Origin of the sequence: Enterobacter cloacae complex sp. CARB60 (assembly GCF_036487345.1) — a bacterium.
Classification (GTDB): Bacteria; Pseudomonadota; Gammaproteobacteria; order Enterobacterales; family Enterobacteriaceae; genus Enterobacter; species Enterobacter asburiae_D.
Window position 1 is genome coordinate 4,182,315 of the sequence record NZ_JAZKLC010000002.1, and the last position, 56,362, is coordinate 4,238,676.

55 protein-coding genes and 1 pseudogene (2 of these 56 only partly in view) are annotated in these 56,362 nt (G+C 56.4%); 19 read left to right on the forward strand and 37 right to left on the reverse strand.

Going from position 1 to position 56,362, the window contains the following annotated elements; translation table 11 throughout:
• Both fbp and V4835_RS21130 read left to right on the forward strand, forming a co-directional pair.
• Positions 1–294, forward strand: partial view of a class 1 fructose-bisphosphatase gene (gene fbp, locus V4835_RS21125; protein ID WP_023310178.1) — the 3' end only. 705 nt of this gene lie to the left of the window's left edge; only the last 294 of its 999 coding nucleotides appear in the window; its start codon lies beyond the left edge, outside the window; it ends in the stop codon at positions 292–294.
• A gap of 150 nt (positions 295–444) precedes the next feature.
• Positions 445–801 (forward strand): helix-turn-helix domain-containing protein, encoded by a 357-nt coding sequence (locus V4835_RS21130; RefSeq protein ID WP_331413600.1) that lies wholly within the window; start codon positions 445–447, stop codon positions 799–801.
• On the opposite strand, the gene V4835_RS21135 is transcribed toward V4835_RS21130, so the two are convergent.
• From V4835_RS21135 to ytfQ, 5 genes are all read right to left on the reverse strand, one after another.
• The gene (locus V4835_RS21135) at positions 773–2,344 is read right to left on the reverse strand and encodes a methyl-accepting chemotaxis protein (RefSeq protein WP_331413601.1); all 1,572 of its coding nucleotides are present in this window, start codon (positions 2,342–2,344) and stop codon (positions 773–775) included. The genes V4835_RS21130 and V4835_RS21135 overlap by 29 nt on opposite strands.
• 93 nt (positions 2,345–2,437) lie before the next feature.
• On the reverse strand, positions 2,438–3,439 hold the full coding sequence (gene yjfF, locus V4835_RS21140) for a galactofuranose ABC transporter, permease protein YjfF (RefSeq protein ID WP_023334296.1): 1,002 nt from the start codon (positions 3,437–3,439) through the stop codon (positions 2,438–2,440).
• Complete coding sequence (gene ytfT / locus V4835_RS21145; protein ID WP_183078921.1) at positions 3,426–4,451, reverse strand: galactofuranose ABC transporter, ATP-binding protein YtfT; 1,026 nt, start codon at positions 4,449–4,451, stop codon at positions 3,426–3,428. Before ytfT ends, yjfF begins: the two co-directional genes overlap by 14 nt.
• A 10-nt stretch (positions 4,452–4,461) precedes the next feature.
• Complete coding sequence (gene ytfR, locus V4835_RS21150) at positions 4,462–5,964, reverse strand: galactofuranose ABC transporter, ATP-binding protein YtfR (protein ID WP_331413604.1); 1,503 nt, start codon at positions 5,962–5,964, stop codon at positions 4,462–4,464.
• A 65-nt stretch (positions 5,965–6,029) separates the two neighbouring features.
• Positions 6,030–6,986 (reverse strand): galactofuranose ABC transporter substrate-binding protein YtfQ, encoded by a 957-nt coding sequence (gene ytfQ, locus V4835_RS21155; protein ID WP_045402315.1) that lies wholly within the window; start codon positions 6,984–6,986, stop codon positions 6,030–6,032.
• Positions 6,987–7,295: 309 nt separating this feature from the next.
• Between ytfQ and ppa the strand changes: the two genes are divergently transcribed.
• Positions 7,296–7,826 carry an inorganic diphosphatase gene (gene ppa / locus V4835_RS21160; RefSeq protein WP_010427397.1) on the forward strand — a complete coding sequence of 177 codons (531 nt, stop codon included), beginning with the start codon at positions 7,296–7,298 and terminating at the stop codon, positions 7,824–7,826.
• A gap of 164 nt (positions 7,827–7,990) precedes the next feature.
• On the opposite strand, the gene V4835_RS21165 is transcribed toward ppa, so the two are convergent.
• Genes V4835_RS21165 through tamA form a run of 3 tightly spaced genes read right to left on the reverse strand, consistent with a single transcriptional unit; the run spans position 7,991 to position 13,844 of the window.
• Entirely contained in the window at positions 7,991–8,335 is a 345-nt protein-coding gene (locus V4835_RS21165; RefSeq protein WP_014830431.1) for a gamma-glutamylcyclotransferase family protein, read from the reverse strand.
• 2 nt (positions 8,336–8,337) lie between these two features.
• On the reverse strand, positions 8,338–12,114 hold the full coding sequence (gene tamB / locus V4835_RS21170; RefSeq protein WP_331413605.1) for an autotransporter assembly complex protein TamB: 3,777 nt from the start codon (positions 12,112–12,114) through the stop codon (positions 8,338–8,340).
• Positions 12,111–13,844 (reverse strand): autotransporter assembly complex protein TamA, encoded by a 1,734-nt coding sequence (gene tamA, locus V4835_RS21175; protein WP_331413606.1) that lies wholly within the window; start codon positions 13,842–13,844, stop codon positions 12,111–12,113. Before tamA ends, tamB begins: the two co-directional genes overlap by 4 nt.
• Positions 13,845–14,068: 224 nt before the next feature.
• Between tamA and msrA the strand changes: the two genes are divergently transcribed.
• Complete coding sequence (gene msrA / locus V4835_RS21180) at positions 14,069–14,710, forward strand: peptide-methionine (S)-S-oxide reductase MsrA (RefSeq protein ID WP_331413608.1); 642 nt, start codon at positions 14,069–14,071, stop codon at positions 14,708–14,710.
• 255 nt (positions 14,711–14,965) lie between these two features.
• Positions 14,966–16,303, forward strand: a complete 1,338-nt coding sequence (locus tag V4835_RS21185) for a hemolysin family protein (protein ID WP_063144067.1) — start codon at positions 14,966–14,968, stop codon at positions 16,301–16,303.
• A gap of 77 nt (positions 16,304–16,380) precedes the next feature.
• On the opposite strand, the gene V4835_RS21190 is transcribed toward V4835_RS21185, so the two are convergent.
• Positions 16,381–16,587, reverse strand: a complete 207-nt coding sequence (locus V4835_RS21190) for a DUF1107 domain-containing protein (RefSeq protein WP_008501430.1) — start codon at positions 16,585–16,587, stop codon at positions 16,381–16,383.
• 324 nt (positions 16,588–16,911) lie between these two features.
• Here V4835_RS21190 and V4835_RS21195 point away from each other — a divergent pair, with 324 nt between their 5' ends.
• Positions 16,912–17,469 (forward strand): YtfJ family protein, encoded by a 558-nt coding sequence (locus V4835_RS21195; protein WP_023334281.1) that lies wholly within the window; start codon positions 16,912–16,914, stop codon positions 17,467–17,469.
• Here the strand turns inward: V4835_RS21195 and cysQ are convergent.
• A complete protein-coding gene (gene cysQ / locus V4835_RS21200; protein WP_023310160.1) occupies positions 17,463–18,203 on the reverse strand; it encodes a 3'(2'),5'-bisphosphate nucleotidase CysQ in 741 nt (246 codons plus the stop codon). The two genes, V4835_RS21195 and cysQ, sit on opposite strands and share 7 nt — an antisense overlap.
• A 190-nt stretch (positions 18,204–18,393) precedes the next feature.
• Between cysQ and V4835_RS21205 the strand changes: the two genes are divergently transcribed.
• Complete coding sequence (locus V4835_RS21205; RefSeq protein WP_331413612.1) at positions 18,394–20,337, forward strand: bifunctional 2',3'-cyclic-nucleotide 2'-phosphodiesterase/3'-nucleotidase; 1,944 nt, start codon at positions 18,394–18,396, stop codon at positions 20,335–20,337.
• 92 nt (positions 20,338–20,429) lie between these two features.
• Here the strand turns inward: V4835_RS21205 and V4835_RS21210 are convergent, their stop codons facing one another.
• Complete coding sequence (locus V4835_RS21210; protein WP_032651400.1) at positions 20,430–20,816, reverse strand: winged helix-turn-helix transcriptional regulator; 387 nt, start codon at positions 20,814–20,816, stop codon at positions 20,430–20,432.
• Positions 20,817–20,900: 84 nt separating this feature from the next.
• Here V4835_RS21210 and V4835_RS21215 point away from each other — a divergent pair, with 84 nt between their 5' ends.
• The 3 genes from V4835_RS21215 to V4835_RS21225 all read left to right on the forward strand — a co-directional run bounded on the left by V4835_RS21215 (position 20,901) and on the right by V4835_RS21225 (position 23,695).
• The gene (locus V4835_RS21215) at positions 20,901–21,749 is read left to right on the forward strand and encodes an SDR family oxidoreductase (protein WP_331413615.1); all 849 of its coding nucleotides are present in this window, start codon (positions 20,901–20,903) and stop codon (positions 21,747–21,749) included.
• Positions 21,750–21,829: 80 nt separating this feature from the next.
• Positions 21,830–22,654: an AraC family transcriptional regulator gene (locus tag V4835_RS21220; RefSeq protein WP_063144072.1), complete on the forward strand. Its 825-nt coding sequence runs from the start codon at positions 21,830–21,832 to the stop codon at positions 22,652–22,654.
• A gap of 75 nt (positions 22,655–22,729) precedes the next feature.
• Positions 22,730–23,695: a DMT family transporter gene (locus V4835_RS21225; protein WP_331413616.1), complete on the forward strand. Its 966-nt coding sequence runs from the start codon at positions 22,730–22,732 to the stop codon at positions 23,693–23,695.
• An 87-nt stretch (positions 23,696–23,782) separates the two neighbouring features.
• On the opposite strand, the gene V4835_RS21230 is transcribed toward V4835_RS21225, so the two are convergent.
• A complete protein-coding gene (locus V4835_RS21230; protein ID WP_331413617.1) occupies positions 23,783–25,432 on the reverse strand; it encodes a methyl-accepting chemotaxis protein in 1,650 nt (549 codons plus the stop codon).
• Positions 25,433–25,676: 244 nt separating this feature from the next.
• Between V4835_RS21230 and ytfE the strand changes: the two genes are divergently transcribed.
• Positions 25,677–26,339, forward strand: a complete 663-nt coding sequence (gene ytfE / locus V4835_RS21235; RefSeq protein ID WP_331413619.1) for an iron-sulfur cluster repair protein YtfE — start codon at positions 25,677–25,679, stop codon at positions 26,337–26,339.
• An 86-nt stretch (positions 26,340–26,425) separates the two neighbouring features.
• On the opposite strand, the gene cycA is transcribed toward ytfE, so the two are convergent.
• Together cycA and fklB are read right to left on the reverse strand one after the other, a co-directional pair.
• Complete coding sequence (gene cycA / locus V4835_RS21240; RefSeq protein ID WP_032662435.1) at positions 26,426–27,835, reverse strand: D-serine/D-alanine/glycine transporter; 1,410 nt, start codon at positions 27,833–27,835, stop codon at positions 26,426–26,428.
• 311 nt (positions 27,836–28,146) lie between these two features.
• Entirely contained in the window at positions 28,147–28,767 is a 621-nt protein-coding gene (gene fklB, locus V4835_RS21245) for an FKBP-type peptidyl-prolyl cis-trans isomerase (RefSeq protein WP_008502892.1), read from the reverse strand.
• A gap of 233 nt (positions 28,768–29,000) precedes the next feature.
• Between fklB and V4835_RS21250 the strand changes: the two genes are divergently transcribed.
• Entirely contained in the window at positions 29,001–29,645 is a 645-nt protein-coding gene (locus V4835_RS21250; protein ID WP_331413621.1) for an OapA family protein, read from the forward strand.
• Between the two features lie 45 nt (positions 29,646–29,690).
• Here V4835_RS21250 and V4835_RS21255 read toward each other — a convergent pair whose 3' ends face one another.
• The 5 genes from V4835_RS21255 to rpsF form a co-directional block, all read right to left on the reverse strand.
• Positions 29,691–30,620, reverse strand: a complete 930-nt coding sequence (locus tag V4835_RS21255; RefSeq protein ID WP_331413622.1) for a DMT family transporter — start codon at positions 30,618–30,620, stop codon at positions 29,691–29,693.
• Positions 30,621–30,772: 152 nt separating this feature from the next.
• Positions 30,773–31,222, reverse strand: a complete 450-nt coding sequence (rplI, locus tag V4835_RS21260) for a 50S ribosomal protein L9 (protein WP_023310148.1) — start codon at positions 31,220–31,222, stop codon at positions 30,773–30,775.
• Positions 31,223–31,263: 41 nt separating this feature from the next.
• Positions 31,264–31,491 (reverse strand): 30S ribosomal protein S18, encoded by a 228-nt coding sequence (gene rpsR, locus V4835_RS21265; RefSeq protein WP_000135199.1) that lies wholly within the window; start codon positions 31,489–31,491, stop codon positions 31,264–31,266.
• Positions 31,492–31,495: 4 nt separating this feature from the next.
• Positions 31,496–31,810, reverse strand: coding sequence for a primosomal replication protein N (gene priB, locus V4835_RS21270; protein WP_008502895.1), 315 nt, complete (start codon positions 31,808–31,810; stop codon positions 31,496–31,498).
• A gap of 6 nt (positions 31,811–31,816) precedes the next feature.
• Complete coding sequence (rpsF, locus tag V4835_RS21275) at positions 31,817–32,212, reverse strand: 30S ribosomal protein S6 (RefSeq protein WP_014068637.1); 396 nt, start codon at positions 32,210–32,212, stop codon at positions 31,817–31,819.
• A 340-nt stretch (positions 32,213–32,552) separates the two neighbouring features.
• On the opposite strand from rpsF, the gene yjfY reads away from it, so the two are divergent.
• A complete protein-coding gene (gene yjfY, locus V4835_RS21280) occupies positions 32,553–32,828 on the forward strand; it encodes a DUF1471 family protein YjfY (RefSeq protein WP_010427445.1) in 276 nt (91 codons plus the stop codon).
• A gap of 140 nt (positions 32,829–32,968) precedes the next feature.
• On the opposite strand, the gene V4835_RS21285 is transcribed toward yjfY, so the two are convergent.
• The 6 genes from V4835_RS21285 to ulaA are packed head-to-tail and all read right to left on the reverse strand — an operon-like array spanning position 32,969 to position 37,376.
• Positions 32,969–33,655 (reverse strand): L-ribulose-5-phosphate 4-epimerase, encoded by a 687-nt coding sequence (locus tag V4835_RS21285; protein ID WP_159515379.1) that lies wholly within the window; start codon positions 33,653–33,655, stop codon positions 32,969–32,971.
• Positions 33,648–34,508 (reverse strand): L-ribulose-5-phosphate 3-epimerase, encoded by an 861-nt coding sequence (locus V4835_RS21290; RefSeq protein ID WP_331413625.1) that lies wholly within the window; start codon positions 34,506–34,508, stop codon positions 33,648–33,650. The genes V4835_RS21285 and V4835_RS21290 overlap by 8 nt, the downstream gene beginning before the upstream one ends.
• A gap of 9 nt (positions 34,509–34,517) precedes the next feature.
• A complete protein-coding gene (gene ulaD / locus V4835_RS21295) occupies positions 34,518–35,168 on the reverse strand; it encodes a 3-keto-L-gulonate-6-phosphate decarboxylase UlaD (RefSeq protein ID WP_063144079.1) in 651 nt (216 codons plus the stop codon).
• A gap of 12 nt (positions 35,169–35,180) precedes the next feature.
• A complete protein-coding gene (gene ulaC, locus V4835_RS21300) occupies positions 35,181–35,648 on the reverse strand; it encodes a PTS ascorbate transporter subunit IIA (protein ID WP_023334264.1) in 468 nt (155 codons plus the stop codon).
• A gap of 9 nt (positions 35,649–35,657) precedes the next feature.
• Positions 35,658–35,963 carry a PTS ascorbate transporter subunit IIB gene (gene ulaB, locus V4835_RS21305; RefSeq protein WP_003856022.1) on the reverse strand — a complete coding sequence of 102 codons (306 nt, stop codon included), beginning with the start codon at positions 35,961–35,963 and terminating at the stop codon, positions 35,658–35,660.
• 12 nt (positions 35,964–35,975) lie between these two features.
• Entirely contained in the window at positions 35,976–37,376 is a 1,401-nt protein-coding gene (gene ulaA / locus V4835_RS21310) for a PTS ascorbate transporter subunit IIC (protein WP_059354757.1), read from the reverse strand.
• A gap of 359 nt (positions 37,377–37,735) precedes the next feature.
• On the opposite strand from ulaA, the gene ulaG reads away from it, so the two are divergent.
• Positions 37,736–38,800 carry an L-ascorbate 6-phosphate lactonase gene (gene ulaG, locus V4835_RS21315; RefSeq protein ID WP_010427455.1) on the forward strand — a complete coding sequence of 355 codons (1,065 nt, stop codon included), beginning with the start codon at positions 37,736–37,738 and terminating at the stop codon, positions 38,798–38,800.
• A 110-nt stretch (positions 38,801–38,910) separates the two neighbouring features.
• Positions 38,911–39,666, forward strand: coding sequence for an HTH-type transcriptional regulator UlaR (gene ulaR, locus V4835_RS21320; protein ID WP_252043993.1), 756 nt, complete (start codon positions 38,911–38,913; stop codon positions 39,664–39,666).
• Here ulaR and yjfP read toward each other — a convergent pair.
• Positions 39,663–40,385, reverse strand: a complete 723-nt coding sequence (yjfP, locus tag V4835_RS21325; RefSeq protein WP_331413627.1) for an esterase — start codon at positions 40,383–40,385, stop codon at positions 39,663–39,665. The two genes, ulaR and yjfP, sit on opposite strands and share 4 nt — an antisense overlap.
• 137 nt (positions 40,386–40,522) lie before the next feature.
• Between yjfP and bsmA the strand changes: the two genes are divergently transcribed.
• From bsmA to V4835_RS21340, 3 genes are all read left to right on the forward strand, one after another.
• A complete protein-coding gene (gene bsmA / locus V4835_RS21330; RefSeq protein ID WP_331413629.1) occupies positions 40,523–40,852 on the forward strand; it encodes a biofilm peroxide resistance protein BsmA in 330 nt (109 codons plus the stop codon).
• A gap of 148 nt (positions 40,853–41,000) precedes the next feature.
• Positions 41,001–41,276 (forward strand): DUF1471 family protease activator YjfN, encoded by a 276-nt coding sequence (yjfN, locus tag V4835_RS21335; protein ID WP_154816129.1) that lies wholly within the window; start codon positions 41,001–41,003, stop codon positions 41,274–41,276.
• Positions 41,277–41,448: 172 nt separating this feature from the next.
• Positions 41,449–43,380, forward strand: a complete 1,932-nt coding sequence (locus V4835_RS21340; RefSeq protein WP_331413630.1) for a methyl-accepting chemotaxis protein — start codon at positions 41,449–41,451, stop codon at positions 43,378–43,380.
• On the opposite strand, the pseudogene V4835_RS21345 reads toward V4835_RS21340, so the two are convergent.
• Positions 43,377–44,998, reverse strand: a pseudogene (locus V4835_RS21345) (isovaleryl-CoA dehydrogenase). The gene V4835_RS21340 and the pseudogene V4835_RS21345 sit on opposite strands and share 4 nt — an antisense overlap.
• A gap of 193 nt (positions 44,999–45,191) precedes the next feature.
• Between V4835_RS21345 and V4835_RS21350 the strand changes: the two are divergent.
• Positions 45,192–46,466, forward strand: coding sequence for an MFS transporter (locus tag V4835_RS21350; protein WP_331413631.1), 1,275 nt, complete (start codon positions 45,192–45,194; stop codon positions 46,464–46,466).
• A gap of 82 nt (positions 46,467–46,548) precedes the next feature.
• Here V4835_RS21350 and rlmB read toward each other — a convergent pair whose 3' ends face one another.
• The 10 genes from rlmB to V4835_RS21400 all read right to left on the reverse strand — a co-directional run.
• Positions 46,549–47,280, reverse strand: a complete 732-nt coding sequence (rlmB, locus tag V4835_RS21355; protein ID WP_058840431.1) for a 23S rRNA (guanosine(2251)-2'-O)-methyltransferase RlmB — start codon at positions 47,278–47,280, stop codon at positions 46,549–46,551.
• A gap of 107 nt (positions 47,281–47,387) precedes the next feature.
• Positions 47,388–48,188 (reverse strand): ABC transporter ATP-binding protein, encoded by an 801-nt coding sequence (locus V4835_RS21360; RefSeq protein ID WP_063144087.1) that lies wholly within the window; start codon positions 48,186–48,188, stop codon positions 47,388–47,390.
• Entirely contained in the window at positions 48,185–49,174 is a 990-nt protein-coding gene (locus V4835_RS21365) for an ABC transporter ATP-binding protein (RefSeq protein WP_063144088.1), read from the reverse strand. Before V4835_RS21365 ends, V4835_RS21360 begins: the two co-directional genes overlap by 4 nt.
• Entirely contained in the window at positions 49,167–50,027 is an 861-nt protein-coding gene (locus V4835_RS21370) for an ABC transporter permease (protein ID WP_331413632.1), read from the reverse strand. Before V4835_RS21370 ends, V4835_RS21365 begins: the two co-directional genes overlap by 8 nt.
• Positions 50,024–50,980, reverse strand: coding sequence for an ABC transporter permease (locus V4835_RS21375; protein ID WP_331413634.1), 957 nt, complete (start codon positions 50,978–50,980; stop codon positions 50,024–50,026). The genes V4835_RS21370 and V4835_RS21375 overlap by 4 nt, the downstream gene beginning before the upstream one ends.
• Positions 50,981–50,992: 12 nt before the next feature.
• Positions 50,993–52,555, reverse strand: a complete 1,563-nt coding sequence (locus V4835_RS21380; protein ID WP_331413636.1) for an ABC transporter substrate-binding protein — start codon at positions 52,553–52,555, stop codon at positions 50,993–50,995.
• A gap of 22 nt (positions 52,556–52,577) precedes the next feature.
• On the reverse strand, positions 52,578–53,795 hold the full coding sequence (locus V4835_RS21385) for a M20 family metallopeptidase (protein ID WP_313772851.1): 1,218 nt from the start codon (positions 53,793–53,795) through the stop codon (positions 52,578–52,580).
• A 53-nt stretch (positions 53,796–53,848) separates the two neighbouring features.
• Complete coding sequence (locus tag V4835_RS21390) at positions 53,849–54,625, reverse strand: ABC transporter ATP-binding protein (protein WP_331413638.1); 777 nt, start codon at positions 54,623–54,625, stop codon at positions 53,849–53,851.
• Positions 54,625–55,395: an ABC transporter permease gene (locus V4835_RS21395; RefSeq protein WP_063144093.1), complete on the reverse strand. Its 771-nt coding sequence runs from the start codon at positions 55,393–55,395 to the stop codon at positions 54,625–54,627. Before V4835_RS21395 ends, V4835_RS21390 begins: the two co-directional genes overlap by 1 nt.
• Positions 55,392–56,362 carry the 3' portion of a taurine ABC transporter substrate-binding protein gene (locus V4835_RS21400; RefSeq protein ID WP_331413640.1) on the reverse strand. Its footprint extends 37 nt past the window's final position, so only the last 971 of its 1,008 coding nucleotides appear in the window; its start codon lies off the right edge, out of view — the gene reads right to left on this strand; the stop codon is at positions 55,392–55,394. The genes V4835_RS21395 and V4835_RS21400 overlap by 4 nt, the downstream gene beginning before the upstream one ends.

A 56,362-nucleotide genomic window follows, 5' to 3' on the forward strand; every position in this document is an offset into this window, starting at 1 on the left:
ACGTCCCGCTATATTGGCTCTCTGGTCGCGGATTTCCACCGTAACCTGCTGAAAGGCGGTATCTACCTCTACCCAAGCACCGCCAGCCACCCGGACGGGAAACTGCGTCTGCTGTACGAGTGCAACCCGATGGCGTTCCTCGCCGAACAGGCGGGCGGCAAGGCAAGCGACGGTAAAGAGCGTATTCTGGATATCGTGCCGGAAAGCCTTCACCAGCGCCGTTCATTCTTCGTCGGTAACAACCACATGGTTGAAGACGTTGAACGTTTTATCCGTGAGTATCCGGACGCGTAATACCTCTCTTCAGGGGAGCCGTTCTGGCTCCCCTGGTCATTTATATATTTTACCGTATAAGTGTTTATAAAAAACATGCTTTAATATTCACCACTGCTCCTGCATTATTTCCATAACAGTTTGACAGATATTTCGTGGAGCAGAATCGCAATGAAAAATTATTCCCGTGCTAATACCGGCATTGATTTAAATCTTATCCCTGTATTTATTGAAATCGTCCGCTGCGGCAGCATGGCAAAGGCCTCTTTGCGTCTGGAGATGTCCCGCCCCGCGGTGAGTCTGGCATTAAAGCGTTTTAATCAACTCTTTGATGAGCCGTTATTTTTCCGTAAAGGTTTATATCTTGAACCGACGGAAAAAGCGTTAGCTTTAACCAGTTCGCTGGAAATATTAATGGGTGAAATTCACGATAATATTGGGGCAGTTAATTCCGAGAGAAATAAAACCCCGACACAGAACGTACCGGGGCTGGGTAATATTATGCAGCGGTCTGAGTCGTCACTTTGAATGATGACATGGCTTCCATCAGCTGACGCGACTGCTCCTCAAGGGATCGGGTCGCGGCGGAGGATTGCTGCACCAGCGCCGCATTCTGCTGCGCGGTTTCGTCCATCTGGTTTACCGCAATATTCACCTGCTCAATGCCGCGGCTCTGCTCCTGGGACGCGGTCGCAATCTCGCGCATCAGTTTGGTCATGCGCAGCACTTCTGTTGCGATCTCGTCCATCGTTTCGCCAGCCTGCTGGGCCAGATCGCTGCCCTCGTTAACGTGGGTCTGCGAATCGCTGATAAGCGTTCGGATCTCTTTCGCCGCGTCGGCGCTGCGGCTGGCAAGGTTTCGCACTTCGCCCGCGACGACGGCAAACCCGCGCCCCTGCTCGCCCGCGCGCGCCGCTTCCACGGAGGCGTTAAGCGCCAGGATATTGGTCTGGAAAGCAATACCGTCGATCACGCTCAGGATGTCGGCGATGCGCGCCGAGCTGCCGGAGATATCGCGCATTTTTTCAATCACGTAGCAGACCATCTCGCTGCCGTGATCGGCCGTGTCGGACACCGACTTCGCCAGCTGGTGCGCCTGCTCGGCGTTATCGGCGTTGAGCTTCACCGTGGCGGTGATCTGTTCCATGCTGGCCGCCGTCTGCTCAAGCGACGTGGCGGTGGATTCCGTACGCTCGGCAAGATCGCGGTTTCCCAGCGTCAGCTCGCGGCTACCGGTGTCAATTTGCGCGCTGGCATCGCGTACCCGCATAACCGAGTTCATCAGCGACTGTCGCATCTCCTCTATCACCGCGTTGAGGCGGTTAAACTCCTGGCTCGCGGGGGCATTCAGCGTATGGGTTAAATCCCCCGCCGCCACGTTCTCCAGTTGTGCAATAGAGGCCGAGAGCGGCTTGAGCAGCATATGGCGCAGCACCAGCCAGGCGAGTACGATAATGCCCGCCGTCAGCAGCGCTGCGACGATAATCAGGATCAGTACGCGGGTTTTACTCGCCTGCACGGCACTCACTTCCGCCTGACCACGCGCTTCGCTCCATTTCTGAAATGCCTGCATATCGTTATCAAACTGCTTCGCCACCGGAATCAGCGTCTTCTCCAGCAGATCGTAATATCCGTCCGCGCTCTGGTCATTCAGGGTTTTCAGCATCGGGTTGATCCCCTGCTGGCTGTAAGTCGCCAGGCTGGCCGCCACTTTATCGAGCAGCTGTTGCCCCTGCTCGTCAGCCACGCCGCCGTCGATCACGCCTTTCAGCGTTTTCTGGGCCAGGGCAACTTCCTGATTGATGTTTTTTACCGCTTTGGCCGCATCGTCCAGCATGCCGATTTCCATCATGCGGACGGCCTGGCCCGCCTCATTGCGCGCGCGCAGGATCAGCGTATAGCCTGAATTAAGCTGCACCATCTGCTCACCCTGAAGGTGATTAATACGCTGCAGTGAAGAAGAACTCTGTGTGAGGGCATAAATGCCAATGCCGCTGACAATCAGCAGCAGAAGGGTCATAACGGCCAGTAAAGAGAGCAAGCCGGTACGAATCGATAGCGTTTTAAGCATGATATTATTTCCGGTAGCGAGATATTTCTGGGCATAAAAAAAGAGTATCGGCCGCTACCGGAAAATGTTTAGACTTTAAGCAAATTCAGCGTGTTATCGCTCTGTTACCGATGTGTTTACACGGGTAACAGGCGAGCTTTGACGGTTCTCCCAGAGCACCGTCAGACCGCGCTGCAGGGCAATAAAAATAAACAGCAGAATGCCGATGGCGATTTTCGTCCACCAGGAGCTGAGCGTGCCGTCGAAGTTAATGTAGGTCTGGATCAGCCCCTGGATCGCCACGCCGAACAGCGTCCCCAGCACCGTCCCAACGCCGCCGCTGAGCAGCGTGCCGCCAATCACCACTGAAGCAATGGCATCCAGCTCGACCCCTACCCCTGCCAGCGCGTAGCCCGCCTGGGTATACACCGAGAAGACGATACCCGCCAGCGTCGCCAGGCCGGTCGAGAGCATATAGATGCGGATGGTGGTGCTGCGGGTTGAGATCCCCATCAGGTTTGCCGACGTGGCGTTACCGCCGATGGCGTAAACCTGATTGCCAAACCGGGTACGATGGGCGAGGAAGATGCCAATCACGACCACGCCCAGCATCAGCAGCCCCATCGCGCTCAGGCGGCCGCCGCCGGGAATTTTCCACGCCAGGCTGGAGAGCGTGTCGTAAATGGGGTGGTTAATCGGAATCGACTCTTCCGACACCAGATAGCTCACCCCGCGCAGGAAGAACATTCCCGCGAGGGTAATGATAAACGCCGGGATTTTCAGCGCGTCGATCAGCAGCCCCATAAAGGCACCAAACGCGCAGCCCATCGCCAGCACCAGCGGAAACGCCACCAGCGGAGAGATCCCCCAGAAGCCGATCGCCTTCGCGAGGAACACGCCCGTAAACGCGATCACCGACCCGACGGAGAGATCGATCCCGCCGGAGAGGATCACAAAGGTCATCCCGACGGCGATGATGCCTAAAAAGGCGTTATCGGTCAGGATATTGCAAATCACGCGCGTCGAGGCAAAACCGGGGAACTGCGTCAGACAGTAGAGATAGCCCAGCACAAACACGCCCAGCGTGATCATTAGCGGTAAATTACGTTTTATCATGGCCACGGATCCCCTTAATGATGCTGACAAAGCGCGGCGACTGGACGATCAGCACGCAGAGCACGACCACCGCTTTCACCACCTGGTTGAGCTCTGGCTGGAATCCCGAAAGCAGGATCCCGGTGTTCATGCCCTGAATGATCAGCGCGCCAATCACCGAGAGCAGCAGGTTAAAGCGCCCGCCCATCAGCGATCCGCCGCCGATCACTACCGCGAGGATCGCGTCCAGCTCAAGCCAGAGTCCCGCGTTGTTGGCATCGGCCCCGCGAATATCCGCCGCGACGATGACCCCGGCGATGGCGGCGCACACGCCGCTCAGCACGTAGGTCAGCATCACCATCAAGCGGGTGTTGACCCCGGCGTTGCGCGCGGCGCGGATGTTGATCCCGACGGCCTCAATGAACATCCCCAGCGCCGTTTTGCGGGTGAAGAGCCAGAAGACAACGAGCGTGGCCAGGGCAATAATCACCGGCGTCGGGAAGAACAGAAGGTTGCCGCTACCGAGCCACGCCAGGCTCGGAGAGTTAAAGGTGACGATCTGTCCGGAGGTAATCAGCTGCGCCACGCCGCGCCCGGCCACCATTAAAATCAGGGTGGCGACAAAGGGCTGAATTTTCAGCACCGCCACCAGAATACCGTTCCATAATCCGGCCAGCACGCCGGTGCCTAAGGCCGCCAGCAGGACCACCGGCAGGCTGTGTCCGGCCACGGTCATGGAGGCGGCCGTAGCCCCGGCGATAGCCATCACCGCGCCGACGGAGAGGTCAATCCCGCCGGTGGCGATGACCAGCGTCATCCCGATGGCCAGCAACGCCACGGGTGCGGCACGGTTTAAAATATCAATAGGGCTGCCAAACAGGCGGCCATCCTGCACGATAATCTGGAAGAAATGCGGCGCGACGAGGCTATCCACCAGCAGTACCACCAGCAGCGCCGCGATTTGCGGCGTGCCGGTCGGCCAGCTGAAGCGGCGCTTTGACTCACCGGTTTGCGAAAGTGAACGGGGCATCACGATTCACTCCTTATGCCGCGATGGCATTCATGATTGCCGGAACGGACAGCTTATCCAGCGGGATCTCTGCCACCTGCTTGCGATCGCGCATGATGATGACGCGATCGGCATAGCCCACCAGCTCTTCCAGCTCGGACGAAATGACCAGCAGCGCCAGACCGTCCGCGCACAGCGTTTCGATAAGCCGAATAATTTCAGCGTGCGCCCCCACGTCAATGCCGCGGGTTGGTTCGTCGAGGATCAGGAACTGCGGTTTGGTCAGCAGCCAGCGCGAGAGGAGAACCTTCTGCTGGTTGCCGCCGGAAAGAAACTCGATAGGCTGTTCCGCGCTCGGGGTGCGGATGCCGAGCTGGCGGATGAAGCGTTCGGCTATGGCGTTCTGCTCTTTTCGTGGGATAGGCCTTAACCAGCCGCGCTGCGCCTGCAGCGCCAGAATGATATTTTCCCGCACCGAGGCGGCGGCAATAATACCGTCCGTTTTTCGGTCTTCCGGGCAGAAGCCGACGCCAAGACACGAGGCCTGATGCGGCGATCGCAGGGTTTGCGGTTTGCCCTTGATCAGCGCGCTGCCGCTGTCCGCAGGCTTGATCCCAAAGATCACCTCGGCGGTTTCGGTCCGGCCGGAGCCCAGCAGGCCCGCCAGCCCGACAATTTCGCCCGGGCGAACCTCAAGGTTAAACGGCGAGATCACCCCTTTCCTGCCGTAATCGCTGAAGGCGGCGACCGGTTTCTCGCTCAGCAGCGTGCGCCCTGCGCGCTGAAGGGCGTTAGTTTCCAGCTCACGGCCCAGCATCATTTTGACCAGCTCGATCTGCCGCAGCTCGCGGGTTTCGCGGCAGCCGACAAAGCTGCCGTTGCGCAGCACCGTAATGCGATCGCTCACCTCGTAGACCTGATCGAGGAAGTGCGTAACGAAGATAAGGCTCACGCCCTGATCGCGCAGCTGGCGCATCAGGGTAAAGAGCATTTCTACTTCCTGGGTATCGAGGCTGGCGGTGGGTTCGTCGAGGATGAGTACCTTCGCGGAGAGATCGATCGCGCGACAAATGGCGACGATCTGCTGCATCGCCACGGAAAAGCGGTTCAGCGGCTCGCGGACGTCGAGGGAGAAGCCGTACGATTCCATCAGCTTTGTCGCCCGCGCCTCCATCTCTTTGCGGCGCAGCAGGCCAAAGCGTCGTGGCTCGCGGCCAATAAAAAGGTTATCCGCCACCGACATATTCGGCAGCAGGTTCACTTCCTGGTACACCGTCCCGATCCCCAGCTGTTGGGCATGGGCGGTATTTTTTGGCGAAATGGCACTGCCTTCCAGCCAGATGGTACCGCGATCGGCGTGATAAACGCCGGTCAGGGCTTTAATCAGCGTCGATTTTCCCGCGCCGTTCTCGCCCAGCAGCGCCATAATCTCACCGCGCCGGAGGCTGAAATCAACGCTATCCAGCGCCTTTACGCCGGGGAAGAATTTACTCAAGCCCTCTGTGCGGAGGATTTCCTGGTGTTGTTCAGTTTTCATATTTACGTCCCCGGCACGTTCCCGTAGGCCGGGTAAGCGCAGCGCCACCCGGCAATTTCACTGGATCAGTAGCCCATATTTTTCTTCTTCTCTAACTCTTCTTTCGCCGTGTCAGGCAGGTAGAGCGTGGACTTGGTGACCGTCACCTTCTCAGGCATCGTGCCGTCTTTCTTGAATTTCTCCAGCGCGTCGAAAGCCGGGCCCGCCATGTTCGGCGTCAGCTCCACGCTGGCGTTGGCTTCGCCGTCGATCATCGCTTTGTAGATGTCCGGCACGCCGTCGATAGAGCCGGTGAGGATATCTTTGCCCGGCTTCAGGCCCGCTTCTTTAATCGCCTGAATCGCACCGATCGCCATGTCATCGTTGTGGGCGTAAACCATGCAGATGTTCTTGCCGTTGTTTTCAGCCTTAATGAAGCTCTCCATAACCTCTTTACCTTTACTACGCGTAAAGTCGCCGGACTGAGAGCGGATAATCTTGATGTTTGGCGCTTTCGCGATGGCTTCAGCGAAGCCTTTTTTACGGTCGATAGCCACGCTCGCACCGACGGTCCCCTGCAGCTCAACGACGTTACACGGCTTGCCGTCGACCTGCTTCACCAGCCAGTCGCCAATCAATTGCCCTTCAAGCACGTTGTTGGCGGTGACGGTGGTCATATAGAGGGATTTGTCTTTGACGTCGATGGAACGGTCGAGCAGGAAGACCGGGATCTCAGCGTCTTTCGCTTCCTTCAGGACGGGTTCCCAGCCGGTCGCCACGACGGGTGCAATAAAGATGGCATCCACGCCCTGGGCGATAAAGGAGCGCACGGCTTTGATCTGATTCTCTTGTTTTTGCTGACCATCGGCGATTTTCAGGGTAATGCCGCGTTTCTGAGCCTCGCTTTTCGCCACGTTGGTTTCTGCCGCTCGCCAGCCAGATTCAGAGCCGACTTGCGAAAAACCTACGGTTAAGGGAGCGGCCATCGCCATAGACGACATGGCTGCCGAAACTGCTGTGACCAGGAGTAAGCGCTTCCACATATGAACGTCCTCGTAGGGTGAGTTATTATTGGTTAAAAGATGTTCTGCGGAATGACTATAGCCCATGAAATATGTAACGAATTGCGTTACATCACACTTCAGAAAAGTGAATAAAACGTTAATCACAAGTTTGTAATCGCTTTCATTTCGCCATGAAAAATGCGGCTGCGTTTATGGATTTTCCTGTCATGGAATCGGTCTGAAAAGTGGTGAAAGCGGGGAGAGAAAGCGAAAACAGGCGGAGACATTCAGCGCGAGTTGGCTATAATACCTGCCACTTGTTTACCATCCATTTTAAAGGACACCGACATGAGCTTACTCAACGTCCCAGCGGGTAAAGAACTGCCAGAAGACATCTACGTAGTTATCGAAATCCCGGCTAACGCAGATCCGATCAAATACGAAGTGGACAAAGAGAGCGGCGCCCTGTTCGTAGACCGTTTCATGTCTACCGCGATGTTCTATCCGTGTAACTACGGCTACATCAACCACACCCTGTCTCTGGACGGTGACCCGGTTGACGTGCTGGTCCCAACGCCATACCCACTGGAGCCAGGCTCCGTCATTCGCTGCCGTCCAGTTGGCGTGCTGAAAATGACCGACGAATCCGGTGAAGATGCGAAGCTGGTTGCGGTTCCGCACACCAAGCTGAGCAAAGAATACGATCACATCAAAGATGTGAACGACCTGCCAGAGCTGCTGAAAGCGCAGATCACTCACTTCTTCGAGCACTACAAAGACCTCGAAAAAGGCAAGTGGGTTAAAGTTGACGGCTGGGACAACGCAGAAGCGGCGAAAGCAGAAATCATCGCCTCTTTCGAACGCGCTGCTAAGAAGTAATTCTTACTGCCGATCAAAAAAAGCCCCGCGAGTCGGGGCTTTTTTGTGGCTGGACGGCGCTACGCTTGCACGGCCTGCGATGAACATGTAGGCCGGGTAAGCGCAGCGCCACCCGGCAAGAGGCGCAAAAAAACAACGCCACCTTACGGTGGCGTTGTTTTTTATCAGTACTGGTCTCTGTCTAACCAGTTACCGCTTACAATCCGCGTTAACCCTTCGACCGGACGCTGGTAGACATACATCCACGCACTTCCGTACGGCGTCTGGATCAACTGGCGCGCGTATTCACCGCCCCTGGTGCGCAAGGCATCAAGTTCGGCAAGCGTCGCGTTATCAATACGATACACTTCACCCTGTACTGTTCCTTCGCCCGGAACCGCGCCTGGATAGTGGCCCAGGCTGTACAACTGGTAGTTCTCGATATTGTAATTCCCCAGCAGCAGGGCATTGGTCATCCAGTGACTGTTGCCTTGCTTGGTTCGTAAACTGCCGTAGACAAATATTCGCATTGCTAAAACTCAAACTGATAGAGCAGATCAAGTGCCTGGTCTACGCCGGACACTGCTTCCAGATATAGCTTAGGCATCAGGCGATAGCGTAACGTGAGTGTTGCCAGTGAGTCAAAGATCCCCACACCATATTTTACCTGCAGACCCGGCAGTACATATCCGCTGACCACCACCTGCGAAGAGTCACCCACGCCCTCGGTGTCCAGCGCCAGATTGCTTACGCCGAACGTCTCGCCGATTTTACCCACAACCTGCCCACTTTGTGCAACCCCCAGACCCACTAACATCGAGGTCATCGCCGCGCTGTCGCTTTGTCCGCTGTTCAGACCTTGTCCACGCAGCAGATAAGAGAGAGCTTCCTGCTGCGACATCGCCGGGTCAGAGAAGATCTCCGCCTTCGGTTCGTCAGCAGAACCGGTGACGCGAACGCCAGCAATGACGTCGTCTTCCGTCGCTTCCGGGTTACGAATCGCTTCGATGTTCAACAGGGGCTGATCCGGTGGACCGGAGAACAGCAGCTCGCCTTTGCGGACAATCAGATCCTGACCATAGGCGTGGAAACGCCCTTCAGGGATATTGATCTGCCCGTTCAGGCCAAGCCCTTGTTTATCCTGTGCCACCTTCAGGTCGCCCGTGAGCCTCGCCTTCAGCCCAAACGCATCCAACCGCACGTTATTCCCCACGTGCACGATAAGGTTACTATTAATCGGTATGCCAGCGCTCTTCTGTTCGACAGGTTTCAGATTTTCATTGAGCATAACTTCATCACTTGAGACGCCGACCGCACTTTCCGGCACGTCGTGAACCACGATGCGCGCCCACGGCACGTCAACGCGTCCGTCAAGCGTGAAGAGGCTTGGCGTGGCTTCAAAGACCACATCAGGCGAGACGTCCAGGCGCACCATTGGCGGTACGGTGATGCGTACCCGGCTCCCCTTCGCCGCGATGCGGGCGCGCCAGTTGTCGAGCTGGCTCCAGTCCGCGTCGCCGCTCAGGTTGATTTGCCCCTGCTGGGTGAGCACCGAGCCGCTCAGCGTTGAACTCATACCGTTGAAGTTCATCGCAATCTGGCTGGGCTGCATGTCGAACGGCATGAAGTTACCGTCGATATCCACACCGCTGAGGCGCAGCTGGCCGAACAGCTGCGGACTTTGCGCGTTGCCGGCCAGGCGCAGGTTAGCGTTCAGCATGCCCTCGGCTTTTTCCCCGCGTGCGAAAATCGGGTTCACCATCGCCAGGTTGAAGTTACGAATATTGACGTTGCCGCCCAGATTACGCCGTCCCTGCGGATCGGTAATCTGGAGCTGCCCGTCCAGCTGACCGTTGTTGGTCAGGCGGATTGTCCACCCCAGCTGTGCGCGATTGTCATGCAGATCGGCACTCAGGTTCAGGGTGTCGAATGCCACCGGAAGCGGGGCGTCGTTGACCTCCTGCGTCACCTTCACGTTACGCCCGGACAGCGTGACGCTGCCCTGCGGCAGCCCCTCTTTGGTGGTATCCCAGGCCACATCGGCCTTCCCGCTGAAGACGCCGCTGGCCTGGGTCGTGTCCGGCATAAACGGCTTCAGCATCGCCAGATCGAAGCGGTTGAGGTTAATCTGCGCGCGCCCTTCCGCGCCCGCATCAATGGTCTGCGGCACGCACAGCTCCGCATTCGGGTTGGTCCAGCAGTGTGGCCCAATGCTGATCTTCTGCTCGGCGTTGCGGTAGTCCAGCGCAATGGAGCGCGACAGCGCCAGCGGCCCGACCGGGGTATTGAAGCGGGTGTTGTCCAGCGTTCCTTTCCAGCGTTCTTCCTTGCGGTCGAAGCTGCCGGTCAGGTGAAGCTGGCCGGAGACCGGCTCGCCCTGCACGCGCAGCTGGAGATCGTGCTGCTTCTCGTTCCCTTTGGCGTCGAGGGTGACCAGGTTAATGTTCACGTCCGGCTGAGAAATACGCTCCACGCGCAGGTTCAGGTTACCGCCGATCTGATCGGTGGATTTCACATCCCCCTCCACGCGGACGCGGGCAACGCTCAGCTCCTGCCAGCGCAGGTTATTGGCGGTAATGTCCGCCAGCAGCTGCGGCGCGTCGACCGTGCCGCGCACTTTCACGAGACCTTTCGCCGTGCCGCCCAGGCCCGGCAGAGCGTTATCCAGATTCGGCGCGTCGATGGTGGCGTCCAGATTGAGATCTTTCACCCCCAGCTCGCCTTTGATATCCGCCGTGTTGCGGCCCAGCGCCACGTGCAGTCCCGGGATAATCCACTGCAGATAGCTGTTGCCTTTCACCGAGCCTTCAACGTTAACCTTGTTCTGCTTCACGTTCCCGGTGAGCTTAATTTCCGGCACGTCCATCTGCCATGTACCGCCGTACAGGCTGCCGCGGTTTTTGATCAGGCCATCCAGTTTTGACGGCCAGTCCGGCACCTCTTTGGCGGTGTTAATGCCCGTCAGCTTCAGCTCGCCGCGCCAGCTGATCGCCTGCTGCCAGTCGAGCAGCGCGGTCAGCTCGGTTTTGCCCTCCAGCGCCGCGACGGTCAGCTTGTCGAGGTTGACCTGCTGTTCGTTGCCCTTCGCATCCAGCGTAATGTTTGCAGGCGGCACGCCCTGCCCCTTCACCGCGGTGCGGAACGAGAGCGTGTAGTCGGTCATCTTGCCGCTCAGCTTCAGCTTCAGGTCATCGGCCTGGAACTGCTTTTCGCCGGTGAACGGCCAGGCAAGCTGCTTGCTGACAACCTCCAGATTGAGCGGCAGCCCGGCTTCCGCCAGCTGCGCTTGCGCGCGCAGGACCATGTCCACCGGGCCGGAGAGATTGACCCCGACGTCCAGCTTCTCGCGCAGCGCCCCGCCCACTTTGACCTTCACCTTTTCGCCTTTCAGCGGATCGATGTTGAGGGCACTGTTAAGCGTGATGTCCACCGGCCAGCTGTCGCGCAGCAGGGCATTCCCTGACGCGTTCACCGAGCCCTGGTTGGTGTCAATGTCCAGCGCGTCGAGCTTCATGTTGCCGTCAATGCTGCTGACCTTCAGCAGCATGGTGTAGACCGTCAGATCGGTATCGCCGGTCAGGCGCAGCTGCTCGCCTTTGAACTCCTCGATGTTGAGGTTCAGCGGCAAGTGAACGTCGGTCATCTCCGGCAGGACAGGCTTCGAGAAGAGATCTTTCAGCGTTTCGCCCAGCGGCTTCTCTTCCGGCTGCGGGTTCTGGATCTTCGGCTCGACGATCTCCTCCTGCGCCACGTCCGCCACTTTCGGCAGCGCGATCAGCAGGCCCTGCAGGGACGTCGGCGTCAGGGTCAGGTTTTTCTCCTGCCAGCGCAGGCCGGAGGTGAAATCCATCACCGAAACGGTGGTGTCGTCGATTTTGATACTGACGTTATCCAGCGCCACCCGATAGAGCGCGATCGGGTACGGCGTGGAGAGATTCAGCGGGCCGCTGTCCTCCTCCTCGACCGGCGCAGACTTCGGCATTTTTTTCGAATCTATCGCCACGTTAACGTCTTTAAGGGACAGATCGTTGACGCAGAGCTTGCTGTCACGCAGACAGCCCAGCTTCACCGCGAGATGGAACTCCCCGGCGTTCACCGCCACGCCCGGCTGCTCGTAGCGGATGTTCTTCAGACGCAGATCGCGCCAGCCGCCCGTTACCTGACCAATCTCCAGCCCCGGCACCCAGCGGTTCGCAGCGTTAAACAGCAGATGCAGCCCGGTCGTCGTTCCCACCAGAAACGCCACCGTACCGAGCAGCAGCACGATAAAAATCAGCACCCCGAGGCTTATCTTCTTCCATAAACTCATAATTCAGGCCCCAGACCGATGTAAAACTGTAATCCGTGTTCTTCTTTGTCGCCGACAGGCACGGCGAAATCGAGCTTGATGGGCCCGACGGGTGACTGCCAGCGGACGCCCACGCCCGCGCCGGTTTTAAAGTCGCTGCGGCGGATATCGTTCACCGCTTCACCGCCGTCAACAAACATGGCGCCCCACCACTTTCCGCTGACGTTGTACTGATACTCCAGCGACCCCGTCGCCAGTTTTGACGCACCGGTTAGCTGGCCCTTTTCGTTCTCAGGCGAGATCGATTTGTACTTATACCCACGAATGCTGCGGTCGCCCCCGGCGAAGAAGCGCAGATCCGGCGGAACGCGCTCGAAGTCTCCCGTTTCAATCCAGCCGAGATTGCCGCGCATCACAAAGCGGTGTTTGTCATACAGCGTGCGGATCCAGACGTTTTGCGCCTGCAGGACGGAGAAGTCCACGTCGGAGCCCCAGGCGGAGTTGGAATAGTCGATGGAGTAGCGCTGCGAGTCGCCCCAGGTCGGCATCAGGCCCCCACGCGAGCGGGTACGGCTGATCATCACGCCCGGATAAAGCAACATGGTGGTGTTGGTGACGTTGGCCTGGGTAAAGTGGTCCAGGCTCCAGCGCAGGTTAATGGCGCGCTGCCAGCCGCTGGAGAGATCCCAGAAGCGGGAGACCGCAAGCGTCGTGGAGTCCTGCTTGGTGTCGTTCAAGTCGGTGCGCTTAAAACCGCCCTGCAGAAGGTAATATTGCTCAAGCGGATTTTTCAGCAGCGGCATTTTGTAGCTGAAATCCAGCTGCTGCTCGGGCGCAGAGAGGCTCAGGCTGGTGGTCAGGCTGTGACCGTACGAGTTCATCCACGGCTTTTTCCACGAGGTTTTCACGCGTGGTCCGACATCCGTCGAGTAGCCAACACCGGTCTCAATGGTGTTCTCGGTGCGCGGCGAGACAACGCCATGCAGCGGCAACACCTTGGTTTTGCGAGACTTCTCAAATTCCGGTGCGACAACCACGGAGTTAAACCAGCCGGTAGCGGAAAGACGACGGTTCAGTTCAGCCAGGTCCCTCGACTGGTAGTAATCTCCTTTTTTGAACGGCACGAGGTTTTGCAGGTACTCTTCACGAATTTGCGAACCTTCGAACGTCACATCGCCAAAGCGGTAGCGTTCCCCGCTGTCGTAGTCGATATCCCAGAAGGCCTGACGTCGCTCCAGCGCAATGCCAAGCTGGCTTTTATTGAACTGGCTGTCGAAGTAGCCCTTACGCAGGGAAACGCTCGTCAGCTCTTTTTTGAAATGGTCGTAGTCGCCGTGGTTAAGCACGGTACCGACTTTTGGCCGCGTGCTGAGCAGGTCCAGATAATCCCGGTCGGTACGCGCCCCGCCGCGCAGGATGACGTTCGTACCGCCAATCAATACCGGCTCACCCGGCGAAACGCGGGCAATAAGGACCTGGCGCCCCTTCTTTGGCGGCGGACGGAGATCGAAATCAATGGTGGGTTCGTAATACCCCAGCGCTTTTAGCCCTTCACGGATGGCGTCATCGACGCGCGCGCGAAAACGCCGGTCCGGCGTCACCTCATCACTCTGGATGGTCGACAGCTGCGCACGCACGTTTTTTTCAAGCGCCCCGGATAACCCCTCAACCTGCAAACGGACATTCGCCGCGCTGGCAATCCCGCTTGTCAGCAACAAACTGACCAAACATAACTGGCGGATTTTTGTCACGTTTTCTCCTGAATATCCCTGTTTCCACCCTGGAAGCAAATGAAGTGCCGCTCCGCGGCAAAATACGGCCTGCTGGCCAAAAACCCGAATCGCGGGTTGAAAATGGGTATAACACCCAAATATTTCTTATGATTAAATCTAGACTCATTCAGCGCATTTATTGTGTTCAATTAAACGCTTCGTGACAACCTTAACTGAAACATCGCACCCCGGGAGGCCCCATCGTGAGTTTATTCGACAAAAAGCATCTGGTTTCACAAACTGATGCATTACCGGGACGCAACACCCCTATGCCTGTGGCGACCTTACACGCCGTGAATAACCATTCCATGACTAACGTGCCGGAGGGAATGGAAATCGCCCTGTTCGCCATGGGCTGTTTCTGGGGCGTTGAGCGCCTCTTCTGGCAGCTGCCCGGCGTTTACAGCACGGCGGCTGGCTACACGGGCGGTTACACGCCGAATCCTACCTATCGCGAAGTCTGCTCCGGCGAAACCGGGCATGCGGAAGCGGTACGCGTGGTCTATGACCCTGCGGTGATTAGCTACGAGCAGCTCCTGCAGGTCTTCTGGGAAAACCACGACCCGGCGCAGGGCATGCGTCAGGGCAACGACCACGGCACCCAGTACCGCTCGGCTATTTATCCGCTCACGCCTGAGCAGGATGCCGCCGCGCGCGCCAGCCTTGAGCGTTTCCAGCAGGCCATGCGTGAAGCGGGCGATACGCGCGAAGTGACCACGGAAATCACCACCGCGAAAGCGTTCTACTATGCCGAAGACGATCACCAGCAGTATCTGCATAAAAACCCGTACGGCTACTGCGGTATCGGGGGCATCGGCGTCTGCCTGCCGCCACAGCTGGCCTGATTGCCGCTCCAGCGCCACGCGAGCCGCGTGGCGCTCAAGGAGGCGACCGCGTTGTCTCATAACTTTACAACCACTCGCCGGCCGCCCTCTCCGGGCACTTTCGCCAAAAATGTGACCTCTGGCAGATTTACATCTCTTTACGCTATACTACCCGCTGAAATAATCGGCTCAACGCTACGAGCTGACGTTCAATGTGTTTTCACACAAATGGTATCAACTCCCCTTCTGAGGATCTGGCGAGAAGCCGGATAAACTATGTTAAACAGTATTTTAGTAATACTTTGCCTTATTGCCGTCAGTGCATTTTTCTCGATATCCGAGATCTCGCTGGCCGCGTCCCGTAAAATCAAACTGAAGCTGCTTGCTGATGAAGGCAACATCAATGCCACCCGCATCCTCAAAATGCAGGAAAACCCCGGCATGTTCTTCACCGTGGTGCAGATCGGCCTCAACGCGGTCGCCATTCTCGGCGGTATCGTGGGTGATGCGGCTTTTTCCCCGGCGTTTTATAGCCTCTTTGTTAAGTACATGTCCGTTGAGCTGGCCGAACAGCTGAGCTTTATTCTCTCGTTCTCGCTGGTGACTGGCCTGTTCATCCTCTTTGCAGACCTGACCCCGAAACGCATCGGTATGATTGCGCCAGAAGCTGTGGCTTTGCGTATCATCAACCCGATGCGCTTCTGTCTGTACGTGTTTCGTCCGCTGGTGTGGTTCTTCAACGGCCTGGCAAACGTGATTTTCCGCATCTTCAAGCTGCCAATGGTGCGTAAAGACGACATCACGTCTGACGACATTTATGCCGTCGTGGAAGCCGGCGCGCTGGCCGGGGTGCTGCGCAAGCAGGAGCACGAGCTGATTGAGAACGTATTCGAACTGGAATCCCGTACCGTGCCGTCTTCCATGACCGGCCGCGAGAACATTATCTGGTTCGATTTACATGAAGATGAGCAGAGTCTGAAGAACAAGGTGGCGCAGCATCCGCACTCCAAGTTCCTGGTCTGTAATGAAGATATCGACCACATCATCGGTTACGTCGATTCCAAAGACCTGCTGAACCGCGTGCTGGCGAACCAGAGCCTGGCGCTCAACAGCGGCGTGCAGATCCGCAATACCCTGATTGTGCCGGATACCCTGACGCTCTCAGAAGCGCTGGAAAGTTTCAAAACCGCCGGGGAAGACTTCGCGGTTATCATGAACGAATACGCGCTGGTAGTCGGTATTATCACTCTCAACGACGTGATGACCACGCTGATGGGCGACCTGGTTGGCCAGGGGCTGGAAGAGCAGATTGTTCAGCGTGACGAAAATTCATGGCTGATTGATGGCGGTACACCAATTGAAGACGTGATGCGCGTGCTGGATATCGACGAGTTCCCGCAGTCCGGCAACTACGAGACCATCGGCGGCTTTATGATGTTTATGCTGCGTAAAATCCCGAAACGTACCGACTCGGTGAAGTTCTCCGGCTACAAGTTTGAGGTGGTGGATATTGATAACTACCGCATCGACCAGCTGCTGGTGACGCGCATCGACAACAAACCGACCGTACTGGTGCCGAGGCTGCCGGACGCGGAAGAGAAGGTGTCGGCGTAAAGTACCCGCCCCACAAACATCAACGGCTCCCATCGGGAGCCGTCTTTTTATCTACTAACTACTGCATAGCACGTTGGTTAAGCCATCTCAGTTTGCAGACGCATAACCTGACGGTTGACTTCGGACATCACAGACAGGTGCTGTTTGTCCTTCACTTTTGGGACAAGGATTTTGCCCTTATCAAACTCAAAAGCGCCAACATCCTTGATATACAACCGTCCACGGAACAGGATCTTCACGTACTTCGCCACCTGAAGCGGGTTGTAGCGTTGGAAAATTTTCATTCTTGTATCTCCTGCGAATCATACGCCCTTGCGGTGCCACAATCGGCCCGACTGTCCTGAGCGCAAATTTTAATGCCCAATGACTATAGACCAGAACTACGGTGTAACCCAGTGTGCATAAGTTTATTTACCGTTTGATTACAATTATTCAGAATAATCTTTGCAAAGCGTGACTGAGAGCAGTATAAGCCGTCGTTTTTTCATGGATATGTGCGTTCACCCGCAAACTGGCATCGGGATTGCGGGAAAACCCCATTGATCGCACTTATGATTAAAAGCGCAAGACCAAGTGGTCGGATCACCTGCAAACAATAAGGAAACGCCATGACCCTACGTAATATCCTTGCAGCAGCCTGCCTGCTGCTGCCCCTGTGGGCTTCCGCTCACAGCATTGAAAAAGGACAACGTGTACCGCCAGTCGGCATTGCTGACCGGGGAGAATTGATTCTCGACAATGATAAGTTTAGCTACAAACCCTGGAATAGCGCGCAGCTCGCGGGCAAAGTGAGAGTTGTACAACATATTGCCGGTCGTACATCCGCAAAAGAGAAAAATGCCAACCTGGTGGAAGCGATCAAGGCCGCAAAATTCCCTCACGACCGCTACCAAACCACCACGATCGTGAATACCGACGACGCTATTCCGGGCTCCGGAATGTTTGTGCGCTCAAGCCTTGAGAGCAATAAAAAGCTCTATCCGTGGTCGCAGTTTATCGTCGACAGCAACGGCGTAACCCGTAAGGCCTGGCAGCTGGAAGAAGAGAGCTCCGCGATTATCGTGCTCGATAAAGAGGGCCGCGTACAGTGGGCGAAAGACGGCGCGTTGACCCAGGAAGAGGTGCAGCAGGTTGTCGACCTGCTGCATAAGCTGCTGGCTCAATAAATAGAGACGCGGAAGCCGGGGTTGAGGAAGGATTCGCGCGGGGTATAGTCCAGCGGCTTGCCCTGCCAGTCATGAACGTGCGCCCCGGCGGCCGCGGCAACGGCATGACCTGCAGCGGTATCCCAGACGTTGGTTGGCCCAAAGCGAGGGTACAGCTGCGCATGGCCTTCCGCCACCAGGCAGAATTTCAGCGATGAGCCAATCGACGTGGTCTGGTGTTCACCCAGCTGCTGCAGGTACTCCTGCAGCTCGCTGTCGCTGTGCGAGCGGCTAATCACCACCAGCGGTGGACGCGCATCGCGCACCTGGATCTGCTTGCGCACGCCGCACTCTTCCTTCCACGCCTTCCCTTCTGCGGCGCTGTACATCACCTTCATTACCGGCGCGTAAACTACGCCCAGCACCGCTTTGCCCTTCTCAATCAGAGCAATATTGACGGTGAATTCACCGTTGCGTTTGATGAACTCTTTTGTCCCGTCGAGCGGATCGACCAGCCAGTAGCGCTGCCAGTGCTGGCGTTCGTCCCAGCTTTGCGGCGCTTCTTCTGACAGAACGGGGATGTCCGGCGTTAAGGCCTGTAACCCTTTCAGGATCACCTTATGCGCAGCAATATCCGCCGCCGTGACCGGAGAGTCGTCGGCTTTGCTGACCACCTCCATAGGTTTACTACCGTCATACACCTGCATGATGGCATCTCCCGCATCCCGTGCGAGCTGACAAATTTTATCTAGCATTTTCCACCTCTTTGTTAACGCAGTGAGGTTAACTCTTTGTTTTAGTTATATCGTAATGTGAACAATTCCGCTATCTGTGAAGCAATTCCGGTTTCAGGTGACTTTTTTCTGTCAGGATTCACATTTCTGTAAGCAACACGCTATAGATACATACTCTTTTGTGGTCTGCATCGAAAAAAGGACTCCTCTGATGATTAAGTTTAGTGCAACGCTTCTGGCGACGCTGGTTGCAGCAAGCGTACAGGCGGCGACGGTAGATCTGCGTATTCTGGAAACGACCGATCTGCACAGCAACATGATGGACTTCGATTACTACAAAGATACCCCAACGGAAAAATTCGGACTGGTACGCACGGCAAGTTTGATCGATGCGGCGCGTGGCGAAGTGAAAAACAGCGTGCTGGTCGACAATGGCGATCTCATTCAGGGCAGTCCGCTCGGGGATTACATGGCGACCAGGGGACTGAAAAAAGGCGAGATCCATCCGGTGTATAAGGCGATGAACACCCTGGACTATACCGTCGGCAACCTCGGCAACCACGAATTCAACTACGGTCTGAAATACCTGCATGACGCGCTGGCCGGTGCGAAATTCCCGTACGTTAACGCCAATATCATCGACGTTAAGACCAAAAAGCCGCTCTTTACCCCTTATCTGATTAAAGAGACAAACGTCGTCGACAAGGACGGAAAAAAACAGACGCTGAAAATCGGCTATATCGGTTTTGTCCCGCCGCAGATCATGACGTGGGATAAAGCCAACCTCGACGGTAAAGTGACCGTTAACGACATCACCGAAACCGCGCGCAAATACGTGCCGGAAATGCGCGAAAAAGGCGCCGATCTGGTGGTCGTTGTCGCCCACTCGGGCCTCTCCGCCGATCCGTACCAGGCCATGGCAGAAAACTCCGTTTACTATCTGAGTGAAGTCCCGGGCGTCGACGCGATCCTGTTCGGCCACGCCCACGCGGTCTTCCCGGGCAAAGATTTCGCCAGCATCAAAGGGGCGGACATTGAGAAAGGGACGCTCAACGGCGTGCCGTCGGTGATGCCGGGCATGTGGGGCGACCATCTTGGCGTGGTGGATCTGGTGCTGAATAACGACAGCGGCAGCTGGAAGGTGACGCAGTCAAAAGCAGAGGCACGCCCGATTTACGACGCTGCGGCAAAAAAATCGCTGGCGGCTGAAGATAAAAAACTGGTCGACGTGCTGAAGCACGATCACGACGCCACGCGCGAATTCGTCAGCAAGCCGATCGGCAAATCCGCCGACAACATGTACAGCTTCCTGGCGCTGGTGCAGGACGACCCGACCGTTCAGGTCGTCAACATGGCGCAGAAAGCCTATGCCGAACACTTTGTGCAGGGCGATCCGGATCTGGCAAAACTGCCGGTCCTGACAGCCGCTGCGCCATTCAAGGTGGGCGGGCGTAAGAATGACCCGGCGAGCTATGTTGAAGTCGAAAAGGGCCAGTTGACCTTCCGTAACGCTGCCGATCTCTACCTCTACCCGAACACGCTGGTGGTGGTAAAAGCGACGGGCCAGGAGGTGAAAGAGTGGCTGGAGTGCTCTGCCGGACAGTTTAACCAGATTGACCCGCACAGCAGCAAGCCGCAGTCGCTGATTAACTGGGACGGCTTCCGCACCTATAACTTCGACGTGATCGACGGCGTGAACTACCAGATTGACGTCACCCAGCCGGCAAAATATGACGGCGAGTGTCAGGCGATTAACCCGCAGGCGGAGCGCATCAAAAACCTGACCTTCAACGGCAAGGCGATTGACCCGAATGCCACCTTCCTGGTGGTGACCAATAACTACCGCGCCTACGGCGGTAAGTTTGCCGGAACGGGAGATAGCCACATCGCCTTTGCCTCGCCGGACGAGAACCGCTCGGTGCTGGCGGCGTGGATCAGCGCGGAATCGAAGAAGGCGGGCGAAATCCATCCGGCAGTGGATAACAACTGGCGTCTCGCGCCGATCCACAGCGATACGAAACTGGATATCCGCTTCGAAACGTCGCCGTCCGATAAAGCTGCCGCGTTTATTAAGGACAAGGCGCAGTATCCGATGAAACAGGTCGCGACGGATGATATCGGGTTCGCGATTTATCAGGTGGATTTGAGCAGGTAGCGGTGATTGTGCCGGGCGGCGCTTCCGCTTACCCGGCCTACGGGATGGAAGATTACGGGTAGGCCGGGTAAGGCGAAGCCGCCACCCGGCTTTTACGCCGCACGATCGTCCCGATTCGCCATCACCTTCGGCGTATTTACCTCAATCCAGTCCGCCAGCGCGGCGACCTTCTCGCTGACCTCAATCCCCATCGGCGTCAGACTATACTCTACGTGCGGCGGCACCACCGGATACGACACGCGATCGACAAACCCGTCCAGCTCCAGCGCCTGGAGCGACTGGGACAGCATCTTTTCGCTCACCCCGCCCATTTTACGGCGCAGATCGCTAAAGCGATGCGTTCCCTGGCGCAGGGCCAGCAGAATCAGGACACCCCAGCGGCTGGTCACGTGTTTGAGTACCTCGCGTGAAGGGCACTGCTCCGCGAAAAGATTGCCATCGCGCATTTGTTCGCTGAGCGTGGGTATCGTTGTTTTCATACTTACCTTTTTGTACGTACTTACTAAAAGTTAGCTATGGTGCTAGTGTGCCACAACACCAGACAAACACGAAGGAGATTCATCATGATCGCGATTACCGGCGCTACCGGCCAGCTTGGCCATCTCGTTATTGAACAGCTGTTGAAAACCGTACCGGCCAACCAGATTGTGGCCATCGTACGTAACCCGGCGAAAGCGCAGGCCTTAAGCCAGCAGGGAATTGTGGTTCGTCAGGCGGACTACTCGGATGAAGCCGCATTCACCGCCGCGCTGAGCGGCGTGGATAAGCTGCTGCTGATCTCTTCCAGCGAAGTCGGCCAGCGCGCGACCCAGCACCAGAACGTGATTAACGCCGCCAAAACGGCAGAGGTGAAATTTATCGCCTACACCAGTCTGCTGCATGCGGACAAATCACCGCTGGGTCTGCACGTTGAACACGTTGCCACTGAAAAAGCGCTCGCGGCGTCCGGCATTCCGTATGCCCTGCTGCGCAATGGCTGGTATACCGAAAACTATCTGGCGAGCGCGCCGCCTGCGCTGGAACACGGCGTATTTATTGGTGCGGCAGGCGAAGGCAAAATTGCCGCTGCGACCCGTGCCGACTATGCCGCGGCGGCAGCCAAAGTGATCGCTGAAGAGGGCCATGCGGGCAAGGTCTACGAACTGGCGGGCGACCACGGCTGGACGCTGAGCGAACTGGCGGCTGAACTCAGCAAGCAGAGCGGGAAGCAGGTTACCTATCAGAATCTCAGTGAAGCGGATTTTGCCGCCGCGCTGAAAAGCGTCGGCTTGCCTGCCGGACTGGCAGATATGCTGGCGGACTCCGATGTGGGCGCGTCCAAAGGGGGACTCTTTGACGATAGCCATACGCTGAGCAAACTGATCGGTCGCCCGACCACAACGCTGGCGGAGAGCGTCAAATCCATCCTGTAATTGTTAAGGATTGGTTATTTTTTGTGGCATCCCCTCGGGTCATCTCTGATAATGAAAAGATGACCGCGAGGAGGCTCACCGTGCAAGGCGTACCGGAACAGTTTATTGATGAAAGAGACAGCGCGCGCTTTCGCCATCTGGCGCAGCTGCCGGGCCTGGAGCTTTATCACGCGCATATTTCTGACTACGCCTTTGAGCCTCACACCCATGAAGCCTTCGGGATCGGCACGATTGAAACCGGTGCCGAACGCTTTCGCTATCGCGGTACCCAGCATCTCGCGGCGGAAAAATCCGTCGTCACCATGAACCCGGACGAGATCCATACCGGTGAATCCGCCACCGAAGGCGGCTGGCGCTACCGGATGGTCTATATCGAACCCGACCTGCTGGAAGAGGTGACCGGCCTCCGGCACTGGTGGTTTAGCGATGTCACGCGTCATGACCCGCTGCGCTCGCAGCAAATCGGCAGGCTCATTTACGGTCTGTGGCACACGGACGATCCGCTTGCGCAAAAAGGATTGCTGCTGGATTTGATTGAGACCTTCCGGCCGTTTGCCCATCACGCGCCGGTGGTTCTGGAAGGTGCGCACCGGTTCGAACGCGTGCGCGAGTATCTGCACGACAACTATATGCGCGCTCTGACGCTGGACGAGCTGGCCAGCGTCGTATCGCTCAGCCCGTACCACTTCCAGCGCCAGTTCAAAGCCCATTTTCACGTGACGCCGCACCAGATGCTGATGGCCATTCGCCTCTGGCGCGCCAAAGCGTTCCTCACCCACGGCATGCCCGCGGCAGAGGTCGCCGCCGCAACCGGACTGACCGACCAGTCGCATTTAACCCGCGCGTTTACCCACCGCTACGGCATTACCCCCGTGCGCTACCAGAAGCAGGTCACCCGGCGCTAATGCGCAACCTCATACAATACGCGCGCATTTTCCCCTCCTACACTGCATACAGCGTAAATACCTGTGGGTGGAAAAATGATTAGTGGTGTGTTGTATGCCCTGCTGGCCGGGATGATGTGGGGGCTGATTTTTGTCGGCCCATTAATTGTGCCCGAGTATCCGGCAATACTGCAGTCGACCGGACGTTATCTGGCGCTGGGGCTGATTGCCCTGCCCCTGGCGTGGCTGGGACGCGCTCGCCTGCGTCAGCTCAGCCGCAAGGACTGGGGTACCGCGCTGGCGCTGACCATGATGGGCAATCTTATCTACTACGTTTGCCTCGCGAGTGCCATCCAGCGTACCGGCGCGCCGGTATCTACCATGATTATCGGCACGCTGCCGGTCGTTATCCCCGTCTTTGCTAACCTGCTCTACAGCCATCGCGACGGTAAACTGGCGTGGTCAAAAATGGCACCGGCGCTGGTCTGCACCGCAGCGGGGCTGGTATGCGTGAATATTGCCGAGCTGCGTCATGGGCAGGCGGAAGTTGACCTGTGGCGTTACGGTTCTGGCATTGTGCTGGCGTTCATTTCCGTGGCGTGCTGGGCATGGTATGCCCTGCGCAATGCGCGCTGGCTGCGGGAAAACCCGGACAAGCATCCGATGATGTGGGCGACGGCGCAGGCGCTGGTCACTCTGCCCGTCTCACTGGTGGGATATGCTGGCGCGTGCATCTGGTTGGGCCATCAACAGCCAGACTTCGCCCAGCCCTTCGGGCCAAGACCGTGGCTGTTTGTCGGCCTGATGGTTGCGATTGCGGTGCTGTGCTCATGGGTGGGCGCGCTGTGCTGGAACATTGCCAGCCAGAAGCTGCCGACGGTGATTTTAGGGCCGCTGATTGTCTTCGAAACCCTGGCCGGACTGCTTTATACCTTCCTGATGCGCCAGAGCGTACCACCGTTATTCACGGCCTGCGGGATCGCGCTGCTGGTGGTGGGGGTGGTGATGGCGGTAAGAGCGAAGCCGGAAAAACCGAGGGTCGTTCCGGCGTCGGAGATGTGATTTTTGCCGGGTGGCGGCTCCGCCTTACCCGGCCAACGAGGAGCCGTTTTGTAGGCCGGGTAAGCGCCAGCGCCACCCGGCATGATGTTAAAACGTTTCCCAGTTCCCTTCAGACGCCGCCGCTACGGGCTGCGCTTTTGGTACATAGGTTTTCACCGGTGCCGCTTTAACCGCCTGGTTGCGGGTGATTTTGAACACCGCCACCGCTTCGTTCAGGCGTGCAGCCTGATCTTCCAGCGCTGCTGCAGCGGCCGCGGACTCCTCTACCAGCGAGGCGTTCTGCTGGGTCACGCGGTCCATCTCGGCTACCGCCTGGCCTACCTGATCGATACCGCGGCTCTGCTCGTCAGAGGCCGAGGCAATTTCGCCCATGATGTCGGTGACGCGGGTGACCGCATTGACGATCTCCGCCATCGTCTCCCCGGCTTCGTTAACCAGCTGGGAGCCCGCGTTCACGCGCTCGCCGGAATCATCGATCAGCGCTTTAATCTCTTTCGCCGCCTGGGCGCTGCGCTGTGCGAGAGTACGGACTTCCCCTGCCACCACCGCAAAACCACGGCCCTGCTCGCCCGCGCGCGCCGCTTCCACCGCCGCATTCAGCGCCAGAATGTTAGTCTGGAAGGCAATACCGTCGATCACGTTAGTAATTTGCGCGATTTTACTGGAGCTGGTAGCGATTTCGTCCATTGTACGCACCACGCCTTCCACCACGTTACCGCCCTTCTTCGCCGTTGAGGAGGCGTCCAGCGCCAGGCGGGACGCCTGACGCGCGTTATCGGCGTTCTGCTTCACGGTTGCCGTCAGCTGTTCCATGCTGGCTGCCGTTTCTTCCAGAGAAGCGGCCTGCTGTTCGGTACGGGAGGAGAGATCGTTGCTGCCCGCAGAGATTTCGCCTGCACCGGTGTAAATGGTATCTGCGCCTTCACGCACCACGCCCACCGTGTTCGCCAGAGAGGTCTGCATCTCCTGAACGTTGCGCGCCAGGATGGCCATCTCATTTTTACCGTCAGCCTGAATCGGCTGGGTTAAATCCCCTGCCGCGATGGCGCGAATATGGTTAATCACCTCTTCCAGAGGCAACAACAGCACGCGGCGCATGGCTACCCAGCTGGAAATAATCACCACAATCACCAGCAGCATGACCGCAGAGAGGATCCACAGGATGTGCTTGTAATCACTTTCATTATCCTGAATGCCTTTATCGGTGAGCGCGGCCTGCGCTTCACGCCATTCACGATAAACCGTTTGCATCGCATTTTGCTTTTGTTCGGCATTCTGCTTGAACATATCTTCCAGATTGCCCTGGCTCAGCAGAACGTTCATTTGGGTCAGCGTTGCAGAGTAAATGCGGTACTGCTCTTCGAGCCGGTTAGCCAGGTTCTCGTCCAGCCCTGGCGTATTCGGCAAGGCATAGTATTTATCGTAATGGACCTGGGCTTCAGTCAGCAGATTTTTCGCCGTCGTCACCAGCTCATTCAGCTGACCGCCGTTAATTTGCGAGGCCATGCTGCTTTGCAGGCGCAACATCCCGCGGTTTAGGGTGACGCGAGCCTGGTTCAGACTGATCCACGCATCGGTAAACTCCGCCACGTTCTGGCTGGAGAGCTGCGACACGGTGAAGTTGTCTTTATCGTTGTTCAGCGCATTGATAAAGATACCGGCGGAAATCACTTGCATGATGCCGAGCACAAGCAGCACCGAAATCAGAAGGGTAATGACTTTTATACGTTTAAACATGCGTTGCCTTTGTTATATGCAGGTTTGTCTGACGTGGATATATCGGCAGTCGCGGCGGGTTGTTTACTGTTTCTACACCTTTAAAAAGTTTCTAAACCACTTTCCTAAGTCCATTCAGAGAGTTAAAAGGGGTATTTTTTTGTGATCTGCATCTCATTTTCCCCGTTCCCTCTAAAGGGTTATAGCGCCGCCTTAAAGATGCATTTAATATGCATCTTATATTATTGATGACGAGGTAACTGCTATGGCCTTTCGCGACCAACCCCTTGGCGAGCTGGCGCTCTCCATTCCTCGCGCTTCTGCGCTGTTCCGTAAATACGATATGGATTACTGCTGCGGCGGTAAGCAAACCCTGGCGCGTGCGGCCTCACGCAAAGAGCTGGACGTTGAGGTGATTGAAGCAGAGCTGGCGCTGCTGGCCGAGCAGCCCGTCGAAAAAGACTGGCGAACCGCCCCGCTCGCTGAAATCATCGACCATATCATCGTGCGATACCATGACCGTCACCGCGAACAGCTGCCGGAACTGATCCTGCAGGCGACCAAAGTCGAGCGCGTACATGCCGACAAACCTTCCGTACCGCGCGGTCTGGCGAAGTACCTGACGATGCTGCACGAAGAGCTTTCCAGTCATATGATGAAAGAAGAGCAGATCCTCTTCCCGATGATTAAACAGGGAATGGGAAGCCAGGCGATGGGGCCTATCAGCGTGATGGAAAGCGAGCACGATGACGCGGGTGAACTGCTGGAGGTAATCAAACACACCACCCACAACGTCACGCCGCCGCCAGAAGCGTGCACAACGTGGAAAGCGATGTACAACGGCATTAACGAAACGATCGACGACCTGATGGAACACATCAGTCTTGAGAACAACGTTCTGTTCCCGCGGGCATTGGCTGATAAATAAAAAAGCCCGGTGGCGCTAGCGCTTACCGGGCCTACAACGTCCTCGAACGTAGGCCGGGTAAGCGTCAGCGCCACCCGGCAACATGCTTAACGCATGCCTGCCATACGTTTCTTACCGATAAATACCCAGCCCAGCCCCAGCGCGATAAACCACAGCGGCGTGACGATGAGTGCCTGACGAGTATCATCTTCCAGCGTCAGCAGAACCAGCACGAAGACGAAGAACGCCATGCACACCCAGCACATCAGCTTGCCCAGCGGCATCTTGTAGATCGATTTTTCATGCAGGTGTGGACGCTGCTTGCGGTACACCAGGTATGAACAGAGGATGATGGTCCAGACGAACATAAACAGGATCGCAGAGACCGTGGTAATCATGGTGAACGCGCCAATCACGCTTGGGTTGACGTAGAGCATCACCACACCGCCCAGCAGGCACATGCAGGAGAAGGTCAACCCTTTTGCCGGTACCGCACGCTTAGACAGCTTCGCGAACGCGCTCGGCGCCACGCCCTCCTGCGCCAGACCAAACAGCATACGGCTGGTGGAGAATACGCCGCTGTTGGCAGACGAAGCAGCAGAAGTCAGCACCACGAAGTTAATCAGGCTCGCGGCAGCAGGCAGGCCTACCAGCACGAACAGCTCAACGAACGGGCTCTTGGTTGGCACCACGGAGCTCCACGGCGTCACGGACATAATGATGACCAGCGCGAAGACGTAGAACATGATGATACGAACCGGAATAGAGTTAATGGCGCGCGGGAGAGACTTCTCGGGATCTTTGGTCTCCGCCGCCGTGGTGCCCACCAGTTCAATGCCCACGAAAGCAAATACCGCGATCTGGAAGCCGGCAAAGAAGCCGCTGATGCCTTTCGGGAACCAGCCGCCGTCATTCCACAGATGGGTAAACGACGCCTGAACGCCCGTTGGCGACTGGAAGTGGGTGAGAACCATCACAAGACCCACAACGATGAGCCCGACAATCGCCACGATCTTGATCATCGCGAACCAGAACTCCATCTCACCGAACATTTTGACGGTGGCGAGGTTAAGGCTCAGCAGCAGGACAATAACCGCCAGCGAGGCTACCCAGTCCGACAGCCCCGGGAACCAGAACTGCGCGTAGGCGGTAATCGCCACGACGTCCGCCATACCGGTGACGACCCAGCAGAACCAGTAGGTCCAGCCGGTGAAATAGCCCGCCCACGGCCCGAGCAGGTCAGAAGCGAAGTCGCTGAAGGATTTATATTCGAGGTTCGAGAGCAGCAGTTCACCCATTGCACGCATCACGAAGAACAGCATAAAACCGATAATCATATAGACAAATATGATTGACGGTCCGGCGAGACTGATGGTTTTGCCTGAGCCCATAAACAGCCCGGTACCGATGGCACCCCCAATCGCAATGAGCTGAATATGACGGTTTGTGAGATTTCGCCGTAGCGACTGTTCGGACGACGCCTCTTCGTCGGCGACGACTTTGACCTGATCTACCATGTGATTTTTTCCTGTTTATGCCTGTCTGTGTTGTTAAGGCTCTTCTGGCCTTTAAATACGTCAAAAGATGACGTTCCCTTGTAAGGGCTAATCGATATTAGGTAAGAATCGGCGGGATGAATACTATGATTTAGATATTATGTTAATAATATGTTGAAAGTGAGTGTCATATCACTCATACAGCGCGAAACAGCTCACAAAAATACACGCAACAGTTTCGTTTGCAAGATAAAATGTTGATAGGGTCGTAACTATAGGTTTTTACACTATTTTCCTCTCCCCAACCGGGGAGAGGAAATAAGAAAAGTCGATTACAGAATTTCCAGCAGCTCGACTTCAAAGACCAGGGTGCTGAATGGCGGGATGGACGCGCCAGCGCCGCGCTCGCCGTAGGCCAGGTTATGCGGGATAGTCAGTTCCCATTTGGAACCGACCGGCATCAGGGTCAGGGCTTCAATCCAGCCTGCGATAACGCCATTCACCGGGAATTCTGCCGGTTCGCCGCGCGCTACGGAGCTGTCGAAGACGGTACCGTCGATCAGCTTACCGGTGTAGTGTACGCGAACGTGGTCGGTACGTGCCGGAATTGCGCCGTCACCCTGATTGATCACGCGGAACTGCAGACCAGACTCGGTGCTGTTCACGCCTTCACGCTCGCGGTTCTCTTCCAGATATTTCACACCTTCGGCGGCCATCTCTTCAAAGCGCGCACGACGCACGGCGTCAGCACGTTCGTGGATTTCACGCAGCGCACGGTGCACAACGTCAACCGGAACGGCAGGCTGTTTGCCTTCCAGCGCGTCAGCGATACCCGCCACCAGCGCTTCTGGTAACAGACCTTCCAGGCCGGATTCGCTCAGCTGCTGTCCTACCTGCAAGCCGATACCGTAACTTGCCTGCGCTTCGATAGTGTCAAAAGTCGGGGTGGTCATGGGTTTTCCTTCCATCACATTTAAAGTAGCGGGCAGCATATCAGCCATGCCCTTATGGGTAAAACTTTGTCTGAAGTTAAGGTGACAAACCGCGACGAAACAGAAACAATAGAGATAACCAGGATTAATCCCGAACTGATGTCACGGATGTCGGGTTTACTACGCCGTTCAGGCAGTTAGCAAACTATACTTCGGGACACAGGATAAAAAATACGCGGAGCAGGAGGAGTGCCATGCCCGGGCGATTTGAACTGAAACCTACCCTGGCGAAAATCTGGCAGGCGCCGGACAATTTTCGCATCATGGACCCGCTGCCTCCTCTGCATCGCAGAGGGATCATCATTGGCGCGCTGATGGTGATCGTGGGCTTCCTGCTGCCTTCCGGGGGCGATGATGTTGATACCGCACCCGTTTCCCGCAATGCCCAACTGGACATTCAGTCGCAGACGCGGCCGCAGCCTGACGCACAGCCGATGCAGACGCAGCTCGTCACCCCGTCTAACGATCCGGGTCAGGTCGCGCCGGTTGAGCCTGAGCCCATTCAGGATGAACAGCCGCAGGATCAAGCCGTCGCCCCGTCTCAGCCTCAGGCGCAACAGCCCACCGGCATTGAACAACAGTGGCGTTCCTATCGCGTAGAGCCGGGCAAAACCCTTGCACAGCTGTTCCGGGATCACAACCTGCCGCCAACGGACGTCTATGCCATGGCGAAGGTGGAAGGTGCAGGTAAACCGCTCAGTAACCTGCAGAATGGTCAGATGGTACAGATTCGCCAGAATGCCAGCGGGGTGGTGACAGGGTTAACGATCGATACCGGAAATGGTCAGCAGGTGCTGTTTACCCGTCAGACCGACGGCAGTTTTATTCGCGCACGCTAGTTCTGTAGGCCGGGTAAGGCGTAGCCGCCACCCGGCACACTGTTCTCAGGCACTCCGCTTGTTCACCCACCAAATCCCCGAGCAGACCAGCACCAGCGCAACCGCATATTTGATATCCAGAATATTTTCCCCGAGGAAAATGGCGGATAATACTGTGCCTGCCACCGGCACAACGAAGTTAAACGGCGCAATCATACTGACTCGGTTGACTTTCAGCAGCATGCTCCACAGCGCAAAGGCTACGGATGAGAGCAGCGTCAGATATCCCAGCACGGCGATGGCCTTCATACTGTGCACTTCCAGCGTTCCGCCAGTCGCATATCCGCCCCCCACCAACACCAGCCCGCCGATAGCCAGCTGCCAGCCGGTCATCACCATGGGGTCGACGGTCTGGGAGATGCGTTTTCCGTACAGCGTGGCAGCGGAGAGAATAAAAGCAGCCAGCACCACAAACCCGTCACCATTCCAGACAAACTGGAAATCGCTTAACCCGCTGTGGAAGTTCACCAGCATTACCCCGGCAAACCCGAGAATACAGCCCAGCGTTTTGTTATAGCTGAGTTTGTCGTTGTGGTAGATAAAGTGCGCCAACAGAACGCTGAAGAAGGTTCCAGTGGCGTTCATGATTGAACCATTCACCCCCGTCGTGTAGGCCAGGCCTATATAGAAGAACGTGTACTGAATGGTCGTCTGGGTCAGCCCGAGGATGGTGAGCTGGCCAAACTGCTTGGGCGTAAGCCTGCCAATCGGTTTTCGCTGGGCCAATGCAAACAGCAGCAGCAACACACCGGCAAACAGGAAACGGTATCCGGCAAACACCACTTTCGATGAAATATCATCGGTTGCGATCTGGAAAAGCTCATAACCACTTTTAATGGCCGGGTAGGAGCTACCCCAGAGTAGACAGCAGAGCGTGGCGCAGGCATAGGCCACATTTCGGCGAGCAAAGACAGGCGTGGGCAGAGCGGTATCCATGACAAATCTCATAAATAAAATTGCGTTTCAATTTATTGTCAGAGAATGCGACAGGAAAAGCTACCATACAAGAAGAAATGATGAATTCTGGTCTCCCAGAAAAGCAAAACGCCGGCACAAGGCCGGCGTTTCAACGTGAGCAGAGTAAAAAATTACTCAGCTACAACGTTAACAACCAGTTTAGCGAACACTTCGCTGTGAACCTGGAAGTCAACTTCGTGCTCACCAGTGGTACGCAGAACGCCGTTCGGCAGACGAACTTCGCTCTTAGCCACTTTAACGCCTGCTGCAGAAACTGCATCAGCGATATCGCGGGTACCGATGGAACCGAACAGTTTACCTTCGTCGCCAGATTTAGACGCGATGGTAACGGTGCCCAGTGCGTTGATTGCTTCAGCGCGAGCATTAGCAGCCGCCAGAACGTCAGCCAGTTTGGCTTCAAGTTCAGCGCGACGTGCTTCGAAAAACTCTACGTTTTTCTTAGTAGCTGGAACAGCTTTACCCTGTGGAACCAGGAAGTTACGTGCGTAACCCGCTTTAACGTTAACCTGATCACCCAGGCTGCCCAGGTTTGCTACTTTATCAAGCAGAATAACTTGCATTACCTTATCCTCTTAAAGTCGTATTAATGGACCGTGCCCGATTACTGATGACGATCAGTGTACGGCAGCAGAGACAGGTAGCGAGCGCGTTTAATAGCGCGAGCCAGCTGACGCTGGTATTTTGCACGAGTACCGGTGATACGGCTTGGGACAATCTTACCGCTTTCGGTGATGTAGTTTTTCAGCGTTGCGATATCTTTATAGTCGATCTCTTGAACGCCTTCCGCGGTGAAACGGCAGAACTTGCGACGACGGAAATAACGTGCCATATGGCTAGTCTCCAGAATCTATCAAATCAATCTGCTCGGCATGCAGAACCATTTTGCTCAGGCCGTTCTTTGCCTTGTGGCAAGAGATGAACCCCTGAACGATTACTGCGCTACCGACCGTTAAACTGTGAGTAATGGCCTGGTTTTCGTGTCCGCTAATAATAACGGGCATTTGGCACCACGCCTGCCGGTGAAACCCGGCTTCCTCTTGCACAGAACGATGCTCAAGCACGAACTGGCAATGCGGAATTCCTGATGGACTGACCTTTCGAAGGGGAGCCCTGCATACGATGCCGGACAACGCCAGACGGTTGGTCATCAGAAATTACTCTTCAGAATCCCCAGCATCAGAATCATCTGCGGTTTCGTTTGCGAAATCATCGCGACGCTCACGGCGCTCGTCTTTCGCTTTAACCATCGGAGATGCTTCGGTAACTGCGTTTTTGGTACGCATAACCATGCTGCGGATAACGGCATCGTTGAAGCGGAAGGTAGTTTCCAGCTCATCGATCACTTCCTGCGGCGCTTCAACGTTCATCAGAACGTAGTGTGCTTTGTGCAGTTTGTTGATCGGGTAAGCCAGCTGACGGCGGCCCCAGTCTTCCAGACGGTGGATCGTACCTTCTGCACCAGTGATGGCAGCAGAGTAACGCTCGATCATACCCGGAACCTGTTCGCTCTGGTCAGGATGGACCATAAAAACGATTTCGTAATGACGCATCGAATTGCTCCTTACGGATTATTCAGCCTCCTGTCTGGGTCAGCCGAGGCCCGGGGAGGCAAGGAACGTGTTAAAGGTCGGCTGAAAAATTGACGCGTCATAATACTTGCGCGCCCCTGGAAACTCAAGCTGATTGCACAAATAATTCGCACAAAGCGCGAAGCGGGTCTAAGTGGGTGATTTAAAATTGGTCACACCCGCAAGCGCTGTTTTTTTGAACAACTGCATCAGAAATGGTCACGCATCCCCGCCGGATGAGTGATTACACTTTAATCAGAGATAACCTGAACTCAAGAAGGAGCATCCCCCTCTCGCAGCACATAGTCGTGGAGCGCATATCATGAAAAAAATCGCATTAGCCATAATGGCGGCGCTTTTGCTCAGTGCAAACGCGATGGCAGCCATCAAGATAGACAGCCGACAGGCCAGAAACATGGATGATGTGCAAAGCTTGGGCGTAATTTACATCAATCATAATTTCGCCACGGAAAGTGAAGCAGATCAGGCATTAAACGAAGAAACCGATGCGCAGGGCGCAACCTATTACCACGTGATGTTAACCCGTGAGCCCGGCAGCAACGGCAATATGCACGCCAGTGCAGATATTTACCGATAACGCTTTAACGCTAGCACCAGGAAAGCCAACAACGAGAACATAGCCATAGTTGACGTTGCCCCCTGCCCGGGGGCTTTTTTTGTGAATGGCTCCGGAATACCACCGGTTACAACTGTTTTTCGGTATTCCGGAGCACTTATTCACTTCTGCCCGTAGTAGGCATTCGGGCCGTGCTTGCGCATGAAATGCTTGTTCATCAGGTAGTCATCAATGCCCTGAAGCTGTGGGTTGATGCCGCGGGCAATCCACGCCATGCGCGCCACTTCCTCCATGACGACCGCATTATGGACGGCGTCGTGGGCATCTTTTCCCCAGGAGAACGGACCGTGCTGATAGACCACAATACCCGGCGTATGCAGCGGTTCGCTTTCACCCAACGTTTCGATGATGACCTTACCGGTGTTGAGCTCGTATTCGCCTTCCACTTCAGCCTGCGTTAATGCGCGCGTGCAGGGAATGTCGCCAAAGAAGTAGTCCGCGTGGGTCGTGCCCAGCGCCGGGATGGGCAGCCCCGCCTGTGCCCAGGCCGTCGCGTGCGTGGAGTGGGTATGCACCACGCCGCCAAGCGACGGATAACGCCGGTACAGCGCCAGATGGGTTGCGGTATCTGAAGAGGGACGCCATTTTCCCTCCACGACGTTTCCGTCGAGATCCACCACCACCATATCCTCTGCTTTCATGGTGTCATACGCCACGCCGCTCGGCTTAATCACGATCAGCCCCTGCTCGCGGTCGATCGCGCTCACGTTGCCCCAGGTGAACGTGACCAGACCATAGCGCGGCAGATCCATGTTGGCTTCAAAGACCTGCTGTTTAAGCTTAAGCATATTCAGCCTCCAGCAACCCTGCCCGCGCCATACGTTCGCGCACCCAGTCCCGCGCCTTCGCCACTTCCGCAGCCGGATCGTCCGACGTCTCGCTCCACATCTCAATCAGGTAAGGCCCGCAATAACCTGTCTGTTTGAGCGTTTCGAAGCACCGTTCGAAATCCACCACCCCGGTGCCGAACGGAACATTTTTGAATACGCCTGGACGGGTATCTTTGACGTGCACCGCCACGATATGACCGACGCCCGCCTGCAGCTCCATCTGTACGTCGTTATCCCATGCCGACAGGTTGCCGATATCGGGATAAAGCTGGAACCACGGGTTATTGAGATAGTGCGCGTAGCCCAGCGCCTTACTGATGGAGTTCATCAACGGATAGTCCATGATCTCCATCGCCAGCGTGACCTGCGCGCGGCTTGCCATCTCAACGCTCTCTTTCAGGCCGTCACGGAAACGACGGCGCGTTTCATCGTTGGCTTCCTGATAGTAAACGTCATAACCTGCCAGCTGGATCACGCGGATACCGACATCCTGCGCAAAGCGGATGGCTTTACGCATGATCTCCAGCCCCTGCGCGCGTACGGCATCATCTTCGCTGCCGAGCGGAAAACGACGGTGGGCGCTCAGACACATGGACGGCACGCGCACGCCCGTTTCAGCAATGGCGCTCACCAGTGCGAGCCGCTGTTCACGGCTCCAGTCGAGGCGAGAGAGACGCTCGTCCGTCTCATCCACGGACATTTCGACAAAATCGAAACCCAGCTGTTTTGCCAGCTGTAACCGCTCCAGCCAGCACTCCCCCGCAGGGAGTGCCTTTTCATAGATGCCAAGCGGAACCTGTTTTGACAACATACCCGCTCCTTAGCCCCAAAGCTGAGCGATTGAGCGTTTGAACTGACGCGCCGCTTCCACCGGAGACGCCGCATCACGGATGCTACGACCGGCAATAAAGACGTGAATCGGGATACCCTGGAACAGCGGCAGATCTTCCAGCGCCAGCCCGCCGGTGACGGTCACTTTGAAGCCCATATCCGCCAGACGTTTAATCGCGCTGATATCCGCGTCGCCCCACGCCACGCCTGCGGCCTGCGCATCACGGCTACGGTGGTAAACCACCTGCTGAATGCCTGCATCGCGCCATTCTTGCGCCTGTTCCCAGGTCCAGAAGCCGGTCAGCTCAATCTGTACGTCGCCGTTAAACTCTTTTGCCACGTCCAGCGCGCCTTTGGCGGTGTTGATATCCGCACAGCAGATCACGGTGACCCAGTCAGCATTCGCTTCGAAGCACATGCGGGAGAGGATTTTGCCTGCGTCGGCGATCTTGGCGTCCGCCAGCACGATTTTATGCGGATAGAGCGCCTTCAGGTCGCGAACGGCGCGAACGCCCTCACCCACGCACAGAATGGTACCCACTTCGATGATGTCCACTTCTTCCGCGATCAGGCGGGTGGTTTCGTAAGCGTGGGACAGAGTTTGGTTATCCAGCGCAACCTGCAACATTGGTAATGACATGTTCAATTCCTCTTAGACTGCCGCCGCATTGGCGTTATCAATTAAATCCAGCACTTCCTGCTCGGTACGGCAGGCGCGTAAACGGTCGAAATTGGCTTCGTCATCAAACAGATTGACGATCTGCATGATGCCCACCTCCTGGTGGGTATTGGCATCCACGGCAGCCATGGTGATCAGGATGTCGACCGGGTCGTTATCTTCGTGGTTGAACACCAGCGGCGTTTTTAGCGTCACCAGCGCGAAGCCGGTTTTCTTCACGCCCTCTTCAGGGCGCCCGTGCGGCATTGCCAGCCCTGGCGCTATCACAAAGTACGGGCCGTGCTGCGCCACGCCATCAAGAATGGCCTGGTAGTAACGCGGCTCGACAACGTCAGCCTTAACCAGCAGATCCACGCTCAGCTTCACCGCTTCCTGCCAGGTGCTGGCCTCAGCCTGTAAAAGGATGGAGTTATTCTCTGCCAGCGAATCACGTAGTTTCATGTGGCGTCCTTACTTCACGTCTTGTGGGAAGTGCTCTTTGATCACTTCCAGCAGTTTTGGTCCGAAATCCGCAGGCGACAGCATGTTGCGCACGCCTACCACATATTTATTGCCTGACACGCTAATTTCGCCGGCGATATGGGTAGAGGCGATGATGATGTCCGCGCCGTTCAGTTCACTTTTGTATTCACCCACCGCGCAGCTGTTCACCGTGTGGTCGATGTTTGACTGGGTTAAAAACTGGTCCACTTTCATCTTCATGATCATGGAGCTGCCTTGCCCATTGCCACACACAGCCAGGATACGTACGGTCATAATCGAAACTCCTTAATGAGCAGACACTTCTGCTGTTTGTTTTTCCGCATCTTCTTCAGCTCGCAGCGAACGGCCAGCGAAGAACATATAAGCCAGAGCAATCAGGATGATGACGGCCATAAAGACCAGCCCGACGGAGGCAAAGCCCTGCATCATCGGCGGTGCCAGAATTGACCAGTCCGCCATGCCCATCCAGGCACTCATACCGGTGAGCTTGACCGCCCACACGCAACCGAAGATTTCAACCATGCCCATCACCAGGCAGATCTTGAGCGCTGCGCGCCAGCCGCCGAAGTGGTTAGCAAACACGCCGATGGTGGCGTTGGAGAAGAACATCGGGATAAAGCCAGGAATAATCAGGATTGAGGAGCCGCAGCCGACCAGGATGCCCACCGCAATCAGCTGACCGATGGTGCCCCACATAAAGCCCCAGACCACCGCGTTTGGCGCGAAGCTGTAGATAGCGGCACAGTCAATTGCCAGCACCGCACCAGGGATCAGGCGCTGTGAGATACCGTTGAAGGCTTCCGACAGTTCGGCGACGAACATGCGCACGCCCTGAGTAATGATGAAAATAGCCACTGCGAAGGAGAAGCCGGTTTGCAGGATATAGACCGTCCAGTGGGTTTTACCCGCCATCGCCTGTACAACGTCAATGCCGAAGGAGAGCAAAATGGCGCCGAAGAAGATGGTCATGACAATCGCCGTTGAAACGATGTTGTCGTGGAAGATATTCAGCCAGCCCGGCAGCTTGAGGTCTTCAACGCTCTCTTCTTTTTTGCCCAGGTACGGCGCAACTTTATAGGCAATCCAGGAGGCGAACTGCTGCTGGTGACCGATGGAGAAGCCGCAGCCGTCAGTCACTTCCTGGGTTGGCTTGTACATCATGTTGGAAGTGATACCCCAGTAGAGCGAAACCAGCACCGCGGTGCAGATAATCGTGGTCCACATTGGGTAACCGAAGATATAGAGAGAAACCGCGATCAGCCCCGCCTGCTGGAACATGATATGTCCCGTCAGCATGATGGTGCGAATGCCGGTAATACGGCGCAAAAGAACGTAAATGATGTTCAGCGCCAGGGCGAGCAGAACCGCATAACCCACCCAGCTATAGGCATCACCCATGCGGTCGATGGTGGCCATCATTGATGCGTAGGTGTCAGAGATCGCGCCGTTGATGCCATACACCTCAGACATTTTGGCGACGACTGGCTTGAAGGTGCTGGTCAGAATGCCTGACCCCGCCTGCAACAGCATGAAACCGATAATGGTTTTGATGGTGCCTTTAATAATCACACTGACGCTTTTGCGCAGCAGGATATAGCCCAGGCACGTCACGATACCCAGCAGCAGCGGGGCGTTGGTCATTACCTGATTAAAGAACACGGTAAAGACGTTGTAGAGGATCTCCATAACTCTCTCCAGAAATGAGAACACGAGGGGTAATCCCTGTGTGGTTGGTGCCACCACTCTATTAATCACAAATAATCACCACAAGATTGCATTTGATTATTTGTGACGTATCACGCAAATTATTTCCATGGTGTTAGTAATGATTTTCACTACCGTCAATAAAAAATGAATTAATCTTTATAATTCATGCAATTAATGATTAATACGAGATAGTTTAACAAGGTGCTCGATGATAGTCCGTGATGTCGAACAGATAAAATTACTCATTTTTGCCATTGCAAAGCACATCAAATGGTGTCAGCATTAATCACAACAAATCACCATGTGATTACTTTTGATTAAAACCAGGAGTCAAAACGATGAGTAAAGTGAACACCATCACCCGTGAGTCATGGATTCTGAGCACCTTCCCAGAGTGGGGCAGCTGGCTGAATGAAGAGATCGAGCAGGAACAGGTTGCTCCTGGCACGTTTGCAATGTGGTGGCTGGGCTGTACCGGTATCTGGCTGAAATCAGAGGGTGGCGCCAATATCTGCGTCGATTTCTGGTGCGGCACCGGCAAGCAGAGCCACGGCAACCCGCTGATGAAAAAAGGCCATCAGATGCAGCGCATGGCGGGCGTAGAAAAACTGCAGCCAAACCTGCGTACCACACCGTTTGTGCTTGATCCGTTTGCCATTCGCCAGATCGACGCCGTCCTTTCTACTCACGATCACAACGATCATATCGACGTGAACGTGGCGGCAGCGGTAATGCAAAACTGCGCGGACGACGTGCCGTTTATCGGGCCACAGACCTGCGTGGATCTCTGGATTGGCTGGGGCGTGCCGAAAGAGCGCTGCATCGTGATGAAGCCTGGCGACGTCGTGAAAATCAAAGATATTGAAATCCATGCGCTGGATGCCTTTGACCGTACCGCATTGATTACCCTGCCAGCCGACCAGAAAGCCGCAGGCGTACTGCCGGACGGTATGGATGAGCGTGCGGTCAACTATCTGTTTAAAACCCCTGGCGGCTCCCTGTACCACAGCGGCGACTCTCACTACTCCAACTATTACGCGAAGCACGGCAACGAGCACCAGATTGACGTGGCGCTGGGCTCCTACGGCGAGAACCCGCGCGGCATTACCGACAAAATGACCAGCGCCGATATGCTGCGTATGGCGGAAGCGCTGAACACCAAAGTAGTCATTCCGTTCCACCACGATATCTGGTCAAACTTCCAGGCCGATCCGCAGGAAATCCGCGTGCTGTGGGAAATGAAAAAAGACCGCCTGAAGTACGGCTTCAAGCCGTTCATCTGGCAGGTCGGCGGCAAATTCACCTGGCCACTGGACAAAGATAATCTGGAATATCACTACCCACGTGGTTTCGATGATTGCTTCACCATTGAGCCAGACCTGCCGTTCAAATCCTTCCTCTGATTGTGCAGCCAAATCGCCAGACGTGATGTCTGGCGATGCCATATTTCTTTTAGTAATTTCACGCTATTTCAAATATCATCTTTTCAAATCAATTCTTATCGGAATAGCTCATGACGGAAGCGCAACGGCATCAAATTCTCCTGGAACTCCTGGCGCAAACCGGGTTTATCACCGTCGAGAAAGTGATCGAACGTTTAGGGATCTCCCCGGCAACGGCACGGCGAGACATTAACAAGCTGGATGAAAGCGGCAAGCTGAAAAAGGTCCGCAACGGCGCGGAAGCCATCAGCCAGCAGCGCCCCCGCTGGACGCCGATGAATATTCATCAGGCGCAAAATCATGATGAAAAAGTACGGATCGCCAGAGCCGCGTCGCAGCTGGTGAATCCCGGCGAGAGCGTGGTCATCAACTGCGGCTCCACGGCGTTTTTGCTGGGTCGTGAAATGTGCGGTAAGCCGGTGCAAATCATCACCAACTACTTACCGCTCGCCAACTATCTCATCGATCAGGAGCATGAGAGCGTGGTGATCATGGGCGGGCAGTACAACAAAAGCCAGTCCATCACCCTTAGCCCTCAGGACAGCGAGAACAGTCTCTATGCCGGACACTGGATGTTCACCAGCGGCAAAGGCCTGACGGCGGATGGCCTGTATAAAACCGATATGCTGACCGCGATGGCGGAGCAAAACATGCTTAACGTTGTGGGCAAGCTCGTTGTGCTGGTCGACAGTAGCAAAGTGGGCGAGCGCGCAGGGATGTTATTCAGCCGTGCCGAACAGATCGACATGGTGATCACCGGTAAAAATGCCAACCCTGAGATCCTCCAGAAGCTGGAAGATCTGGGGGTGAAAGTCCTGCGCGTCTAAAGATGCTGGCGGAAAAACGCCACCGTGGCGTCCAGCGCCGTTGGCGTGATGCGGTGGCGGACGCCCGGTTCCCACAGGCAGGTCAGATTACCGTCCAGACCTTCATTCATTAACGCCTGCTGCAGACGGAAGGTTCCCTCGGGCGGGACCACATCATCCGCGTCACCGTGCCACAGCAGCAGCGGGCGTTCGGCCACGCGCGGCAATGCCCGGGTCACTTCCCACTCTTCCAGCGCCGCGGTCATTTCCGTTAAATCCTGAGGGGGAAAAAGCGTCCTCGCCAGCGAAGTAAAGTAGCCCGAGCCCATAAGACAGGCGACAGACTTCACTTCAGGATGATGCGTCATAATCCCCAGCGCCGTCATACCGCCCATCGATGCCCCGGCGACAGCCAGACGATTGTCGGCCACCAGCCCTGCCTTATACAGTGCATCGCGCAGCCCGGCAAACTCGGTCAGACTCCCGTGCAGAATCTGCCAGAACTGCCCCAGCCGCGCCTGTTCATTGCCCTTAAAGCGTGCGCCGTGGTCTGGTGCATCTGGCATCACCACGCGAAACCCCGCCTGCGCCAGCGCTACCGCAAAATAACTGTAAACCAGCTTCGATGAGGTAAACCCGTGATAAAAAACCACAACAGGCAGCGGTTTATCACGTTTACCCGCTGGCATCGCGTGTAAAATTTCATGGTCGCCGAGGTGGCGTATTTCAATTTCAATCATTGTCGACCCTGTGCGAATGTATGATTCATAATGTTGAGAACTGGGTTACGCTTTCACGTCATTTTCATTCGAAATATACGTCCCAGATAACACTTCGGGAACATTCCCCCAAAACTAAATTCACAGACAACTACACTATGGCTATCAGGAAACGAGATATGGTTATGCGCAGGTTTGCTGCTTTATTGCTGGTGTTTCTGCTGGGTGGCTGTAGCGCGCTGCAGGGAACGCCGCAACCCGCTCCACCGGTCGCCGATCATCCACAGGAGATTCGTCGTAATCAGACGGAAGGATTACAACGAATGGGCACCATCTCCGCGCTGGTTCGCGGCTCTCCGGATGACGCAGAATCGGCAATAAAAGCACAAGCCGTCGCCGCCAAAGCAGATTATTACGTCATCATTATGATCGACGAAACCATCATAACGGGACAGTGGTATTCACAGGCCATTTTGTACCGGAAATAATGGTTTTCCTTTGAACGAGATTTACACTGCTTTGCGTCCATAGACATTTTCCTGTCCACAATAAACTCCATGCCCGCGTCAATGGAAGGGAGTTTATTCGCGAAGGATTGCCCGGCGGATACCGGATATATGTGAAATGGAGCTGACGATGAAACGAACACTTGCTTTGACCTCACTGTTGCTCTCAGCAGGCCTGGTGAGCACCACCGCGCAGTCAGCAGAATTCGCCAGTGCTGATTGTGTGACTGGCCTGAATGAAATTGGCCAGATCTCCGTGAACAATATCTCGGGGAGTCCGCAGGACGTTGAACGTGTCGTGGCATTAAAGGCCGATGAGCAGGGTGCTTCATGGTATCGCATCATCCAGATGCAGGAAGATAACCATATCGACCACTGGCGGGTACAGGCCATTCTTTACGCGTAATCTCCCTCCTGATAAAAGCCACTTATTTTTAGTGGCTTTTCGTTTTTGCAAATTTTTTATCTTATATAAAACCAATAAATAACAACAAAATAACATTTTGTTACATTAATTCAGTAAACGTAATCCCCGCTCTGCCGTTGAAGAACCATACCTTTTCAATGATGAGCAATTTATGATCAACGTTTTTCGCCGCGCAGGCCTGGGTGCGAAGCTGTCACTGCTTACGGGCGTCAGTGTCGCCACGCTGTTTCTGCTTTTCACTTTTCTGCTCAGCCAAAAAGCCAGCCAGCAGCTTGAAGCCCTTGCGGTAGAAGATCTGCATAATCAGTCCACCGGCATGGTCGACATGGTGCAGATGTTTAACACCAGCCTGAGTGAAGAGGTTGAGAGCTATACCCGTCTGTTCACCACCTTTTTACCGCAGCCCCTGAACATTGATACTTCCCAACCCCAGACGATTAACGGGCTCAGCGTTCCGCTTCTGAAAGGTGGCGAAACCGGGCTGCATGAAAATAACCCCCTGTCAGACGAGTTCCTGAACCGTACGGGAGCCATTTCGACGCTGTTTGTACGCAGCGGTAACGACTTTGTTCGCGTAGCCACTTCCCTGCGCAAAGAGAACGGCGAGCGCGCGATGGGTACCGTTCTGGATAACGCCAGCCCCGCCTTTGCCGCCGTCAACAAAGGTGAAGTCTACCGCGGCCTGGCGCTGCTGTTTGGCAAACGCTACATCACCCAGTACCAGCCCGTGAAAAACGCCGAAGGACAGGTCATAGCGATCGTCTTTGTCGGGGTGGACATCACCCACTCCTGGAACGTGATGCGCGAGAAAATCCTCAACCGCCGCCTGGGCGAAAGCGGTCACTTCTTTGTGCTGGATCGCAGCAACGGCAAAACGCGCGGGCAATACCTGTTCCACGCCAGCGAAGAGGGAAAACTGCCGAAATGGGACGGCGCGACGCAACAACAGCTTCTGAGTGATAAACCCGGCACGCTGGAGCGCGTAAGCGACGACGGTCGCACGCTGAAAATGGCCTATACCCCGCTGCCGGGCTGGAACTGGACTATCGTGGGCGAAGTGGATAAATCGGTGCTGCTCTCAAGCGTCACCGCCATGCGCGATCGTTTCCTGCTGGCCGGCGTGGTCTTATCCATCCTTTTTGCTGGCCTGTTCGTGATCCTGATTCGCCGCGTGCTGACCCGACCGCTGCGCAATGTGATCCACCTTGCCCGGCAATACGCCGCAGGGGATCTCCGTTCCAGCCTGCCCGTGACGCGCCAGGATGAAGTCGGCCAGCTGATCGATGCTATCAACGGCATCGGCGGCGGCCTGCAAAAAATTGTGCTGCAGGTCCGTGAAGCCGCAGGCGAGATCCATTCAGGCACCAACGCGCTGGCCTCAGACACCGGCGAGATTTCAGAGCAGATCAACAAGCAGGCCAGCAGCGTGGAAGAGACGTCCGCCAGCATGGAGCAGCTGGCCGCCACCGTGCAGCAAAATGCCGCCAACATGGAGCAAACGCAGCAGCTGGTGGGTGAAACCTCGCTCGCGGTTCATCAGGGCGGTGAGACGGTCACCCACGCGGTGTCGACCATGGACGACATTCGCGAAGCGTCAAAACGCATCGAAGACATCACGCGCGTGATCGAGTCCATTGCTTTCCAGACCAATATTCTGGCGCTGAATGCGGCAGTGGAAGCGGCTCGCGCAGGCGAGCACGGAAAAGGATTTGCGGTAGTCGCGCAGGAAGTTCGCGCGCTGGCGGGACGCAGCGCTAACGCGGTGAAGGAGATTGAACAGCTGATTGGCGATACGCTCAGAAAAGTGAGTGAGGGCCATGCGCTCTCCGAACAGACGCGCCTGGCGATGGATGACATCATCATTCATATCGATAACATCAGCCAGCTGGTCACCGAGATTAACCATGCCTCACGCGAGCAGTCCGCCGGGATCGGCCAGGTGAACCTCGCCATGACCCATATTGGCGAAGCGTCGCATATTAATGCCGATCGCATCTCACGCAGCGAGCAAACGGCTCAAACGCTGCGCGAGAAGGGTTCACACCTGACTCAGCTGGTGAGTCTGTTCCAGCTAAAAGGCTAGCCGACTCTGCCCGTGGCGCGCAGCAGCAGGTCACTTTGCACCTGCTCGCTCATCAGCGTACCGCCACGGGTGTCCAGCATCATGCGGCACCACGCCTGCGCCACCGGGGGCGACGCGTGCCGCAGCATCTGGCTCCCGGTACCGAGCAAGAAAAGCTGCTGCGCGATCTCCCGTCCCTGCGCCTCCTGCGGTTTACGCAGTTTTTGCTGAAGCTGTCGCCAGCTGCGGTCGAAGTGTCTATCCTGCCCTTTTACCTGCGCAAACTCGTCGGCAAGCAGATCGTGAATACCGGGCTGCTTCGCCAGCACGCGCAGAACGTCCAGGCACATGATATTCCCCGATCCTTCCCAGATGCTGTTGACCGGCATCTCGCGATACAGGCGGGGGAGTTCGCTCTCTTCGCAATATCCGATCCCACCCAGCACCTCCATCGCCTCCGCGACAAACGGGATGCCCGTTTTGCACACGCTAAATTTCGCCGCCGGGGTAAACAGCCGCGCCCAGGCGGCCTCTTGCGGATCGGCACGCTTGTCCCACGCCCGGGCCAGACGGAACAGCAGCGCCGTGTGCCCCTCCAGAACCAGCGCCATCCGGCTTAGCACTTCGCGCATTAGCGGCTGATCGATGAGATTTTTGCCGAAGGTTTGACGCTGATGCGCATGATAAAGCGCCACGGACAGCGCCCGACGCATGAGTCCGTGGCTGCCCAGCGCGCAGTCGAAGCGCGTCAGACCGCCCATTTTAAGGATTTGTCGAACGCCTTCACCTTCTTCTCCCAGCAGCCAGCCGGAGGCATCAAGAAACTCAGCCTCGCTGCTGGCGTTGGAGCGGTTCCCGAGCTTGTCCTTGAGGCGCTCGAGCCTGACGGCGTTGCGCTGTCCGTCAGGCAAAAAGCGCGGCACAAAAAAGCAGGATAGCCCGCCTTTCGCCTGGGCCAGCACCAGATGCGCATCGCTTTGTGGGACGGAGAAAAACCATTTGTGCCCCACCAGGCGGTAGCTGCCGTCGCTGCATTTTCCGCTTTGGTGGTGTTGCTGAGCACGTCCGAGCCGCCCTGCTTTTCCGTCATCCCCATGCCGATCAGCAGGCCGCGCTTTTGCGCGCCGGGGGCCAGATGCGGATCGTAGCGATCGCTGAGCAGCGGCGTTAGCCAGTCGTGAAATATTTTGGGGAGCGCCTGTTGTAGCAGCGGTGTAGCTGCAAACGTCATGGTGACAGGGCAAAGCGTGCCCGCCTCTACCTGAGCATGAAGCACAAAGCGTGCCGCCCGAGCGACAAACGACCCTTTACGCGCCTCCTCTTCCCACGCCAGGTTATGCACGCGGTTGGCACAAAGCCCCTGCATCAGCAGGTGCCACGCAGGGTGAAAGCGGACGTCGTCCAGCCGCTCCCCGGAGGCGTCATAGCGGAGTAGCTCCGGTGGATTAACGTTTGCCAGCCTGCCCAGCTCCAGCGACTCCGCCGTACCCAGCTGCTGACCGATGCTGGCGAGGAGTTCGATATCCCACTCAGCCCCTTCACGCGCGACCGCATCGCGCAGGGCGCAGTCCGAGAGGAAAAGGTTGCTGTTGGAAAGCGGTGCAGGTTGATTGAAAACGGTATGGGTCTGCCAGTGCATGCTGTCTCCCTCCTTCAGTGGCAATGACGATAAGTATGGACAGACCGCGCACGCGCTGCATGGGAGGGGGGTCACACGTTCACGATCCCGCTGATATCATTCGTGAAATAGCTCACAGAACATAAGAATAAACTATTTCATCACTTCGCTTTTGTTGAATAATTTATTCTTACCCTTTTCAATGAGGATCGTTATGCAACCGGATGCGCACAAGCGAGCATTAATTGCAGGCTCCATTGGTAACTTTATCGAGTGGTATGAGTTTGCGGTCTACGGTTTTCTGGCGACCGTCATTGCGAAAAACTTCTTCCAGCTTGAAGGTGAAGCGGGGCTTACCAGCCTGATCCTCACCTACGCCTCGTTTGCCATCGCCTTCTTCTTCCGCCCGCTGGGTGCGGTGGTGTTTGGCCGCATCGGCGACCGGATTGGCCGTAAGCCGACGCTAATCATTGTGCTGGTGCTGATGACGCTCGCGACCGCCGCCATCGGCGTTGTGCCGGTCTATGCCAGCATCGGGATTGCCGCGCCGCTCATTATTACGCTGCTGCGCATCCTGCAGGGGCTGTTCGCGGGCGGCGAGTACGGCGGTGCGGTCTCGCTGATGACGGAGTTCGCCCCGCGCGGCAAGCGCGGGCTCTATGGCGCGTGGCAGTCCTTTACCGTGGCGCTGGGGCTATTAGCGGGCGCAGGCATCGTGGCGCTGCTCTCCTTCCTCCTTACGCCTGAAGCCCTGCACGACTGGGGCTGGCGCATTCCTTTCTTCCTGGCGCTGCCCATGGGCGTTGTGGCGCTGTGGCTTCGTGTCAGCATGGAGGAGACACCCAGCTTCGTGCAGCAGCAGGATAAACCGGCTGTCGCTCAGGCGGATACCGCCGCCACGCTCAGGGCCATCGTGATGGGGATTGGGCGCGTAATGGTCTGGTCTGCGGCGGGGTACACTTACCTGGTGATTATGCCGACCTATCTGCAGTCGGCGCTGCACACCGGGTTTAACCAGGCGCTGCTGATAGCGGTGATTTCGAATATTGGTTTTGCACTCACCATCATTCCGTCGGGGATGCTGAGCGACAGGATCGGGCGCCGCTCGGTGATGATTATTGCCACCGCGCTGCTGCTGATCCTCGCCCTTCCGCTGCTGAAAATCCTCCAGGCGGAGTCGAGCACCCTGGCGGTGAAGGCTGGTGTGGTACTGATTGCGGGCGGTCTGGTAGGCATGCTGGCGGGCCCGGGCCCGGCGATGCTATCTGAGATGTTCCCGACGCGCGTGCGCTATACGGGACTGGGGCTGGCCTACTCTTTGTCGAACGCGATTTTCTCGGGATGTGCAGGGTTAATCATTACCGGGCTGATTAAGCAGACGGGCAACCTGGATATTCCGGCGTATTACGTGATGGCGACGGCGGTAGTGAGTATTTTCGCGCTGATGACGCTGAGAAAGGATGACCATTTGCGGTCGCTGGAGGAGTGAGGTTGTTTTGCCGGGTGGCGGCTTCGCCTTACCCGGCCTACAAAACCGTAGGCCCGGTAAGCGAAGCGCCACCGGGCGAAAATCAGCTACGCTGACGCACCGCTTCAAACAGGCAGATACCCGTCGCAACGGAAACGTTCAGGGACGACACGCTGCCCGCCATCGGGATGCTAATTAGCTCGTCGCAGTGCTCGCGGGTCAGACGACGCATGCCTTCGCCTTCCGCACCCATCACCAGCGCCAGACGGCCGGTCATTTTGCTCTGGTACAGAGTATGATCCGCTTCACCGGCGGTACCGACGATCCAGATGTTCTCTTCCTGCAGCAGGCGCATGGTGCGCGCCAGGTTAGTCACGCGGATCAGCGGAACGTTTTCCGCCGCGCCGCAGGCCACTTTCTTCGCCGTCGCGTTCAGCTGTGCAGAGCGATCTTTCGGCACGATCACCGCATGCACGCCCGCCGCATCGGCGCTACGCAGGCACGCGCCGAGGTTATGCGGATCGGTAACGCCATCGAGGATCAGGAAGAACGGGTTATCCAGCTCGGCAATCAGATCCGGCAGATCGTTTTCCTGATACTGACGGCCCGGCTTCACGCGGGCGATAATCCCCTGGTGAACCGCGCCTTCACTTTTCTCATCCAGGAACTGGCGGTTTGCCAGCTGGATCACCACGCCCTGCGCTTCCAGCGCGTGGATCAGCGGCATCAGACGCTTATCTTCACGCCCTTTCAGAATAAAGACTTCCTGAAAACGCTCCGGTGCGCGCTCGAGAAGGGCCTGCACCGCGTGGATGCCGTAAATCATTTCACTCATTGAACTTACTCGTTTTAGGCGGTGTGCGCCGGGTTAAATTGGGTCGTGATAGAGATCGCTTGCGCCTATTATAACCGACCCGGCGTTCAAATCGACCCTGACAGTTTTTACCCGTTGGCAACCACGCGCGTTTCCTCCTCCTTTACGGGATGGGCGGGCAAAATGGCATCCATCAGATAGCGCGTATACTCATGCTGAGGCGCACTAAAGAGTTGCGCCGTCTCGCCCTGTTCAACCAGCGATCCCCGGTACATCACCCCGACCCTGTCCGCTATGTGCCTGACAACGTTAAGATCGTGGGAAATAAAGAGATAGGCCAGCCCATGCTCCTTCTGTAACCGCATAAGCAGATTCAGGATCTGCGACTGAATGGAGACATCAAGCGCGGAAACCGGCTCATCGCAAACAATCAGTTTCGGCTTCAGTATCAGCGCCCGGGCAATACCGATCCGTTGACGCTGGCCGCCAGAAAACTCATGCGGATAACGGGCGGCATCCTGGGGACGCAGGCCAACCTGCTCGAGTATATGAGTCACCTGCGCTTTTCGATTGCCTATGCCGTGAATCGTCAGCGGCTCTTCAAGGCTATAACCCACGGTGCGTTTAGGGTCGAGCGACGAGAGGGGATCCTGAAAAATCATCTGCATGTCACGGCGCACGCTGCGCCATCCTGCGGTATTCAGTCCCGTCAGCGATCGGCCTTCAAACGCGACGTCGCCTGCATTGGCTGCGGTTAGACCCAGCACAAGACGGCCGATGGTGCTCTTACCGCTGCCAGACTCACCGACCAGCGCCCAGGTTTCACCCGCGTTCAGGGTAAAGCTGACGTTATCCACCGCATGCACCGATTGCCCACGGCGATGGAATATTTTCGACAAATTGTTCACGCTTAATAAGGGTATCGTCATCCAGCCGCTCCTGTCTCCTCGGCCCGCCAGCAGCGAACCAGCTGTGCCTTGTATCCCACCGTCTGCAGCTCGGGGGCCTGCGCGCGGCAGCGGGGTTGCGCCAGCGGGCAGCGATCGGCGTAGGTACATCCTGCAGGAAATGCATGCAATGAAGGTACCTGACCACTGATTTCGGCCAGCGGTGTTTTGGAAGGATGATCCGCCGAAGGACGAGCGGCCAGCAGCGCACGGGTATAAGGATGGCGCGGTTGTTCAAAGAGCGTATGAACATCCGTCTCTTCCACAACCTGTCCGGCATACAGTACGACCACGCGCTGGCAAAGCCGCGCCACGACGCTTAAATCGTGGGTGATAATGACAATCCCCATGCCCGTCTGCTGCTTAAGTTCGTCGAGTAAATCGAGGATCTGCGCCTGAATGGTGGCATCCAGCGCCGTAGTCGGTTCGTCAGCAATCAGCAGCGAAGGAGAGGTCGCAATGGCCATGGCGATCATTACGCGCTGACGCATTCCGCCTGAAAGCTCATGCGGCCAGGCATTGGCGCAGCGGGCAGGATCGGCAATACCAACCTGGGTCAACAGGCCGATCGTTTTCTGCTGACGCAGGGCGCGGTTCAGAGAGGTATGCAGCCGCAGGCTTTCATCAATTTGAGCACCGATGGTCATCACCGGATTAAGGCTGGCGAGCGGATCCTGAAAAATCATCGCCATCTCTCGCCCACTCCGCTGACGACGTACTTTTGCCGACAGCGAGTGGAGCGCTCTCCCCCCAAGAATGACCTCACCCTCGACCCGGCTGGTGCGGGATGAAAGCAGTCCCATTAACGCCTGAGCAGTCACACTCTTGCCGCAGCCTGATTCCCCGATGATGCCGAGAGTTTCATGGGTATTTACCCGAAAAGAAACGCCGCGCACCGGAGAGACAACGCCCATTCTCGTCGCGAAGGTAACCTCAAGGTTATTGACCTCAAGTAAGGCTTCAGCCATGGCGTCCTCCTTGTTTAAGCAGACGCAACACGCGGCGAGGCAAAGGTTTAAGGCCCGGGTCAGCACTGTCTCGCAGGTCATCGCCAATAATATTTAAACCGAGGATCAGCAACACAATGGCAATCCCCGGAAAGAAGGTCATCCACCAGGCGGTGAAGATCACGGCCTTTCCTTCGAGCAATAAATTGCCCAGGCTTGGCATCGGGGCTGGCACGCCAGAACCGAGAAAGCTCAAGGCTGCTTCGGTAAGAATGGCCACCGAAAACACCCAGCTTACCTGCACGATAAACGGCGAGATAACGTTAGGCAAAAGGTGCAGCCAAATAATGCGCGAGGCACCTGCGCCCTGCGCGCGCAGGGCTTCAATAAAGTTCTTCTCTTTGATCACCATGGCCGCCCCCCGGATCACCCGCGCAACCGACGGCACGTAGACCAACGATAGCGCCAGCACCACGTTGGCGATATTCGGTCCGAGCACGCCGACAATGGCGATCGCCAGTAGCAAAGACGGAAAGGCAAAAAGACCATCACAGACGCGCATCAGGATCCTGTCTACCGGACGATACCAGGCGCACAGTAGCCCGACGATCATCCCCGTCACGCCTGCTATTACCGCTACCGCTGCGCCCACCGAGAGCGACACGCGCACCGCCAGCGCCACACGGACAAAAAGATCCCGCCCGAAGTTATCGGTGCCGAACCAGTGTTCCGTAGAGGGAGGGGTCAACCGGCTTAACGGATCGAGGCTGTAGGGATCGTAAGGGCTTACCAGGCTTGCAAAAAATGACAGCAGCACAATGGCGGCCAGCACGGCGGGCCAAATTAAAAGCGCCGGATTTCTGAAGGTCATCATTTTTCCCCTCCGTCGACGGACAGACGCGGATCGGCAATATAGTTCAGAAGATCCACTGCCAGGTTGATCAACACGTAGCAAATGGTGATCAGCAGCACCACGCCCTGGATCACCGTCACGTCACGCCGCTCGATCGAATCGACAATGAGCGATCCCACGCCGGGAATACCGAACACGCTTTCGATCACGATCGTGCCGGCTATCAGCGACGCGAAGGATTCACCGCAGATGGTCAGTATGGGGATCAGGCTGTTTTTGAGCGTGTGCCGTAAAAGCACAAGCCACTCCGGGACCCCTTTTGCCCGTGCAGTGTTGATAAAAGGCTCTTGCAATACATCCAGCATCACGGCACGGGTCATGCGGGCAATCAGTGCGGCGATGCGCAGCCCCAGCGCGATAGCAGGTAAGGTCAGGTACCAGACGTTAAGCCAGAAATCATCGTTGGTAGAGCGATACCCCACCACCGGAAACCAGCGCAGCTGAACGGCAAAGAAGAAGATGAGGACGAGGCCAAGCAAAAAACCCGGAACCGACATGCCAAGAGTCGCCAGCATACGAATGATGCGATCCGTGATGCCGCCATGTTGCCAGGCGCTTATCACGCCCCCCGCCAGCCCCAGAATGAGCGCAATGAGTTGAGCATAGAATGCCAGCGCCAGCGTCGGCGTCAGGTGCTGTAAAAAAAGCGACATAACGCTGGTATTTAAAAACAGGGAATGTCCCAAATCCCCGGTCAGGATCTCGCCAAACCAGCTGAAGAACTGCACCAGCAGGGGCCGATCCAGTCCCATCTGCTGGCGCAGCGCAGCAATATCCTGAGGACTGGCATCATTCCCCAGGATCACCAGCGCCGGATCGCCCGGCGCGAGATGAATCAAGCAAAACACCACTACCGACACCACCAGCAGCACCGGCAGAAGTGCCAGCAGGCGGTGAAAAAGGTATTTTCTCATCGCCTTCTCCCGTCAGGGTTTCGTCACGCTCACGTTCCATAAAATAGGGCCAATCAGGTCCTGATAGCCTTTCACATTGCCTTTTAGCGCCACCGCATCCGGCGTAGTGCGGCCAAGCACAATGACCGGCAGATATTGCCAGCTCAGCCTGTTCAGTTCATCCACCAGCGGTTTCGCCTCTTTCAATGAAGGCGCCTGCTTGATTTCATCCAGCACGTTATCGATCTCCGGGTTGTTGCTCAGCCCGGGAAACTTCGCGCGCGAATCGAGGAAGGGATATTGATGCAGCACCTGACGCATGGAGAACTCCAGCGCACAGAGGTCAAAGTTTTTCGGATCCTGGCGGCGCTGCAGAACGGTCGGCCAGTCGTAGACGTCGAGGCGTGACTTCACGCCAATCTGCTTCAGCACCTGCTGAGCCACTATCGCCAGGTTATACAACTCGGCATATTCTTTCGTGGCGATGATCACCACTTCTTCGCCATTGTAGCCCGAGTCTTTCACCAGCGCGCGCGCCTCGTCGAGCCGATGTTGGTTCCAGAAAGGCTTACCGGCCTCACTGTACCAGTCCACCTGTTCCGGGAAGCCCAGTGACGGATCTTCCTTAAAGAAACGCGGATCGCTGTAGCCCGCCAGCAGCGTTTGATGGACATTAAGCGCGAGGTTGAATGCCTGGCGCAGCTTCACATTGGCAAACGGCCCCTGGTTTTTATTGAACAGGTAGGTAATGAGCGAGCCGCCGCTTTTGGGCTGGAAGAGCGACAGATTCGGCACGCTGCTGAGCGTGTCGATATTGTCCTTCGGCAGCTGGAATACCAGATCGTATTCTCCGGTCATCGCCCCGGCCAGGCGAGTGGATTCATCGGTAATGTAGCGGAACCAGATGTCCTTCACATCCGCTTTCTTCTCGCCTGATAGACCGCTTGCAGGCTCCTTGCGGGACTGATACTGGTCATAACGGGTTAAGTGCAGAAAATCACCGGGTTTGAACTCGGCCAGTTTGTAAGGTCCGGTGCCAATGAGCTCGGTCACGGGCTTCTTGCTGCTGTTGGCCTCATCAATAATGCGTTTCGGCATAATAGCGGCGATGTTCTTCACGTCTGCCAGTACGTTGAGCGTAATCAGTGACGGGGAAGGAAGCGTAAAGGTGACGGTTTTATCATCCACCTTACTGAACTGCACGCCGGGCAAATTCGCTTTCCCCTGCGTGGACACTGCCAGCCAGCGATTCATTGAAGCCACAACGTCATCCGCAGTCAGCGGTTGTCCGTCATGAAAATGGATCCCGTCACGCAACACAAAGGTGTAGGTCTTGCGATCGTCACTCAGGGTGTAACTTTCCACCAGCTCTGGTACAGGCTCAAATTTGGCGTTGATGGTGAACAACGTTTCGAAAATATGCCTGTCCACGTCTGAGGTGGCGTTATTGGTCGTCAGATAAGGATCCAGCGTTCCAGGCCGGTTCCCGTAGGCAATATTCAGCACGGCATTACGATCGATACTCTCGGCCTGTGCACTTCCCAGGGGTAAAGCCACCGCCAGCATGAGTGCGGCGGCAGAAAACAGCATTTTCATTGTTATGGTGCTCCGGTTGAGGTCATGCAGCTTGCGTGGCGGCAGTTTGCCCGGCAAATTCGTCTTTCACTTCCTGCAGCAGCGCAGCATCGGTTAACAGTCGCAGCCCGGTTCGGGCCAGCACCTGCGCGCCTGTCACCAGCGCGTCATAGCCCTGTACTGAGTTAGCGGCCTCGCGGAACGCCACGGTGTGACCAATCAGTTCATCGGGGCCAATCTTGATGTAGGGATGTGCTGTCGGTACCGCATGGCTGATATCGCCAGCATCGGTTGAGCCCAACCCCTCTTTTTCCTTCAGCTCGACCGTCTCCCCTGCGGCGGTGAATTCTTCCAGCAGTACACCGTTCAGCGTGTGGTTGATGTTGAAATCACGCGGCCCAACCTGATGCTCAATCTTGACCGTGGTACCGGTTGCCAGCGCGACGCCTTCCGCAATGGCGCGAATACGTGGCTCCAGCGCGACCACCTCTTCACGGGTATGGGCACGAATGTAATAGTGCGCCGACGCATACTCCGGGATCACATTCGGCGCCTGACCGCCGTTAGTGATAATGCCGTGAACGCGGATGCCATCCGGCAGCTGCTGGCGCAGAACGCTGATACCGTTATAGAGCAACACCAGCGCATCCAGCGCGTTCACCCCTTTATGCGGTGAGCTGCCCGCGTGGGAAGGTTTGCCATAGAAATGGAAGTAGAGATGGTTATTCGCCAGTGACGGGCCGGACAATCGCGTTTTCCCGGCGGGGTGGACCATCAATGCCACATCGACATCGTTAAGGAAGCCATGCTCCACGAAGCGGGCTTTCACATTACCGTTTGGACCGCCTTTACCACGCAGCCCGCCCTCTTCTGCAGGCGTACCGAGTACCACGACCTTGCCCCCTGTCGCGTCCAGCGTTTCACTAAGCGCAATCGCTGCTGCAATACTGGTAACCCCAATGATGTTGTGACCACAGGCGTGCCCGATATCAATAAGCGCATCGTATTCCGCCAGGAACGCGATAGTAGGGCCGGGCCTGCCGCTCTCCTTCACCGCATAAAAAGCCGTTTCATGACCGGCGACGTTAAGCGTGACGGCAAAACCCTGTTTTTCCAGCAGCTGTGTCAGCTGACCGCTGGCGTAATACTCGTTATTGCCGGTTTCAGGATGGGCGTGAATATTTTTGGCTATCGCCACATACTCATCCCGGTGCTGTTGAATACTTGTTTCAAGACGGTCTCGTAATTCGCTATTGCTCATTGCTTCCACCTCAGTCATGACGGTTGATTCATTCCCGACACCGGGAACTGTAGTTAACGTAAGTGCCGCTTCGCCTCCTGGCGTACCCGATGCAGGACGTGATGCTTGATCTCGCTATAGGAAGGGTGTTCCGCCAGCGTTTCGATATCTCGCTCCCGCCCAAAGGGCAGAACGATCTCATCAACGATTTTTCCCGGTTTTGCCGACATGATCAGAATGCGGTCAGCCAAAAAAAGCGCCTCTTCCACATCGTGCGTGACGAAGAGCAGCGTGGTGCCGGTGGAGAGCCATGCCTCGCGCAGCAACTCCTGCATCATCAGTCGGGTTTGCGCATCCAGCGCACCGAACGGTTCATCCAGCAGCAGCACTTCCGGGCCGGGGAGCCAGGCGCGAGCGAGCGCCACGCGCTGCTTCATACCGCCAGAAAGCTGCCAGGGCGCATGATGTTCAAAGCCTTTCAGACCCACGCGCTCTAGCCACGTCTGCGCCAGGGCATTGGTTTCGTCCTTACGGTATTTGCCCAGACGTGGGCCAAACGTGACGTTTTCCAGCACCGAGAGCCACGGGAAAAGGTTGGGTTGCTGGAATATCATTCCGCGATCGGGACCAGGCTTGCTGATATCTTTCCCGCCAGCAGCTACCCGCCCCCGGTCTGGCTTATTAAACCCGGCGACAAGGTTCAGAATGGTGGATTTGCCACAGCCAGACGGCCCAAGCAGGACCACAAACTCACCGCTGTTCAGGCTCAGATTGATATCTTCCAGCACCGTAAACGGCTGGGGTTTCGCCGCGAAAGAGAGCGTTACGTTTTCAAGGGTGATAGCACTCATTATTCTTTCCCCGCCCAGGGCACCGTCAGGCGCTGTAGCCCCAGCAGTAATAAATCCAGGAGATAACCAATGCCGCCCAGCAGCAAAATGCCGAGCATGACGATATCAGTACGCAAATAAGAGCTGGCGTTGATGACCATCCAGCCCAGGCCGGAACTGGCGGCGACCATCTCCGCTGCAATCAACGACGTCCAGCCAATGCCAATGGAAAGCCTGACGGTGGTGAAAAGGTCCGGCAGCGCGTCCGGGAGGACGACACGCATGAAGATTTGTCTGCGGGAAGCGCCCAGCGTCTGCGCCACGCGAATACGTGAACGACCAATGCGTTCAACGGCTGCCGATGCCCCCACGACCACGCTTAAAAACGTGGCAATGAAGATCAGGAAGAATTTGGAGGCCTCGCCAATCCCAAGCCACACGACGGCCAGGGGGATGAGTGCAATTTTGGGTAAAGGACGCAGAAACTGAACGAAGGGATTAAGTACCGCCGCCAGGCCGTCAGACAGGCCCATCAGTAACCCCAGCGGAATACCAATGATAATCGCCACGGTAAATGCGCTCAGCGCTCGCGCGAGGCTCACCGCAATGTGTTCCCAGAGCGGTACCTGACGATAGCCATCGGCAAGAAGTTCTTCGGTCGTCAAACCAATGTCCGTTAGCGACGGTAACAGCAGCGGATCGACCCACTGCTGCGTTGCCGCCACCTGCCAGACGATAAAGAAAACCGCCACCGACACTACGCTGATGGCGATATGCTGACTCAATCTCATTGCGCCGCCACCGCCGCATCACGGATATAGCGAGAATCAATGGCGGTATCCCAGTTTGCAGGGATATCGCGCTTGCGGATTTCGCCAATACCGGCGAGGAAGCTGGAGGTTTTGGTTAAGGCCTTGCCGATACCGCTGTCGGTGGTCTGCGTGCCATTACCCAGCCAGTCCGCAGTACCCTGCTGGGCAAGCGTTGGATACTCCAGCCCACCCAGCGTATTTGCCGCCGTGGTAACCGGTGCCCCAACTTCTTTAGCAACGATGCCTGCCGCACGCTCCGGGTCTTTCTTAAACTCATCCACCTTCTGCTGATGCACGCGAAGAAACGCAGTGACCGCTTCTGGGTACTTCTCAGCAAAGGCTTTCCGCACCACATAGTTGTTGTAGATAAGATAGCCGTCTTTCTGCAGGTCCTTGGTGGCAAAGACCTGGTGCCCACCCGACGCCTCCAGCTCCTGTGCAAACGGTGCCCAGACATAGCCAGCATCAATATCACCACGCTTCCATGCCGCGACCATTTCTGCAGGACGCAGCGGCAGTAACGTGATTTTGCTGCGGTCCAGTTTGTTCACGCTGATCGCGGCTTCGAGAGCATACTGAGCCGTTGAGTTGGGTGGGTAGGCGACACGCTTCCCTTCGATATCATTAATTTTCACAATGCCATCTTTACCGATCAGGCGTTCATAGCTGGCTATCACGCCCGATACGCCAATAATTTCGACCGGCAATTTGCGGACAATGCCTGCCGTCGCTGGACTGGATCCAAAATTGGCAATATCAATCGCATTGCTGGCAAAATAATTAAGCGCATCGGCACCCGATGCAAATTGCACCCACTTCACTTTAGTGTTTAACGCTTTATCAAGAGAGCCATCGGCTTTTGCCAGCATTAATACCTGAGAACCGCCGCTATATGCCACACGAACCTCAGCAGGTGAATCGGCAAAACTCATATTTGCCCATAGCC

Excerpts from the sequence above, each read along its gene's own strand:
- V4835_RS21135 (WP_331413601.1), bottom strand. The coding sequence starts at position 2,344 with ATGCTTAAAACGCTATCGATTCGTACCGGCTTGCTCTCTTTACTGGCC.
- yjfP (WP_331413627.1), bottom strand. The coding sequence starts at position 40,385 with ATGATTGAAATTGAAATACGCCACCTCGGCGACCATGAAATTTTACAC.
- V4835_RS21390 (WP_331413638.1), bottom strand. The coding sequence starts at position 54,625 with ATGAGTGCTATCACCCTTGAAAACGTAACGCTCTCTTTCGCGGCGAAA.
- V4835_RS21395 (WP_063144093.1), bottom strand. The coding sequence starts at position 55,395 with ATGAGATTGAGTCAGCATATCGCCATCAGCGTAGTGTCGGTGGCGGTT.
- ulaA (WP_059354757.1), bottom strand. The coding sequence starts at position 37,376 with ATGGAGATCCTCTACAACGTCTTTACCGTGTTCTTTAATCAGGTAATG.
- fklB (WP_008502892.1), bottom strand. The coding sequence starts at position 28,767 with ATGACCACCCCGACTTTTGACACTATCGAAGCGCAGGCAAGTTACGGT.
- V4835_RS21385 (WP_313772851.1), bottom strand. The coding sequence starts at position 53,795 with ATGAGCAATAGCGAATTACGAGACCGTCTTGAAACAAGTATTCAACAG.
- V4835_RS21130 (WP_331413600.1), top strand. The coding sequence starts at position 445 with ATGAAAAATTATTCCCGTGCTAATACCGGCATTGATTTAAATCTTATC.
- ytfQ (WP_045402315.1), bottom strand. The coding sequence starts at position 6,986 with ATGTGGAAGCGCTTACTCCTGGTCACAGCAGTTTCGGCAGCCATGTCG.
- V4835_RS21215 (WP_331413615.1), top strand. The coding sequence starts at position 20,901 with ATGATCGCGATTACCGGCGCTACCGGCCAGCTTGGCCATCTCGTTATT.
- yjfY (WP_010427445.1), top strand. The coding sequence starts at position 32,553 with ATGAAAAAAATCGCATTAGCCATAATGGCGGCGCTTTTGCTCAGTGCA.
- ytfR (WP_331413604.1), bottom strand. The coding sequence starts at position 5,964 with ATGAAAACTGAACAACACCAGGAAATCCTCCGCACAGAGGGCTTGAGT.
- V4835_RS21185 (WP_063144067.1), top strand. The coding sequence starts at position 14,966 with ATGTTAAACAGTATTTTAGTAATACTTTGCCTTATTGCCGTCAGTGCA.
- V4835_RS21190 (WP_008501430.1), bottom strand. The coding sequence starts at position 16,587 with ATGAAAATTTTCCAACGCTACAACCCGCTTCAGGTGGCGAAGTACGTG.
- ulaB (WP_003856022.1), bottom strand. The coding sequence starts at position 35,963 with ATGACCGTACGTATCCTGGCTGTGTGTGGCAATGGGCAAGGCAGCTCC.
- bsmA (WP_331413629.1), top strand. The coding sequence starts at position 40,523 with ATGGCTATCAGGAAACGAGATATGGTTATGCGCAGGTTTGCTGCTTTA.
- V4835_RS21380 (WP_331413636.1), bottom strand. The coding sequence starts at position 52,555 with ATGAAAATGCTGTTTTCTGCCGCCGCACTCATGCTGGCGGTGGCTTTA.
- V4835_RS21290 (WP_331413625.1), bottom strand. The coding sequence starts at position 34,508 with ATGTTGTCAAAACAGGTTCCGCTTGGCATCTATGAAAAGGCACTCCCT.
- V4835_RS21195 (WP_023334281.1), top strand. The coding sequence starts at position 16,912 with ATGACCCTACGTAATATCCTTGCAGCAGCCTGCCTGCTGCTGCCCCTG.
- V4835_RS21250 (WP_331413621.1), top strand. The coding sequence starts at position 29,001 with ATGCCCGGGCGATTTGAACTGAAACCTACCCTGGCGAAAATCTGGCAG.
- ulaD (WP_063144079.1), bottom strand. The coding sequence starts at position 35,168 with ATGTCATTACCAATGTTGCAGGTTGCGCTGGATAACCAAACTCTGTCC.
- ulaR (WP_252043993.1), top strand. The coding sequence starts at position 38,911 with ATGACGGAAGCGCAACGGCATCAAATTCTCCTGGAACTCCTGGCGCAA.
- ulaG (WP_010427455.1), top strand. The coding sequence starts at position 37,736 with ATGAGTAAAGTGAACACCATCACCCGTGAGTCATGGATTCTGAGCACC.
- ppa (WP_010427397.1), top strand. The coding sequence starts at position 7,296 with ATGAGCTTACTCAACGTCCCAGCGGGTAAAGAACTGCCAGAAGACATC.
- V4835_RS21205 (WP_331413612.1), top strand. The coding sequence starts at position 18,394 with ATGATTAAGTTTAGTGCAACGCTTCTGGCGACGCTGGTTGCAGCAAGC.
- V4835_RS21365 (WP_063144088.1), bottom strand. The coding sequence starts at position 49,174 with ATGGCTGAAGCCTTACTTGAGGTCAATAACCTTGAGGTTACCTTCGCG.
- cysQ (WP_023310160.1), bottom strand. The coding sequence starts at position 18,203 with ATGCTAGATAAAATTTGTCAGCTCGCACGGGATGCGGGAGATGCCATC.
- V4835_RS21285 (WP_159515379.1), bottom strand. The coding sequence starts at position 33,655 with ATGCTTAAGCTTAAACAGCAGGTCTTTGAAGCCAACATGGATCTGCCG.
- V4835_RS21230 (WP_331413617.1), bottom strand. The coding sequence starts at position 25,432 with ATGTTTAAACGTATAAAAGTCATTACCCTTCTGATTTCGGTGCTGCTT.
- V4835_RS21165 (WP_014830431.1), bottom strand. The coding sequence starts at position 8,335 with ATGCGAATATTTGTCTACGGCAGTTTACGAACCAAGCAAGGCAACAGT.
- ulaC (WP_023334264.1), bottom strand. The coding sequence starts at position 35,648 with ATGAAACTACGTGATTCGCTGGCAGAGAATAACTCCATCCTTTTACAG.
- priB (WP_008502895.1), bottom strand. The coding sequence starts at position 31,810 with ATGACCAACCGTCTGGCGTTGTCCGGCATCGTATGCAGGGCTCCCCTT.
- yjfF (WP_023334296.1), bottom strand. The coding sequence starts at position 3,439 with ATGATAAAACGTAATTTACCGCTAATGATCACGCTGGGCGTGTTTGTG.
- rlmB (WP_058840431.1), bottom strand. The coding sequence starts at position 47,280 with ATGAGTGAAATGATTTACGGCATCCACGCGGTGCAGGCCCTTCTCGAG.
- V4835_RS21340 (WP_331413630.1), top strand. The coding sequence starts at position 41,449 with ATGATCAACGTTTTTCGCCGCGCAGGCCTGGGTGCGAAGCTGTCACTG.
- tamB (WP_331413605.1), bottom strand. The coding sequence starts at position 12,114 with ATGAGTTTATGGAAGAAGATAAGCCTCGGGGTGCTGATTTTTATCGTG.
- ytfE (WP_331413619.1), top strand. The coding sequence starts at position 25,677 with ATGGCCTTTCGCGACCAACCCCTTGGCGAGCTGGCGCTCTCCATTCCT.
- rpsR (WP_000135199.1), bottom strand. The coding sequence starts at position 31,491 with ATGGCACGTTATTTCCGTCGTCGCAAGTTCTGCCGTTTCACCGCGGAA.
- V4835_RS21255 (WP_331413622.1), bottom strand. The coding sequence starts at position 30,620 with ATGGATACCGCTCTGCCCACGCCTGTCTTTGCTCGCCGAAATGTGGCC.
- V4835_RS21350 (WP_331413631.1), top strand. The coding sequence starts at position 45,192 with ATGCAACCGGATGCGCACAAGCGAGCATTAATTGCAGGCTCCATTGGT.
- V4835_RS21225 (WP_331413616.1), top strand. The coding sequence starts at position 22,730 with ATGATTAGTGGTGTGTTGTATGCCCTGCTGGCCGGGATGATGTGGGGG.
- V4835_RS21375 (WP_331413634.1), bottom strand. The coding sequence starts at position 50,980 with ATGAGAAAATACCTTTTTCACCGCCTGCTGGCACTTCTGCCGGTGCTG.
- cycA (WP_032662435.1), bottom strand. The coding sequence starts at position 27,835 with ATGGTAGATCAGGTCAAAGTCGTCGCCGACGAAGAGGCGTCGTCCGAA.
- V4835_RS21360 (WP_063144087.1), bottom strand. The coding sequence starts at position 48,188 with ATGACGATACCCTTATTAAGCGTGAACAATTTGTCGAAAATATTCCAT.
- V4835_RS21370 (WP_331413632.1), bottom strand. The coding sequence starts at position 50,027 with ATGATGACCTTCAGAAATCCGGCGCTTTTAATTTGGCCCGCCGTGCTG.
- V4835_RS21210 (WP_032651400.1), bottom strand. The coding sequence starts at position 20,816 with ATGAAAACAACGATACCCACGCTCAGCGAACAAATGCGCGATGGCAAT.
- yjfN (WP_154816129.1), top strand. The coding sequence starts at position 41,001 with ATGAAACGAACACTTGCTTTGACCTCACTGTTGCTCTCAGCAGGCCTG.
- rplI (WP_023310148.1), bottom strand. The coding sequence starts at position 31,222 with ATGCAAGTTATTCTGCTTGATAAAGTAGCAAACCTGGGCAGCCTGGGT.
- rpsF (WP_014068637.1), bottom strand. The coding sequence starts at position 32,212 with ATGCGTCATTACGAAATCGTTTTTATGGTCCATCCTGACCAGAGCGAA.